We start from the raw sequence: 57,671 nt of genomic DNA, 5'->3' as shown, positions 1-57,671 counted from the left end.
CTCAGTAATATTCACTTTACAGGTTGGATTGGTAAACATGAAATTATAACCCTATTAAAAATAGCAGATATTGGACTGGCACCCTACATTAACTCGATTAACTATGTTAACAATATTCCCAATAAGCCGGCTGAATACATGTCTGGTGGTTTGGCAATAGCATTAAGTCTGGATAACGGTAGTCTTTATGATATCATTCATGAATATGAATGTGGTTTTAGCTATCATAATTCTCCAGAATTGCTAGCTTCTGAACTCGATCAATTATCAAAAAACCGCGAACGGTTAGAAACAATGAAACAAAATTCCATCGCGACATTTAAAAACTTGTTTGATGCCAAAGTTGTTTACAATCAATTGGCTGAATACCTAGAAAGCTTTGTTTCATCAGAAAATTAGTAGAAGTTACATCAGTGATACATATGCCAAACTCCCATATCTCCACCGTCTCTAACATTAATTACAATCCATCTCTTGTGGCTAAAATAGCTAAATTGATAATTCCTATTTTGGCTAAAATCTTACCTGCTAGTATCTATAAGTTAGTCTACGATTTCCTCTACCGCACTTATCAAGTTTTGCTTCGCTATCTTTATGGAGTCAAAGCTTTCGCCGCTGGTATTTATGGAGATAAATCTCTCAGGATGAAAACATCTCTTACTTGGAAACTCTTACCCTACACAATGGGCGGTAGTAAGGCTCTAGAAAATGCTTTTGAAGTAACTGCATTAGCTGAATTGAGAAATCTACCCGGGGCAATTGTAGAGTGTGGCGTTGCCCAGGGTGGAACATCGGCAATGATGGCTTTAACTAATAGATTACTGGGTCAACAGACGCGACAAAAATGGTTATTTGACTCCTACGAAGGCTTACCAGAACCCACTGCTGAAGATTACGAAGGAGGTAAAGCGGGTAACTTTATCCGTCCCCTCCCCAAAGGCTCCTGTTTAGGAAATATAGAACAAGTCAGTGAACTTATGTTTGACAAACTGGGCTTTCCTCAAGCAGAAACTCATCTGGTTAAAGGGTGGTTTCAAGATACTGTTCCAGCCTATCGTCAGCAAGTGGGTGAAATAGCAGTTTTACGACTAGATGGGGACTGGTATGAGTCAACCAAAGTACCTCTAGAAAACTTTTATGACCTTGTGGTTACTGGCGGTTTGATCATTGTCGATGATTACGCTACCTGTTTTGGTTCCCGTAAAGCTGTTGATGAATTTCGCTCTGTTCACAATATCACTCATCCCCTCAAAGCCGATGGACGAGGAGGAGTATGGTTCGAGAAGTAATCAACTCATTATACTGGTTATTTAGATTTAGAAGGTAGAAAACCGATTAGGAGTCCAGGAATGATAAAGCATTTATTTTCTTTGTACCGACAGTCGCCTTTCTGGTTACGTGATATAATTGCGACTTTGACTTTTCCAATTAAGATTTTTATGTTGCCTTTTGGTAATAGTATATATATTAGTGGATATTATATGATACTAGACTACCGTGATAATGCTTCCTTCAAATATTTTACCGATAGAGAAAGGTATGAACTTACTGAAATAACAGCTTTCTTAAAGGCAATAATTTACAACAAAGGGACTTATGTAATTGATGTTGGTGCTAACTACGGAGCTTTTTGTCTTGCAGCAGCAGACTTATATCGATTTGGCTTGATAAAAAAAATAATAGCAATTGAACCAGATTTAAGGCCTTTTAATGCTCTTAAAAAGTCGCTTACTACAAATCAATTTGTCGGTGTTGATGTACACAACTTGATTATTGGTGACTCTTCTAGTACAGAAACAATTTTTATTAATGCAAGATCTTCCGCTGATAATAGGACTCATAAGGTTACTACTGCACCAATCAGAGTCCAGAATTCATATCAAGTTAGCAGTATGAGCCTTGATAGTTTATTGCGATCAACAGGTGTTGATTATGAATCAATGTTTGTTATCAAAATGGACATTCAAGGTAATGAACCTCGTGCAATCAAAGGAATGAAGCTTATACTATCAAGTGCAAAAGGTTTTATTTTGTTCTTTGAGCATTGCCCTTATTTAATTGAATCTGCTGGAATCAGTGAGGAGGAATATCTTGATGATTTGAAATCCCTTGATGCCGATGCTATTTACGAAATATCCGGTGGTTCAGTGATTTCCTTATCTTCATTTTCTGACCTCTCAGTGAGATTTAGTCAGATTAAGCTTCAACAGGAAACTAAAATGCAGGGGTCTGGTTCTAATTTTATCCTGGTCAAGAATATGAACTTTCCTCTAGACTAATGTACTGAGATTTGTGCTGTGAACCACCTCAAAAAAGTTACAACTAAACAACTAAACCCACAAAAGTGTTGCCCATGGATTTGGTAAGCCTATTTGGCACAGAAATGATGATTTCCCGAATCATTTTTGGTTGTGAACCCCTTGGGGGGACTGACTGGGGAAAAGTTGATGAGCAACTACTAGAGCAAGCCGTGACTAAAGCCTTGGACTTAGGTATTAACTGCTTTGATGTTGCCGATGTCTATGGTTTAGGTCGGGCGGAAGAAAGACTAGCAGAAATTTTGGGAGCTAAAAGACATGAGGTCGTTATTATCTCCAAGTTTGGGGTTAATTGGCAACCTCCCCTAGGAAAAAATCGCGCTCATACTTTTCTTGACTCCAGCCCCCATAGAGTCATCACTGCATTGGAAAATAGTTTGAGGCGGCTAAAACTTGACTGCATTCCTATCTATTTGATTCATTGGCCTGATCCCAACACTCCCATTGAAGACACCATAGAAGCACTGTGTAAATGTCAATCAATGGGCAAAATCCAACATTTTGGAGTTTCTAATTTTCCCCTGCCATTGTTACAGCAAGCTCATAGCTGGCATAAAATACCCTTTGTTGAACTGCAATACAACTTGGTTGACCGTAGCTCAGAAATAGAACTACTTCCTTACTGCCTTACAGAACACATTAACGTCTTTGCCTACGGGTCACTGGCACAAGGCCTACTTACGGGTAAGTATGATGTAAACACAAAATTCAGTCAAGATGATCGTCGGCATCGTTTACCCCATTTCCAACCAGATACCTTAGCAAAAAACTTGTCAATAATTGACAAGTTAAACAAATTAAGTGAAATTCATAACAAAAAAGTATCACAGGTTGCCATTCGCTGGCTTCTTGACCAACCTGGTGTGTCCGCTGCCATTGTCGGTGCTAAAACTCCTGAGCAAACTGAGATGAACATTGCTGCCTTTGGTTGGCATCTCTCAGAACAAGATCAAGAATACCTTAATTCCAATCAAAACTATTAGAAAAGTGAGAAGTGAAAAACTAGCACAGCAAATCCGTAAACACGCACTGAGAATGACCAGTTTGGGAAAAAGCTCCCATATTGGTTCTGTATTCTCCATAGCTGATATTCTTGCGGTCTTATATGGGGAAATTCTTCAGGTTGACCCTCAGAACCCAACTTGGTCAGCAAGAGATCGTTTTATACTTAGCAAAGGCCATGCCGGAGCAGGAGTGTACGCAGTTCTAGCAGAACGGGGCTTTTTCCCTGTTGAGAAACTAAACACTCATTATCAAGATGGTTCTGACCTTAGTGGTCATGTTTCTCATAAGGGTATTCCCGGTGTTGAGTTTTCCACCGGTTCCTTGGGACATGGACTTCCTGTCGGTGCGGGAATGGCCTATGGGGCTAAACTTGATGACCTCAGCCATAGGGTTTTTGTCTTACTCAGTGATGGAGAGTGTGATGAGGGATCTAACTGGGAAGCGATTCTTTTTGCCGCTCATCATCATCTTGATAACTTAGTTGCAATCATAGATTACAATAAGCTTCAAAGTATTACAACGATCAAAGAAACCCTTAACTTAGAACCCTTTGCTGACAAATGGCGTAGTTTTGGGTGGGCTGTTCAAGAAATTGACGGACATGATCATTCAGCAATTCAATCGGCTTGCTTACAAATTCCCTTTGAGCTTGGCAAACCTAATTGCATCATTGCCCACACCACTAAAGGGAAAGGAGTTTCCTTTATGGAAGATTCTGTACTTTGGCATTATCGTTCCGCCCAAGGAGAAGAATATGAAAAAGCTCTACAGGAGTTGAACTCACAACTATGAGAAATGCTTTTATCCAGCGTTTGTTGGAATTAGCGGAGTCTGATCCAAGAATAATGCTACTCACTGGTGATCTTGGTTTTGGAGTCTTTGAGAAATTTGCTCAACGTTACCCCAAACAATTTCTCAATGTGGGCGTAGCAGAACAAAACTTAACAGGTTTAGCGACGGGGTTAGCGTTGGAAGGACGAATACCCTTTACCTATTCCCTTGCCAATTTCCCTACACTGCGTTGTTTAGAACAAATTCGCAATGATGCTTGTTATCACAACGCCAATGTGAAAATTGTCTGTATGGGTGGCGGCTTTAGCTATGGTGCATTGGGAATTTCTCATCATGCTACTGAAGATTTGAGCATTCTCAGAGCCTTACCAGATATAACAATAGTTGCTCCTGGAGATGACTGGGAAGCGTCTGAAGCTACTTCATCTTTAGCCAATACCCAAGGCACATGTTACCTGCGACTTGATAAAAGCAGCGCAGGAATGACTAATCAACATCAAGAAGTATTTACACTAGGTAAAGCTAGAAAGTTGCGTGATGGTAGTGACATCACATTGATTAGTATTGGTGGTATCCTCAATGAAACCTTGAAAGCTGCAAAACTATTGGCGGAAAAAGGAATAGAGTCTCGCGTTATCAGTTTACATACACTGAAACCACTGGATAAAGAAGTCATATTTGATGCAGCTAAAAACACAGGAGGTATTGTGACAATTGAAGAAAATACCATTCAAGGTGGCTTAGGGGGAGCAGTAGCGGAAGTTTGTTTGGAAAACGGTATTATTCCTCAGATTTTTTGCAGAATAGGTTTACCAGACTGTTTTTCGTCTCTTGTGGGCAGTCAAGATTATTTGCGATCGCAATACAAAATGAGTGCTGAACACATATATAACAAACTTCTTATGAGCTTAAATTCAACCGATAAACAAAAATAAAAACATATGAAAAGATTGTTTGACACAGTTGCCTCTACAATTGGATTACTTCTGTGTTTTCCCGTTTTCCTGGTTGCAGGTACTCTGATTTGGTTGCAGGACTTTTGTTCTCCCTTGTATGTAGCAACTAGAATTGGTCTCAAAGGTAAGCCTTTTCAGATGCTCAAGTTGCGATCAATGGTTGTTAATGCTGATCGTATAGGGGTTGATTCAACTTCAGCTAATGATCCGAGAATTACGCGGGTTGGTCACTTTATCCGCAGGTATAAGCTGGATGAACTATCTCAACTTTGGAATGTCCTCAAAGGGGAGATGAGCTTAGTAGGTCCACGCCCGAATGTGCGACGAGAAGTGAACCTGTACACAAGCACAGAAATGAAATTACTTTCCGTGAAGCCTGGTATTACAGATATATCCTCAATCGTTTTCTCCGATCTCGGTGAAATACTGAGAAACCACTCAGATCCTGACATTGCTTATAATCAGCTAGTTCGTCCTTGGAAGAGTAGATTCAGCTTGATTTATATAGAAAATCAGTCATTTATATTGGATATAAAACTGATTCTAATTACTGTCATGAGCATATTCTCTCGCAGATTAGCACTAAGAGAAGTTACCAAAATTTTAGTAAATTTGCAGGTAGACAGGCAACTTATTCAAATTGCCTCTAGACAAACAGAGCTTTATCCTTTTCCTCCACCGGGAGCTACAGAAATTGTCATCTCTCGTGAGCATGTATATTGAATATTGAATGCCCGTTGGGACTTAAAACTTATAACTTAAAAACTTATAACTTAACAGTACCAACCAAATATGAGTAAACAGGCGATCGCCTACCTATACTAGTGCTGGTGCGATCGCTGCTCTCAACGAAAATGAAAACAGACAAGCTATTTTACCGTATATTCCTAACTTAACCAGGTATCCTAGCCGAACTTATACCAGGAATCCCTTCAGACCGTGAATTTGAATACTGCGCCCCTGTGATTAACCAGTGGCTAGAATCTTAAGTAAAGGTGAGATAACAAGATATCTGCGGGAAATTATCTCAGATCAAAAATTTGCCTCTAACATAGGCATATAGCTGAAATCTCATACATGGATATGCTCAAACCTCTGCGCCTATTGACCCTAGCTGGTTGCTTGGGAATGTTCACTATAGCCAGTGCTATCCCCCTGCGTCTAGCCATAGCACGTCAACAAAGTCCCCACCCCCAAGCCATCTTGATGCTCAGTGGGGAAAACAGCAGAGCCAAATTCACCCGAGAAATGGCTCAAAAATTCCCTGACCTTCCCATTTGGGTTTCCGTGGGCAGCCCGGAAATCAGCAGCATCTTAGGTGACCTTCACAATCAAAAGCTACAGGGAGGCGATCGCATCCATTACGACAACCGCGCCACAGATACAGTAACTAATTTTACCACAATGGTTGCACCTTTGCAACAAAATAATATTCGCCACGTTTATCTCGTCACCTCAGACTACCATATGCCCCGCTCCCAGGCGATCGCCACTATTGTCTTTGGTAGTCAGGGAATCGCCTTTACTCCTGTCCCCGTCCCCTCCCAAAGCTCTCAGAGAGAAGCTCGAACACGTATTGCTAGGGACATAGGGCGCTCAGTGGTTTGGCTAGTTACCGGGCGCACCGGAGCCAGTTTCAATCCCCGCTTGCAATCGGCGACAGGTAATAGCAGATCATAAATTTGTCAATTTACTCAGTCAATTTACTAAGTCAATTTACTAAAAATATACCCCAAATAACCCCGACTTTTGGTAATGTACAAGTGTTCCGAAAAGTCGGGGATTTCATTATGAATGCTTAGTTTGTGACAAATTTAATTTTAAACTGTTTGATCACACTTTCCCATCCATAACTATGCGAATAACATATTTTCTGCTTAGTCTTTTGAAAAAAACTGTTTTTATCAAAAATATTACCTATTTTTTCCAAACTTCATCAAGAACAAAAAAGCATCTGATTCTGTATTTAACTGACTCTCTACTATTTTTATTGGCAATTTATATTGCATTTTCCATAGATTCCCACAGTTTATTTCCTTTGGATATATTAGGTAAATATCTCCCTTCTATTATTCCGCTGATTACCGGAAAAATCCTGTTATTTTCCCTACTGGGAATGTACAAAAATGTACTAAAATACAGTGAATTTGCCTTTTTATATACAGCCTTCAAATCAGTTATTTTGGGACAAGGAGGATTGATCATCCTGAATTTGATTTTCCGGATCAATTTCCTACCTATTTCTGTTCAGATAGTAGATACTTTAATCACACTAATTTTAATAGTCACAGTCAGACTCATAGCCCGATGGCTGTTATATGGTTTGAGTTCCCCCCTGAGATTAAAACTCCCATCTCAACCCATTAGTAGTGTAGCAGATAGCAAGCAACTCCTGCAACCAGTAATTATCTATGGAGCCGGACAAGCTGGATTTCAACTATCCCAAGCACTTGTTCTGGATAACAACTTTGAGATTATAGCCTTTGTGGACGACAATTCACAACTATGGAAACATACGATTAATGGCATTCAGGTTTATAGCCCTGAGAAGTTGGAATATCTCATTAACAAGTACCAGGTACAGCTAGTACTCTTAGCAATTCCATCAGCAACGCCCAAAAGAAAGCAAGAAATTGTTGCGGAACTTAAAGCTCTAGATATAGAAGTGAAAACAGTACCCACTCTAGCAGAAATCATATCAGGTAAAGTCTCCATTGCGCAACTCCGGGAAATCAATATAGGTGATATTTTAGGACGAGAAGAAGTTCTCCCAGATCCCAAGTTACTGCAAGTCAACATCACAAATAAATCTGTTTTAGTCACAGGAGCGGGTGGTTCTATTGGTTCAGAACTCTGTCGTCAAATTGCTCAACAACAACCCCGCCACCTAGTTCTATATGAATTAAATGAATTTGCACTATATAACATTGAAATAGAGTTACGAGAAACCTACCCTAACTTATCTTTTTCTGCTTGTTTAGGCTCAGTAACTGATGCCCAACGCCTGAAACAGGTAATTACAGAATATAATATTGATACTTTATATCATGCTGCGGCTTACAAGCACGTTCCTTTAGTAGAAATGAACCCTGCCCAAGGGGTGATTAACAATATTTACGGTACACTAGTAGCTACGCGCACGGCCAATGAGTGTAAAGTTAAGACTTTTGTCTTAATTTCCACCGATAAGGCTGTACGACCCACCAGTGTGATGGGAACAACCAAACGAGTGGCTGAGTTGATTTTGCAAGCTTTATCAAAACAGCCGGATACCTACACCCGTTTGCTCATGGTCAGGTTTGGTAATGTGTTAAATAGCACGGGTTCAGTAGTACCCCGATTTCAACAACAGATTTTACAGCGACAACCGATTACTATTACCCATCCCGAAATTACTCGCTATTTTATGTCCATTCCCGAAGCAGCTCGCCTGGTCATTCAAGCTGGCGCTCTCGGTGAGGGGGGAGAGGTTTTCCTCTTGGATATGGGGGAACCGGTAAAAATTTACGATCTGGCGGTGCAAATGGTAGAACTCAGTGGTCTAGTTTTAGGGAAGGACATTGAGATTAAAATCACAGGTTTGCGTCCAGGAGAGAAGCTCTATGAAGAGTTGTTGATTGAAGAAGAGAATGTTGAAAAAACTATACATCCGAAAATTTACTCCGCCCAGGAAGCAATGATACCTTGGACAAAGCTAGAGCCATATCTGTATCAGCTTTTCTTAGCAGCCCAAGAAGAAGACAAAGATACTCTCTTATCTCTGCTCAACGTCCTGGTTCCTGAATATTACTCTCCACAGTTATCATCCCAACTGATGAGTAAATCTGCTGAGTAAATCTGCTTGACACTCCCCATGGGGACTTCCAGAAGCTTGTAGAGACGTTGTATGCAACCTCTCTACAACCATTAATTACCGGAGATGTTTATTAGACATCTGGTGAAAATGAATGTAGGTACAATTCATGTAGGGACAATTCATGAATTGTCCCTAGAACGTCGATTCAGTAATGCTAGGTAATTTGTTTTTACCTTGTAGGGGCGAAGCATTCGGGTGATAACCTATCGCTGAAACCAATTCATATTCCGTCCGAATGCTATACGCCCTTACGATTAATGAATCGGTGTTCTAGAAAGGGTTTCAAATTACCCACATTCAATTACCGGAGAGATACAGCACATTCCATCTACATGAGGTACAATATGAACAGGCAAGACTTGTACTGAGCTTGTCGAAGTATGCCTGTGCTACAAGGGTTTTATCATTAATATCTGTACCTCATCATAACGGAAAATGCTGTATAATGAAACACAGGAGGTAATGAATCATGTATCAAAGTGAAGCACCCCCGCAAAAAAACTTGCCCACCATGTATGATTTACCCAGTGAGGGTGACAATGAGGAAGAATTAGAGTCCACCATTCATCCCCGTCCACCCTGGGAAACTTTGCCGACGATGTATGATTTACCTAGTGAAAATCCAGAGGAACCAGGGTTGCCAGACGAATTTCATGACTTTCAACCACAATTATTACGGGAAACCTGCCAATCTCCTGTTTATCCCCAGGAAGAAATGTTCATTGGTACGGATTTAAACTTATATTATGATGTGCGCCATTTTGCATGGTATAAAAGACCAGATTGGTTTTTAGTGTTAGGTGTACCCGCTTCAGAAAAACAAGAGGATATGCGCTGGAGTTATGTCATTTGGCAAGAAGGACTAGCGCCATTTTTAATCGTAGAATTATTATCACCAGGTACAGAAGCAGAAGATTTAGGACAAACATCAAGAAGCGCGAATAAACCACCGACAAAATGGCAAGCTTATGAACAGTATTTGCGATCGCCCTACTATGTTATTTTCGATAGATATGAAAATCGCCTCCGAGTATTTCAACTCATGGGCATAAAATATCAAGCAGTGGAACTGGTAGAACCAAAATTCTGGTTTCCTGAATTGCAATTAGGAGTAGGGGTTTGGTCAGGAAAATATCAAGGTACAGAAGGTTTGTGGCTACGTTGGTATAATGAGGATGGTGATTGGATTCCTACTTTTGCTGAAAGCGCACAACAGGAAAAACAACGAGCAGAACAAGAAAAACAACGAGCAGACAAACTAGCGGAAAAACTGCGAGCTTTGGGAGTGAATTTAGATGAAATTTAAAGGAATTTAAACAAGCAAGCCAGGTAATAATTTTCTTGGCTAATAGCCTAGTTCAGCTTTAATGTTCATGTAGATGGAATGTGCTGTATATGAAGAACATTTATACAGAAAACAGCAATCAAACTCTAGAACAAAGAAAACAAGAAGCATTACAAACAGCCGCAAAATGTCAGCAAATTCTCCTAGAACAGGGAGCAAAAGAAGTAATATTATTTGGTTCTTTATCAGGAGAAAGCCCTTGGCATTGGCAATCTGATTTAGATTTAGCAGTGACAGGAATGTCGGAAAAGCAACAATGGGAGGCATATTCTCTTCTAGAAAAAATCGCACCTAATTGGTTAAAAATAGATTTGGTAGCATTAGAAGAACTACCAGATTTTATCCGTTCTCGGATTCTCAAAGAAAAACTCATGCCAACTAATAAATATTTAGCCTTAAAAACTCGCATTGAAGACGAGATGATGGCTTTAGAGCAGAATTTTCAAGCTTTAAAGCAATTAATTGCTCAAGCAGAAAGTATTCCAGAAATTGCCCTCACTCCTGCGTTATCTAGCTATATTTGTGATTTTTACACAGCCTGTGAGCGAATTAGTGAAAGAATTGCTGTTACTTTAGATGAGGGAATGCCAAAAGCCGAAAATTGGCATGAACAACTATTGTTACAAATGGCAGAAATTGGTGGGGAAAATCGTCCTCCTGTCTGGCAAGGTTCACTATTATTACAATTAAATGATTATCGGAAATTTAGACATTTAGCACGTCATAATTATAATTTGCAATTGCGAAAAGAAAGAGTATTAGAATTAGCCCAACAAACAGAAATAATTATCGTCAAAATCCAAGAGGCGATCGCACTTTTTAATCAATGGTTAGAATCTCAAGCAAAATAAATAAATATAGCATTTACCAAGCTAGTGAGGTACAGAGTTTTTTATCTTAGGAAATTGGGAATTGCGAATTGGGAATTGGGAACAGTAAATAAATTAGGGTGTACCTCATGAGACTGGGAAACGCTATAAATAAATAGGGGTTGCTGAGAAAGTCTTTCCGTGAGGGCATAGGAGTCAGGAGTCAGGAGTCAGGAGTCAGGAGGAGATTTGAAAATTTCTTTGCCATCTCTTGAAATCCCAAAAAATGCACACTTTTTCCGGTATACCCTTCAAAACCCTTGCACTTTTTTCCTGATTTTCCACCTGAAACCCTTGATTTATCAAGGTTTTAAGTTTATTCAGCAAACCCTAAATAAATAATAAATCAATAATTAGGGCTTGCTGAATAAAGACAAAAGCTAGATATATTAGACCTCTCCAAAATAGAATGTATTAATTTGTCATAAGTTGTAGGGGCGAAGCATTCGGGTGATAACCTATCGCTGAAACCAGTTCATATTCCGTCCGAATGCTATACGCCCTTACGATTAATGAATCGGTGTTCTAGAAAGGGTTTCAAATTACCCACATTCAATTACCGTAGAGATACAGCACATTCCATCTACATGAGGTACAATATGAACAGGCAAGACTTGTACTGAGCGGTTAGTTAGCTTCTACTGAGCAACTTGTACTGAGCCTGTACTGAGCCTGTCCTGAGCCTGTCCTGAGCGCAGTCGAAGGGCGGTGTCGAAGGGCGGTGTCGAAGGGCGGTGTCGAAGTATGCCTGTGCTACAAGGGTTTTATCATTAATAATTAATATCTGTACCTCATCATAACGGAAAATGCTGTATAATGAAACACAGGAGGTAATGAATCATGTATCAAAGTGAAGTACCCCCGCAAAAAACCTGCCCACCATGTATGATTTACCCAGTGAGGGTGACAATGAGGAAGAATTAGAGTCCACCATTCATCCCCGTCCACCCTGGGAAACTTTGCCGAAGATGTATGATTTACCTAGTGAAAATCCAGAGGAACCAGGGTTGCCAGACGAATTTCAGAGCAGACAAACTAGCGGAAAAACTGCGAGCTTTGGGAGTGAATTTAGATGAAATTTAAAGGAATTTAAAGATGTTTTAAAAGTCTCTTAGGATTATAAAATTGGCTCTCCTAGAGTGGCTATGGTAATTTAATAAAAAACAACGGTTAAAACCATTAGCTTATAACGATTACATCAATCAAAAATAATAGATTTAATAAAAATTGATTTTGATTTTCTTGAATCTATTGATACATAATGAATTTAACCAAGTATTAAGTGTTAAATGGTCATATCTAGTCTAGGAGAGCCATAAAATTTAGCTGAATAAAAGCTTAGAATGCTACAAAAATACAAAAAAATACTTAACCCAAAAAATCATTTGATCTAAAATCCATGAACAATCATAATTCTAGCATAAACTCAACCTTGAATGAAAATGGCAGAGTCATTATTGCACCTCAAACCTTGCCTCCTCAGAATTTTCCCTCATTTGAAACCGAGGAAGATGATATAGACTTAAAAGACTTTTTTTCTGTTATCAAGAGACGAGCATTGGTTATCATCAGCGTTGTCTCTGTGGTGATGTCTACTGTTATTTACCTCACACTTAAAGCAGAAAATATTTATGAAGGTAATTTTCAGCTTTTAGTTGAGCCTGTGAATAGTGATAGTAATTTATTAGGACAAGTACCTCTGCCAGAGTCTAGTGTGATGAATAACTCTGCCTTAGATTACGAAAGCCAAATTGAGGTGCTTATAAGCCAGGAACTGATGAAAGAAGTTCTGCCAAAGATACAATCTTCCTATCCTGATCTCACCTATGATTTACTAATGAAAAATTTAAAGATTAGTCGTCTAGGTAAAACCAAAATTATAAAAATAAGCTATCGACATCAAGAACCTCAAAAAATTGACTTAGTATTAAAGACACTATCCGATTTCTATTTGAAATACAGCTTAGAAAAACGCAAAACCAAACTAACTCAGGGAGTGCAATTTGTAGATAAACAACTACCTGCCATTAGAAATAGGGTAGGTCAATTGCAGAAACAACTACAAATATTCAGACAAAGGTATGATTTTATTGATCCAGAACATCAGTCCGATCATGTGGCAGAACAACTGCAAAAATTAGCAGAAGAAAGACTAAAAATTGAGCAAAACTTAGCCGCAGCCAGAGCTACTTATGTTAGCTTATCAACCCCAGAAGGACAACAAGCAACATTAAATACAGCCCCTATATATAGTCAATTAATCACTCAATTACGTCAATTAGAAGCCCAGTTATCTGGAGAATTAGTACGGTTTCAACCAGATAGCCCGTCTATAAAAGTATTAGAAGAGAAAAAGCAGAATCTTTTGCCTCTGATAGAAGATGAACAAAGGCGGTATGTAGGATTAAAATTAGCTGAAGCAACCAGTGTGCTTCAGAACCTAGAGGTACAAAGCCAGGAACTAGCCAGAGTAGAGCAGCAAACCAAGCAAAGATTTAAGCAACTACCCATCTTAGCCAGACAATACACCGAAATTCAGCGGAACTTGCAAATAGCCAATGATAGCCTGAATCGGTTTTTAGAAGCCCGTGAAAACCTTGTAATTCAAGTAGCACAAACAGAACTACCTTGGGAATTAACACAAGCAGCAAATCAAAAAGAAGATCCTGTTTTGCCAAACATCCCTCGAAATTTGCTTCTGGGATTATTTGGCAGTTTAGCAGCAGGTGTGGGTATTGCCTTCCTGCTGGAAAAACTCGACAATACCTTTCATGATGTCGACAGCCTGAAGGAGAAAATCAAACTACCTTTATTGGGAACTCTTCCCATAGACAAAAGCATCAAAGATTACCAATCTGCTTACAATAATCGCTCCACTTCCAAATCTGAATCAGGAAAATTTCCTCAAGTTGATTCTTGGTTGTCTAAACTTTTCTACCAGAGGAGCAAGAAAAGTTATTATGGCTATTATGGACAAGGTTTATTTTGGGAATCTTTACAGGTTCTTTACTCTAATATTCAGTTGCTCAATTCTGATCAACCGATTAGATCTTTAACTATTTCTTCCACGATGCCTGGAGATGGAAAGACTACGGTTGCATTCCATCTAGCTCAAACAGCAGCAGCCTTGGGCAAAAGAGTATTGCTGGTGGATGGTGATTTGCGCCGCCCTAAGATTCACAGCATATCGGGATTAAAAAATTTATTTGGTTTAACCAATGTCCTCACATCAAATATACCAGTTGAGCAGGTGATGCAACAGTTACCTGATATGAGTTTGTTATCAGTGATTACCGCTGGCGATAAACCACCAGATCCTGTAAGATTGCTTTCATCGGATAAAATGAAGCAAGTGATGGAATATTTGCACGAAAATTTTGATTTAGTGATTTATGATGCTCCTCCCATCCTGAAAATAGTTGATGCCAGACTGATAGCTCCACAAACGGATGGTACGCTGCTGGTGGTGAGAATGGACAAAACCGACAAATCAGCAGTGATGCAACTTCAGGACAGTCTGAAACTCTTTCCTATCAATGTCTTAGGTGTGGTTGCTAACGGTGAAAATAATCAGCTTCATAATTATTACAGTGACTACTACTATAATACTGGTATAGAAGCTAGAAAATCTTAAAGGAGGCAGGAGGCTTTCTTAGTGGGGGATTTAAACCCACCTCTAATCGTAGACCGCCCTTGCGGGTTCGCCAGTCACCTACAGAAGGAAACCTTCTTGCAGTGCTGGCTCACCAAATCACTAGATTATGGCGGGGGACTTAAAACCAAATGGGCGAGTCAAAAAGGCTTTATTCTTAATTCAAAATTTTTCCTTCTGCCTCCTGCCCTCTGCCTTCTGCCTCGCCCGATAGCGCAGTGTGGCGTTAGCCATAGGCCAGTTAATCTTATTTGTAATTTTTTTATACCTTGCCCGCCAAGTCTTGTCATTACACCAATATAATATACCTCCGTATATAATCGCAATAACAAAATAGGGACAAATACAAGTGTCTAATATCACCATTCAAAACTTTTTAGGGGTTGCTGAATAAACTCAAAACCTTGATGAATAAAGAGTTTGAGGCTCATAAAAAAGACGGTAGGTGCTTTCGTTATAGCGTCTTGAGTCTGAAAAACCTTGCACTTTTCTGGGCGGACAGAAATGAAAAAATGTCTTTAATTCTCCTCCTGACTCCTGACTCCTGACTCCTGTACGGGCGAAGTAGGGGCGAAGCATTCGGAAAATAACTTGTGATAAAAATTGATAATTTATCGCCCGAATGCTTCGCCCTTACAGGAAAATAGCCTTTTCATAAAATTGATAATTGGTCGTCCGAATGCTTCGCCCCTACGACTCCTGACTCCTAGCCCTAACGAAAAGACTTTTTCAGCAAACCCTTTTTAAACACCCTCTAAAGTGTAGAAGCTCAAAAATTTTGGATTTGGGGGTTACGATTTTTCCCATACCAAATTTTTTCATCTAAAATCTCAAATCTCAAATTCCCGGTAAAGCAAAGCATCAGTTATCCTGCTCAAACCTATTAGAACAAAAAATCTGGGGATCGCTTGCAGAATTGTTCACAATTTGTTACAAAAGTACAAAGAACTTCTAGAGACCCAAAACCTAATGTTAGGCGGACTTACTGGTTTAACAGATCCCAAAGGCACAGATTGGGGAGAGCGAATGCTCAACACAGTCGCCAGCCAAACGATTCGCCACCTGTTTACCCAGAGCGAGTCAGTAGAAGTCTTTGTGCGCTGCTATCCCTCCAGCAAACTGTTGCAAGGCAGCATTGATAGCTTTAAAATGAGCGGTCGTGGCCTAGTAATTCGGAGAGACTTCGCTGTTGAAGAAATGTCTTTTGAAACCGATGCGGTTGCCATTGACTTTAGTTCGGTTTTGAGCGGCAAACTCAACCTTAAACAACCCACCCAAGCAGTAGCGCAAGTAATATTATCAGAAGCAGGTATTAATCAAGCTTTCCAAGCAGAATTGGTGAAAAAGCGACTTCTCAACCTTTCTGAACCAGCTTTAACAGCAATTTCAGGTGGTGAACCAGTTTCCTTTACCGACGTTCAAATACAGTTATTACCGGGAAATCGCTTACATCTTCTAGCTAAAGCTGACTTAAATAACGGTGAAGTCATACCCCTGAGTATGACTTTAAGTATAGGTATTGAAAGACGGCGACGAGTTTCTTTTAAAGATCCAAAAATTGAACTAGAACAAGTACCAGAAGCACAACGGGAAACCTCCCAAACTTTAAGCATGGCACTGGTAGAAATTTTAGATAATATGGTCGATTTAGACCGTTTTGACCTGGATGGTGTAAAAATGCGACTTAATCGTTTAGAAACCGAAGGTCAAAGATTGATTTTTAGTGGATATGCAGAAATAGAACGAATTCCTAAAAGTGGTTAATGGGGATTGGGGGAGAGGTGATAGTTGATAGTTGATAGTTGATTGGCTTATTACAGCAGTTTTCATGTCTTTAGACCACAGTAAGGGCGAAGCATTCGGACAATTAATTATCGGTTTTTACCTAAGACTATCATCCGAATGCTGATGCTTCCAGCACGCTTCGCGAACGCCCCTACATTGTTGACGCGAAACCTAAATCAAAATGTGGTTTATTTACCTGAAAATAGCTGTAATCTCCCCATCTCCCCAATCATCAATCACCAGTCCCCAATCACCAATCACCAATCACCGTTTATCTACCAACACCTACATATTGGAAACCCGCTCTTACCATCGTTTCCGGGTCCAAGAAGTTACGACCATCAATCATAACGGCGTGGTTCATTAATTTTGCCATTTTTGCATAGTCCAAAGTGCTGAACTGTTGCCATTCGGTAACGAGTACCAAAGCATCACAGCCATCAGCCAGTCTTTCGGCATCGGTTTCTACCAATACTCCTGAAAGACCATGACGCATACCTGTTTGGGAAATAATCGGGTCATAAGCTTTGACTTTAGCTCCCAGTCGATTGAGTTGCTCAATCAAGTTGAGTGCAGGAGCATCCCGTAAATCGTCTGTATCGGGTTTGAAGGTTAAACCGAGTAGTCCCACAGTTTTACCTTTGAGGATTTTTAAAGCTTGTTGTAATTTTTCCAAAGCAATCAAACGCTGACGTTCATTCACACTCACAGCAGCTTTGAGTAACTGGGCTTCATATCCATAATCATCAGCGGTGTGAATTAGTGCTGATACATCTTTGGGGAAGCAAGAACCACCCCAACCTATGCCCGCTTGCAAGAACTTGTTACCAATTCGGGAATCTAAACCAATACCTTTTGCTACTTGGGTAACATCAGCACCAACGCGATCGCAAATATTTGCCACTTCATTAATAAAACTAATCTTAGTTGCCAAAAAAGCATTGGCAGCATATTTGATCATCTCTGCTGAACTCAAGTCGGTCACCAGCACTGGTACAGGTGGTAAAGACTGATCAACAGCAAACTTGCGTTCTACAATCGGAGCATAAAGTTCCTTCATCATGGCGATCGCCCGTTGACTGTTCCCCCCCAAAACAATCCGATCCGGGTTAAAGGTGTCGTAAACTGCTGAACCTTCCCGCAAAAACTCTGGATTACTCACAACATCAAAGTGAGCGGAAATTTCCGGTGGTTTTTCCTCAGCAGATGAACCACCTACCGCCACCAATGACTTCTGACGTTCAACAATACCATCTAAAACAATCATCCGTACCCAGTCACCAGAACCGATGGGTACTGTAGATTTATTCACAATTACCTTATAACCGCCATTGAGATTAGCTCCAATCCCACGCGCTACAGCTTCCACATAACGGGTATCACTTTCACCATTAGGTAATGGCGGAGTTCCCACAGCAATAAACAGAATTTCCCCGTGGGCAACTCCCCCAGCCATGTCCGACGAAAATTGAATATTTCCACTATTAATAGCAGCTTGCATAATTTCCGAAAGTCCAGGCTCGAAAATTGGCGACTGCCCAGATTTCATTAACTTTAGTTTCTCTTCGTTGTTATCTATGCAGATGACATCATGACCAATATAAGCTAAACAAACTCCTGTGACTAAACCCACATAACCAGTCCCGATTACACAAACACGCATTTTTTAAACTCCTCGTTTTTTTATTATCAGTCATTGGTTATTAGTCATGAGTTGTTGGTTAACAAATGACTAATGAGAACTGATTATAGACTAATCATTAGTTTTGATACGTTGACGGAAATCTTCTACTGTTAGTTTTAACCCTTCTTGTAAAGGAATGGTAGGTTCCCAATTTAATAAAGTTTTTGCCTTGGTAATATCGGGACGACGACGACGAGGATCATCGGAAGGTAGGGGTTCAAACTTAATTTCTGCATCTGGGTTAACCATATTTTGTACTGTCTGTGCCAGTTCTAAAATAGTGTATTCATCAGGATTACCCAGATTTACAGGTCCGATGTAATCACCATTCATCAGCCTCATTAGACCTTCAACTAGATCAGATACATAGCAAAAGCTGCGAGTTTGTGAACCTTCACCGTATACAGTTAAAGGAATTCCCTTTAATGCTTGCACAACCAAGTTACTGACTACCCGACCATCGTTTTCTAACATCCGTGGTCCATAAGTGTTGAATATTCGAGCTACACGAATATCAACTTTATTTTCTCGGTAGTAGTCAAATGTCAAAGTTTCCGCAATTCTTTTACCTTCGTCGTAGCAGGAACGGATGCCAATGGGATTAACACTACCACGATAATCTTCGGTTTGGGGATGCACTTCTGGATCACCGTAAACTTCACTGGTGGAAGCTAATAAAAATCTCGCTTTCACCCTTTTAGCTAACCCCAACATATTCAGGGTTCCCATCACATTAGTTTTGACGGTTTTAATGGGGTTGTATTGGTAATGCACAGGAGACGCAGGACAAGCCAAATGATAGACTTGATCCACTTCTAAGCGAATTGGCTCAGTAATATCATGACGGATCATCTCAAAATAAGGGTTATTGAACCATTTGAGGAGATTGCGTTTATTTCCCGTATAGAAGTTATCCAAACATATAACTTCATGTCCATCAGCCATTAGTCGGTCTATCAGATGAGAACCAATAAACCCAGCACCGCCAGTCACTAAAATTCTCATAGTTTCCCAATTATTTTCTAGATATTTCCAGGGGTATTATCCTTATTTTTAGATTACCCGGCTTCAGTATATTAATACATAGTTAAGGAAAATAACTCTCAGTAGATTAAGCAATTTTCCCACAGAGCCTGTACAAAATTATTATTGATTTTCTTTTATCTTCTAAATGAATTTGGAATTTTCTGTTATTTTTCATCAAATCTTCAACATAATCTAAAAAATGTCAAGTTTTTTTACAAGAAGTGTCGCCAGTGATGATGAATTAAATAATGAGCAAGTCCTAAGTTGACAATTTCATAGACAAAACTATACTTGTATTAACAAAAATCAATATATTTTTAGGAAAAAATCAACTACTTGATATATAATACGGTGATATCAAGTATTGAATTGAGACTATTGCCGACGCGAAAACCAAGCAATGATGGTGGTATTCTTTTTCAGAAACTTAATTGGAACACAATCGCGTCTGGCTAAGGCGTGAAAGTCTACTGAGGGATAACTGCTCCCATGCTCCCGTTGAAGTAGAAAGTAAAGTCTAGTTTTGTCTAGGTTTTATATAGCAGAATTGTGGTTAGTATTTTTGTGAAACCGCTATTTTATTGTGGTTAATATTTGACAAAGCAAGTGTATGATGGCGTTGTGGTTCTCCCAGAATGATTATGGAGCAGGTAAGTTGCCTAGCTAATTCGCTGGTAACATCACTCATAGCTAACCCTCCAGGGATAGTACGATTACGGATAAAAGGCAATACAACTAAATCATACAATCTTGCAGCCTGTAAAATAGCTTGAGCAGGATTTTCATGAGTAAAAATTTGAATTTCTGGTGGATTTGGCACAGCTAAATTAGATACCCATTGGGATAAATGCTCTCTTCTGGCAGAAAGTTGACTAGCACTGGTGCGGCGATCGCAAACATTGAGAAGAGTAATCTGGCTTTGATTAGCATCTGCCAAGGTTTGAGCAAATTGTACAGGTGTAAGTGCTGGCGTGGTTAAATTTTCTATCGGCACTAAAATACGCTGAATTTTTTTTGGTGATTCTACCAGACGTGCCACAGCCACTGGACAATGGGAAGCCCAAAGCACATTATCAATGACATTCCCTAATAAACGCGCCCGCAAACCAGTACGTTTACCCCAACCTATAATAATCAAATTCGCTTTTTGTTCACGAGCAGTCCTGCATATTCCAGGAGCGAAAGCATCATCAATTCTCAGTAATGGTTCTGCTGGTGCGCCTAATAACTGACTTTGTGCAATGGCTTTAGCCAATAACTTTTCACTGTGCTGCCAAGCGGTATCTAACTGGGGTGCATCCATTTGAGATGTAGCATGAGCGATCGCTAATGGTAAAACTTTACCCTGGGATTGACAGGCTAATAAGGCCGCCATTTCCATCAAATACTTTTGCGTTTGGGGATTTTGGATAGGTACGATGATAGTAAAATTACCCTGAGATGATTGTGATTGCTGCTGAGAAAAAGTAATTGGTGATACTTCTTCCACCGATGAACAGGTCAAATTCACAGCACACCCAGCAGCCATGAGACTTGTCAGCCAAGGTCCCAAAGTCGCTGTAATCAGCACCAAGATAATGGCAGTGTTTAATACCTCTCCTGACAGTACACCAGACCTGTATCCCCCTACAGCCACCGCTAATGTTGTACCTCCCAAGGGAAGAGATAGTGACCAAATAGTTAGTGTTTCCTGCCAACTATAGCGGTAAACCAACCTTGCCAACACAGATGCCATAAATTTGCCGACAATCAAACCCACTAAAATTAATAGTAATAACTTGATTGTGCTGTACCCAGCAAAGAAGCTAGGTAAATCAATCCTTAAACCTAAGTCAATAAAGAAAATAGGAATAAATAAAACACTGCCGATAAATATTAATTTTTCTTTAACTGGTCCTTCGCCTATAGCTTCATTAACGGCTAAACCTGCCAGGAAAAAGCCCACAATTTTGTTTAAACCCATCAGTTGTGCAATGACAACTGCCAGAAATACAGACATCAACACACACAAAAACTTGTTACCCTCCTCATCCCCAGAACGGCGGAAAAATTCTTGGATCGCCCAATCAAAACCGACTAACACTATCATGAAGTATATTATTACCCAGCCTAATATAGTTATTAGTTGAGAAAATTTGGATAACCCACCATGAAAGCTGGTGATAGCAACAGTTAAGATTAGCAGTGTGCCGATATCTTTAAAAATTGTGGCTCCCATTGTCATAGTCACAGCCTGATTATTTGTCAATCCCAAACGATTGATAATTGGATATGCCAAAAGAGAGTGAGAAGACAGGAAGCAGCCTATTAGTATAGAACTATGCCAACTAAAGTCCAAAAATCGTCCTCCTAATGTTCCTAGCATCAGGGGTAAAAGGAAACTAAAAGCACCAAATATTAAGGAACGACTTTGCTGTTGACGGAAAAGTGGGATATTAAATTCCAATCCGGTGATAAACATCAAGTAAACTAACCCAATGTCTGATAGCAAGGCCATCATTGGCAATTCAGGTTCAAATAAGCGCCAACCTGATGGACCTAGTACCACTCCAGAGCCAACCAAACCTACTAATGCTGGCAATCTTAGTCGCTCAAAGAGGATAGGTATAACAAAAATAACTAACAGTAAAATAGCCAAGGGAACAATAGGTTCTGGTCCTAGAACTTGAAAGGTTGGATCTAACGTCAGAACTTGTGACACAAGTGGCATCATAAAAAACATTTATCAGTTATCAGTTGTCAGTTATCAGCTATTAGGAGTTCAAAAATTTCCAGGACTCAGGAGTTATACACTGAATACTGAATGTTGAATGTTAAATGTTGAAGTTTTGTCGCTCCCTGCTCGCTACCTATTCCCTATTCCCTATTCCCTATTCCCTATGGGTGAATTTGGCTCAAAATAAAGCGTAGTCGATCATAATCGTCTTTTAGCAGTACACTGAGATGGCGACCAGCTTTAATCAGCCATTCTCTGTCAGCTTTGCGTAATTGGTAAACTTCACGAATAGCAGATGCAGCTAAAGATTCTACTGGCGCACCATTAATCAAAAGTAACGTCCTTAAAAAATCTAATTTTTCTGTGAACCTGACGATCGCTTCTGGTTGACACCGATAAACCGCTTGATGTATTTGGGGCGGACGTGGTGGGAGATACTGATACACTCCTTGGTTACTGAGATTTTGTGACTGCTGCTCAAATCCAACAATTGCCGCCCGAAATTCTGTTCTGAGCATAGCAAATATCTGGGGTTGTTCTTCTCGCAAAGTTTGCAAAGACAAACCCAACGCCCTAGCCCGGTGTACAGAATCTATGGGCATAGTTGTGGCATGATATACTACAGCATAGATTTGATTCCCAGATTCTTCATCTACAGCACAAACCCAACTACCAAAAGGTGGCATAACTGGAAAACTCAAGTCTTCTGGTTCTAGACATTGCGCCAAAAATTCGGTAGTTGTGGTTTCGATCACCTCCGCAATGTGGTGAGGATGGCGATCGCCTGTCGCAAACTGTGGTAAGGGTAGACGCATGATAATCAGTTATCAGTTAACAGTTATCAGTTATCATCTGTCTTTTATCAACTGTGGACAAATGACAACTGACAAATGACAACTGACTAATGATGACTAATGATGACTAATGACGAAAGAATTATTTTCCTTTTTTCTTGGCAGTAGTTTCTACGAGTTCTAATTCTGGCAAGCGGAAGGTAATAATTTTGTCCCAGTTACCACCTTCAAACAGTACAGCTACTTTACCATCACTTACTCGTTGCACAAGTCCTTCATACCGATAGTATGTATCTGCGGGATTTTTGACGCGAACAGTGGCTCCAGGCAGAATCATGTTTTTACCCTCAATTTGTTCTCTTTTATTAGCTTAATATTAGTTGATGGTGATTGGTAATTGGTAATTGGTAATTGGTGATTGGGAAAATCAAATTGATTACCCAGTCCCCAGTCCCCAGTCCCCAGTCCCCAGTCCCATTTAATAATATTTTTGCCCTTGCCGGAAATTAGCCACAGATTCCACAATTCCCAAGGCAATAAAGTTTGCCAGAATGGCAGAACGTCCATAGCTCATCCAAGGTAGGGTAATACCGGCAACAGGAACTAAACCAATGGTCATACCTACATTAATAATTAACTGAAACACAATCATTAACAAAACACCAATAGCTAACAAAGAACCAAAATTATCTTTGGCGGTTTGAGCTACGTGTAATAGTCGGTAACAAATTAAGCAGAAAGCGAAAAGTAAAATTAAACAACCCACGAAACCAAATTCTTCACCCACAGCAGAGAAAATAAAGTCAGTATGCTGTTCAGGGACAAAATTTAGTTGTGTCATTGGGCCTTTGAACAAACCCCATCCCCAGATTTCCCCAGAACCAATGGCTATTCGAGATTGAATTAGGTGATAACCAGCACCAAGGGGGTCAAGTTCAGGATTAATAAATACAGTCAGTCTATCTTTTTGATACTCTTTTAATAGATGATTCCAGGCAAAAACACCTAGTCCACCACCGAGCATATTGAGACATAATGTACCAATACCACTAAGTCCAAATTTACGCCAAGGTAAAGTTTGCCAACCCACAATTCCCATAGCTCCTGCCCAGGCTAAACCCAAAGGAGTAAGAGAAATATTTTCAAAGAGAACTATTGAGTTGGACAAAGGCCAAGGTATGCTGAATAAAATTGCTGAGAATACAGGCGAAACCAGCAAAATTAACCAACCAGGATTAGCATTTGCCCAATAGAGCATTCCTAAAACTATTGACCCAAAAACCAGTGATGTATCCAAATCTGGCTGTACAAATACTAATCCCCAAGGAACAGCAGCGATCGCCAGGGAACGCAAAACACTATCAAATGTAGGATCTGTACGTTTATGTAGCAAAGCAGCCAAGCTAATAATTAGACCAACTTTAGCAAATTCTGATGGTTGCACATGAAACCCACCAATACTAATCCATCGCTGTGCGCCTTTGGCACTTGTACCAACCACCATCACCAAAATCAGACTAAAGTTAGTCAGAGCATAAGTGATCCAATGCCACTGCATTAAGTTTTCGTAGCGACAACGAGCCAAAAACAGAGCAATGATTGATCCAATACCAGTCATCAGCCAATGCCACCACCAGTCAGTTACTGGCTTATTCAGTTCTGTACTGAGGATCATAAGTCCACCAAACATACTGACAGCAACAGCTAGGCAAAATAATAGCCAATCTACCTGCTGCCAAGGCTTAATCCAATATTGCCAGCGGACTTTAGGGAGCGAACGTTTTAACAACATTGTGCGAAGAGCGACTTGAGTTTTAAATGGGGACTGGGGACTGGGGACTGGGGACTGGGGACTGGGGACTGGGGACTGGGGACTGGGAAGAAAAAAACTCTATCCTGCCTCCTGCCTCCTGCCTCCTGCCTCCTGCCTTCTTGCTTATGTCAGAGCAGCAACTGATACTTTACCTGCGATAGCTAGAGCGATCGCTTTTAAAGCTTTAGCAGAAGCTGAATCTGGATCAGAAACCACTATGGGTATACCACTATCTCCACCAACTCTGGTAGAAATTTCCAAAGGAACACAGCCCAAAAGTGGTACATCTAATTCGGCAGCAGTTTTTGAACCTCCACCAGAACCAAAAATGTCATATTGTTTATCTGGTTGATCGGGAGGAATAAAATAACTCATATTCTCCACAATCCCTAATACTGGTACATTCATTTGCTGGAACATCCGCAAACCCTTGCGAGAATCCAGTAATGCGACATTTTGAGGTGTAGTCACAATTACTGCTCCTGCCATTGGTACTGCTTGGGTTAAAGTTAACTGAGCATCTCCAGTTCCCGGAGGCATATCGACAATTAAATAATCAATTTCTCCCCATTGCACCTGATACAAAAATTGACGAATTACGCCATTGAGCATTGGACCACGCCAAATAACTGGTTGATCGCGGTCAATCAAAAAGCCCATTGATACTAATTTGACTCCATGATTAAATGCAGGTTCGAGAATTTCCCCAGTTTCTGTGGAGCGCACAGTAATTTCTGCATCAGCTAAACCCAACATGGTGGGATCATTGGGTCCGTAAATATCAGCATCTAGCAAACCAACTTTCGCCCCTGTTTGTGCCAAAGCAACTGCCACATTTACGGCAACTGTGCTTTTACCAACACCACCTTTACCGCTAGAAACCGCAATAATATTTTTCACCCCAGCCACACCAGTGCGATCCGGTAGGCTTTTTTGTTGGGGTGTTTCTGCTGTTACTTCTACGCTGATATCTGTTACACCAGGCAGTTTTTGCACAGCTTTTTTACAATCTTCGACAATAAATTCTCGCAAAGGACAGGCGGGAGTAGTCAACACCAAAGTAAAGCTAACCTTGCCACCGTCAATTTTGACGTTGCGAATCATATTCAGTTCTACCAGACTTTTGCGAAGTTCTGGATCTTCCACTGGTCGCAACACTTCTAGGACTGACTGGGAATTGAGGACATCATACATAGCGTTTGTACCGTTGCCGCCTTAATAAAGCTTAAAAAATTTTCATGTTCTCCTACTTGAATCTTAACTTTCTTGGGGCATTAGTGATTGGTTACTGGTGATTGGTGATTGGTGATTGAAAATATAAATAATTTCTCCCTGCTCCCTGCTCCCCTGCTTCTTCCCCAGTCCCCAGTCACTTAAAAATCAAAACAACTGTCATCGAGAGATTTTTTCTTGCCGGAAACTGCTTGCAGTGCTGCTTTTTCTACAGATTCTACTAAAGACCGTGCTACTCGATCTACATAGGGACGGGACAAAGACCAAATTAGAGGTGATAACCAGCCACGTAGTGTTACAGAATAAGACAAATAACTGCCACAAACCGTTGACTCTACTTGGTATGTGATCCGTTCCTCAATCCCAGGAATTGCCAAAACGCGGATACTTAACATCTCTTTAGGATTTACCCGTTCTACAAAAATCTGGATGGGAACTGGCCAAAAGCGTGTTACCGCTAGGAAAATTAATCCGGGTTTGGGTACTAATCCTAATGGTACGTTAGTGCTTTTGAGGAGTGGATGCCAGGAAACATCTGTTAAGTCAGCCACCTTTAACCAAAGTTCATCTACAGAAGCAGAACTGATCTCTCGATAAGTCCGCACCAGAGAAGCACAAAATCGACGACGTTTGCGGTGGATGAATTTGGATAACCAACCTTGCACTGTCCTAATCCTCCTGGCTACAATCTGTCTGGTGACTCTGGCATCTGGGAAAATTTGAGTCAAGCTATCTACTCACTACAGATACCATACAGAAAATCGACTGCTTTGTGGACTAATTCTCTAGGTTCTGGTGTTCATAACAGAAATATCTCCATAATTATTGCAAAGAAACTTAATGAATCTACAAGCCTATACGCATTTGATGGAAAATAGCTTTAGTCAATCAATTTTGGATTTTAGATTTGCGTTAGCGAAGCGTACGCAGCGCAGCGAGTATTTTAGATTGACTGCGCCGACAAAGGGACGCAGTTTGGGGATTTGAGATTGAGGGCGGGGCTGGAAGTAAAAAATCATCCAAAATCCAAAATCCAAAATCTAAAATCTAAAATTGGCATGGTCAAGATAATCTATTGGTTTTGACCACTCATCAGAAAAAGCAGTTTTGGCAAATTGCGCCAGGTTTTTGGCTCTAATTGTCAAGAAATTTTTAAAATGGAAATTTGTAGCTTGCACAAAAATTGTAATTTTAGGTTCGGGAATCTATGTTGACCAACTCGCAAACCCCCACTATCACAACAGAATCATCCAAATTTCTCCCAGCACCTGACGCTCAGTCCAGAGTTAGTCAGTTTATGAAACAGTTGCAAGACGAAATCACCAACGAGTTAGAAGCACTGGATGGTGTTGGTAAGTTTATGGAAGACAGTTGGGAGCGTCCAGAAGGGGGTGGTGGGCGATCGCGTGTCTTGCGTGATGGCGCTATTTTTGAACAAGCTGGTGTAAATTTTTCTGAAGTTTGGGGTTCCCATCTCCCCCCGTCAATTTTAGCCCAGCGCCCAGAAGCAACAGGACACGGATTCTATGCTACTGGTACTTCTTTGGTGTTACACCCTCGTAATCCTTATGTACCTACAGTCCATTTAAATTACCGTTATTTTGAAGCAGGTCCAGTTTGGTGGTTTGGTGGTGGTGCGGATTTAACACCTTATTACCCCTTTGCTGACGATGCGGCTCATTTCCATCAAACTTTGAAACAAGCTTGCGATCAACATCACCCAGAATATTACCCTGTGTTTAAACGCTGGTGTGACGAATATTTCTATCTCAAACATCGGGGGGAAACTAGAGGTGTTGGCGGTCTGTTTTTAGATTACCAAGATGGTCAAGGTGCTATTTATCGCGGACCTGATCCCAAAGGAGAAGCCGCAAATTATAGTAATCAGGTGGGAGCATTACCTCCACGCACTTGGGAACAGTTATTTTCTTTGGTGCAAGATTGTGGTAGAGCTTTTTTACCAGCTTACGTGCCAATTGTCAAGAAAAGAAATGGCATGGAATATGGCGATCGCCAACGGAATTTCCAGCTATACCGTCGAGGAAGATATGTAGAATTTAACTTGGTTTATGACCGAGGCACAATTTTCGGTCTGCAAACCAATGGACGCACAGAATCAATTCTCATGTCTCTACCACCTCTAGTTCGTTGGGAATATGGCTACCAACCAGAACCCAATTCTCCCGAAGCTGAACTTTATGAAACTTTTCTGAAACCACAAGATTGGATAAACTGGAAACTAAATCAACAGTAACAAGTGTTGGTAACACAGTAAAATTCCACACATTTATCTAGATCCAGGAGACAGGACTGGGGCTGGTCGATGAAGAATCAAGGGTTTGGGCTGGTTTGAGGAAATAGGATGAAAGAAGATATTTGTGATCTGGTTTTAGTAAAGGATATTTAGGCAAATAGTCGCTTTTGTCTGAGAAAGATACACTTTTATCTCTAGAGAACTCTGCTTTCCATTCACCAAGAAACCGAAAATTCCCCAAACCCAGCCTCAATAGATTAATGGGAAATTTAGTGAATCCAGATACTTACCACTGTTGCAGTTAGTTAAACTACTACAATATAGGCATTGAGTCAAAATTCTCAGTTTGTAGTTATAGCCGGCTCATGTTCAAGATCAAACAGAGAGAATCCTGTAATATTTGATTTAATTAGCTGATTGAGGATTCTGGAAAATATACGGTTGATGGTGAAATTTAAACAATCACCAATTTATGAAGTCTATATAAAAAAGTGAAAAAGTAGTTTATTTTCAGGACAATATCACGGAGACAACAGTGAATATAGACCAAAAAACCTATACAAACCTAGACGGGAATACTGTAATTGTCTTGAAACCAACTGATCATCGTTTAGACATCACTACTGCTTGGCAATTTCGCCTGAAGTTACAAGAGTGTATTTCTAAACTCAGTCGTCATGTAGTTGTCAATCTGGAGCAGGTAAATTTTATTGATAGTTCTGGTCTTACTTCCTTAGTGGCGGGAATGCGTGATGCTGATAAAGCGAAGGGTAGTTTCCTGATCTGCAATATCCATCCAGAGGCCAAACTTGTCTTTGAGGTGACAATGATGGATACAGTCTTTGAAATTTTTGAAACTGAAGCAGAAGCTTTGGAAAGATTATTCCTCAACTTGGTCAAGAACGAATAGGAGTCAGGAGTCAGGAGTCAGAAGGGGAAAAAGAGAATTTTTGCGAAACTAGCTGTTAACCTCATATCTTGCATAACTTGGCAAAGTAGCCTTTAAACGAGAAAATAAAAATACGTCGCCCTTAACATTTTCTTTGTGAATAACGTCCGTACCGTCTCTGATACAAAGCGAACTTTCTATAATCTTCATACCCGTCCCATCAACACTATTTACCGTCGGGTAGTGGAAGAGTTGATGGTGGAAATGCATCTGCTGTCAGTAAATGTTGATTTTAGCTACAATCCAATTTATGCCTTGGGGGTTGTCACCACTTTTGACCGCTTCATGCAAGGCTATCAACCGGAACAGGACTTAGCATCTATTTTTAAAGCCATGATTCAGGCTGTAGAGCAAGATCCCCAACGGTATCGACAAGATGCAGCTAGATTGCAAGCTGTAGCACATAGTTTGCCAGTTAAGGATTTAATTGCTTGGTTGAGCCAAACCACTCAATTCTATCAAGATGTCGATTTGCAAGCACAACTACAAGCTATTGCTCAAAATCCTCATTTTAAATACAGCCGCTTGTTTGCCATTGGTTTATTTTCATTATTGGAATTGGCAGATGCTGAATTTGTCAAAGATGACCAGCAACGTAATGAGGGGCTAAAAGCGATCGCTCTAGGTTTACACCTATCTGAAGATAAAATTACCAAGGATTTAGAGCTATATCGTTCTAATCTCGATAAGATGGCACAAGCACTGATAGTAATGGCAGATATGCTGGCTGCAGATCGGAAAAAACGCGATCAACGTCAGCAAAAATCCACTGCTCCGGTAGCTCCTCCCAGTAACGAATAATCTGTAATTCGTGATTCGTAATTCGTAATTAAAAGTTGCAGAGCATCAAATTAAATTATTGATTATTTATGCCAAGCAACCTAATTGACAACGAGAAAAATGTACAAAGCTGTCAATTCTCATTACAAGTAAGAATTCAGAACTTAGGGGTCAGGAGTCAGAATATTTGATAAATTTGTTAATTATCAAATAGTGATTTTTCTGTAAGCATTAAAAATCTGACTACTGAAAGCCAATAGCTGAATGCTGACAATTAAGAATTACGAATTACGAATTACGAATTACGAATCATGAACTATTTACACACCCAGTAATTTGTAAATTATATTGTTAATAATGGTGAGTGCAAAAGCCCCTAAAACAGCACTCCAAATCCCATAACGTAAGCGAAAACCTTCTACTAACCAAGCAGCAATACTAAAACAAACAACAGCAATCATGAATGTAAAGATACCAGATAATAAGTCAAAAGTGGCTAAATTTGGTATCGTAAATACAACGCCTAAAATGGGTCTAACTAATGCGGTAATAATACCAAGAACTGCTGCGGAAAAAACCGCTTTCTGTGGAGAATCAATTTCCACACCCACAGGCAACTTACTAATAATCCACAAACTGATAGACGTGACTATCCAAACAATTAACAGAGTCGTAATATTCATTGCCGCAACCCTTGAAACGTAAATGGTGATTGGCGATCAAGTCAGAGAATGTTTTAAAAGCTTCCCTATCGGCGAATATAATTCGCTACTACACAAACCAAATCCACCTCGGTGAGTTTTGCCTATGTAGCCGCGATTTCTAATCGCCCACTGAGTGCTGATAGCGGAATTTACGCGATAAAATACTTGGTCTATTGATGGGAAAATCTTTGTAGCTTAACCAATTATTTATAAATTAGCAGAGGTTTTTTCTCTACAGTGATTTATTTTAAATATCTTTAGGTTTATCTAATATTTCTTGATATTGCTAAAAATAAAATTCCCCCTAGCCCATATTATGCAACCGGGTTTGAGGGAATTTAGACTGAGAAAATCTGATTAAAATTGTGTCACCTTTGTGGTGCAGAATCGCTATTTTGCGGTACAGGTACTTGGGGTGTGGTGTTGTTGGGAACTATGGGCGAAATTCCCGGATTAATCCCTTGCTCTGGTGCTGGAAATGGATTGGGTGCAGAGGGTAGAGAAGGGTTAAAATTATTTTGGGGGTCAGTTCCCGGTGTTGGTACAGTATTAGGTATTGGTACAACCGGGGTAGTAGACAAGTTTGGTGAATTAGTCAGTGGTTGAGATGCTCCAGGAATAATTCCCAAAGAAACACGATTACCTCCCACTTGTCGGAGCAAATCTAATGTTTGAATCACATCATTATAAGTTGCTGTACGAGAGGCATTCAGCAACAAAATACCATTAGGATTTGTTTGGATATACTGCTTTAATCGTGCTTGCAACTCTTCCCGTCTCACAGCTTCTTTTTCAATGTAAATTTGACCAACAGCATCAATAGTTACAGGTAAAATGTCACTTCGTAGCTGTGAACTAGCAGAGGAAGTAGTACCTGTGCTGGCTTTGGGTAAATCCACATTAATTGCCTGTTGTCTGGTAAATTGCAAAGCTGCTAACAAAAAGAAAGTCAGGATACAAAAAACAACATCAATTAAAGGAATGATTTGAATTTGAACTTCTTCGATGGGAGTATGTAAGTTAACTTTCATTTTCTAGCTCTGGTGGGGAGTCAGGAAAGGGATTTTGGTCTGTTTTATCTGTTGTATCTGAAGCTGGTTCTGGGGTTGGAGTAGAATTATTTTTGCGTCGCTTACGGGGTGAAGTAAAACGTTCCTGTGTGGGTTCCCGTACTATTCCTAATGTACTTTTGTTGGGATCTGGTGGAGACTGACGGTAAAGCAACTCTAAATCATTGCCAGCTTTATTAAAAACTTTAACTTGGTTAACAACAAAACCTTGAAACAGGCGATAAAATACCAAAGTGACGATCGCAACTATTAACCCAGCGGCCGTACTAATCAAAGATTCGCCAATCCCTGTAGTTACGCCAGCTGTAGATTCAGTACCCAAGTCACCTATTCTAATTGCTCGCAAGGACTGAATCAAACCTAAAACCGTACCCAATAATCCTAACAGTGGGGAGAGAGCAATCACAGATTCCAAGAGTTTTTCTCCTCTCCGCATCCCTGCTACTTCTTCTGCTGCTGTGGACTCTAACGCTAGTCGGAAGGTTTCCGCATCACTTTTTTGTAAGCGTAGGGGTGCATAGAGAAAACGTCCTATGGGCTGATCAATGGCTTTTTGGGCGATTTCCGTAGCTATTTCCCAATTATCGGTAGCAGCATCTAAAACGCGCTCTACAATTTCTTTTTCCTGGGTCAAGATCCGCAACCAGAACCAAAGACGCTCAAAAATCACACTCAAAGATAGGACTGACAGCACCAGCAAAGGCCACATCGCTGGACCGCCCTTGTTAAACAAATCTAAAATATCCACTTTGTAGGTTTCCTCTCTCCATTACTATTCTGTTTACTCAAAAATCTCGGTGCTTCAATTAGTCCATCTTTGTCACCATTAGTCCAAGCAATTGTATCTGTACAACCTAAATCAATTGCTATTGTCCCGGTATTGGTTTGACGACTATTTTTGAGTATTTCATCATCAACTTCTAATGCGATAGAGGCATACCATTTACCCTTGCGGTAAACAATATCACAGGTTTTAGGATTTCCCCATAACCTAGCTTTACCACGCATTTGAATTTGACCTATTTTAGCTAATTCCAAATAACCGTTATCGCCAATTGAGTGTACTTTCCATCCTGTACCAGATGGATATGTCCAACCAGAATAATGTCTAATTGATCTTAGTTTGGGGTATTTTGCTAAACCCACCAAAAATCTGTTGAATGCAAAGTCAACTCTTTTTAGTGTTGCTTGTAATGCTTGGGAATTGATATGTTTATATTCTGTCCACTGCTCCTTGAACTCTGGTAGACAATTTTGTTGATCTAGATATTTAACCGATTTACCAAACTTTTGATATTCGGTTTTGCGGTGATAAACAGCAACATTATACAGATCCTTGTGGAGTCTGCGGTGGTAGAGCAATGTTTCATTTATTTTCTGGGTTGGATATAGTCTAAATGTTGCTCTACGCAATGCCACTATTTATCACCTCTTTGGTTTTGATGTATTGTTAATTATAGTCACTCTATAATCGGTTGTCAATATGGAAACTACCCTAAACAGGGCTTCTCATGCTGTTTACAACATTCAGTTACATATAGTGCTAGTAACCAAATATCATAAGGATGTTATCAATCAAGCAATATTAGGTAAGCTACAAGAAGTTCTTGACCGTGTATGCTCTAAGCGAAAGAGTAAATTACTCGAATTTAGTGGAGAAGAAAATCATGTTCATCTATTGGTAGACTTACACCCAGACAACAATATTTCTCAATTTGTTAGTTCGCTAAAATCTGCATCTAGCAGAATTATTAGAAGCGAATTTCAGGAATATCTAAAACAGTTTTATTGGAAAAAAGAAGATCCTAGTTTTTGGACAGATGCTTATTGCGTTATATCTGTTGGCGGTGCTTCCCTGGAAACCGTCAAGCAATATGTCCAAAACCAAAAACAACCAAATAGGGCTTGCTGAATAAATGTGAAAATATTACAAGTAAAGGGTCTTAACCTGCTGGAAGTTAAAAAAGTGCAAGACTTTACGAGGTGGGAACTCAAAAACCTTGCATTTAATTTCTACACAAAGGAAAAATCGCTCCCATCGAACTCTTGAAACTGTTCCCTGTTAAGAGTTCCCTGTCTCCACGACAAGACTTTTTCAGCAAACCCTAAGTAGTTAACAAAGCATGACTATTACCCATCTTCTATACTCCAAAGGGCGGTTATTCCTACCGGGAGTTTAGAAGATAATTTGCCAAAATAGAAGTTAATTGCAGGTACTAGAGGTTAAAAATATGAGCTTCTCTATTCAATCGCTTTACACTTGGTATCGCAATGTACTGCGTAACCCTAAATATCGTTGGTGGGTAATTATCGGTACAATAGCTTATCTTGTTAGTCCTATTGATATTGCTCCTGATTTTATCCCTGTTGTTGGTCAAATTGATGACCTGGTTTTGTTAACATTGCTGGTTTCAGAAGTTTCTGGATTGGTAATTGACGGTTGGAAAGCTCGTAAAGGTGATGTTGAATCTAGCGTCAATGAGTCTACATCTACAGATAATACTGTAGATAATACGGTTGATGTTGATGCTGTTTCTGTAAAGTAGTTTTAGGGAAAAAATACGTAAGCATTCAGCTATCAGTAATCAGTAATCAGCTTTTACCTAGGGGTTGATGATATTTATTAAGCGATTAACTGGGAAATGTTTTGTAGTTAATCGCTTTTTTTATCATGGAAATTCCTATTGCTGGATAATTTATATTCACTTCTTTAACTTCGTAAAATCCTTTTTTATCTCACGCAAAGACGCAAATTAAAAGTTTAATTTAAATCTTTACCAAGGAGAAGACTATGACACATCAACCTATGATATTAACTAATAATCTTTATGCAGAAGATTATAATTTATGTATTAGACATCTCCGAAAATTACATAAGCATAACCTGAAACCCATTCGTAGGGACAATTCATGAATTGTCCCTACATCTTTTTCGGAGAAGTCTATTGAAAAAACCGCTTCTTTATTAAAATTTTGTATATTAGATAACTTTTTCATAGTAAAGTGTCGAACTATCATCAAATCTGATAGTGTAACAAAATAACCAAAATATGGGTAAACAATTTAACCGAAGGAAGTTTTTACTTTATAGTTCTGCAACTATCGGTACTAGCCTTTTACTCAAGGCTTGCGGGAATGACTCACCCACTGCTACTGATACTGTTACCAATGGCAGTAGTGATACCGCTACAGATAGCAATAGTACCATCAAAGTAGGTATTTTACACTCCTTGAGCGGGACAATGGCCATCAGTGAAAGAAGCGTTGTTGATGCTGAAAGATTAGCAATTAAAGAAATTAATGCTGCTGGTGGTGTGTTAGGTAAACAAATTCAAGCGATTACTGAAGATGGCGCTTCTAACTGGGATACCTTTAGAGAAAAAGCTACCAAACTAATTGATCAAGATCAAACTGTTGTCATTTTTGGTTGTTGGACCTCTGCTAGTCGCAAGAATGTTAAGCCGGTATTTGAGAGTAAAGACCATATGCTCTGGTACCCAGTACAGTATGAAGGTCAAGAATGTTCTAAAAACATTTTCTATACTGGTGCGGCTCCCAATCAACAAATTGAACCATCTGTTGATTGGATGTTAAAAAATAAAGGCAAAGAATTCTTTTTAGTAGGTTCTGACTACGTATTTCCCCGGACTGCCAACACCATTATTAAAGCTCAATTGCAGGCTTTAGGTGGAAAAACTGTTGGTGAAGATTATTTACCACTTGGTAACGTAGAAGTTACACCTATCATCTCTAAAATTAGGCAAGCTTTACCCAATGGTGGCGTAATTTATAACACCCTCAATGGTGACAGCAATGTGGCATTTTTCAAACAATTAAAAGGGGCTGGATTAACAGCAGATAAATATCCCTCTATGTCTGTAAGTATTGCAGAAGAGGAAGTTAAAGCCATTGGTGTTGAATATCTCCAAGGTCACTATGCAGCTTGGAATTACTTTCAAACAGTAGACACACCTGCAAATAAAAAGTTTGTAGCAGCTTTTAAAAAAGAGTATGGTGCAGACCGGGTAATTAACGACCCCATGGAAGCAGCATACATCGCCGTTTATTTATGGAAACAAGCAGTAGAAAAAGCTGGAACAACTGACTTAAATAAAGTTCGCGCTGCGGCCTATGGTCAAACTTTAGATGCACCAGAAGGTAAAGTGACCATGAACGCCAATCATCACTTGTCGAAAATTGTCCGCATTGGTCAAGTGAGACAAGATGGTTTATTCGATATTGTCTATGCTACCCCCGCACCAGTAGAGCCAATTCCTTGGAATCAATTTGTTCCAGAAACTAAAGGATTTGGCTGTGATTGGTCAGACCCAGCTAAAGGTGGTAAGTACAAGCAAGTTTAAGTTAATGGTCAATAGTCAATGACCATTGACTATTGATATTTTTTGAGGATAAATAAGTGTTAATAGGTTTTTTGGAAGCTTTATTTAATGGTATTAGTATTGGGGCAGTATTATTAATTGCTGCTTTGGGACTAGCCATTATATTTGGTTTGATGGGCGTGATTAATATGGCCCATGGTGAATTGATGATGTTGGGAGCTTATACGACTTTTGTGGTACAAAATGGCTGCAAACAGTTGGGGGGAGTGTGGTTTGATTCTTATATATTTTTGGCTTTGATGATTGCTTTTCTATTCACTGCTCTTGTGGGGTTAGTGTTAGAACGGGGGGTGATTCGTTATCTGTATGGACGACCTTTAGAAACTCTCCTAGCTACTTGGGGGGTGAGTTTAATTTTTCAACAGTTTGTTCGCAGTGTGAATTGGTTATTAGTAGTTGGCATCTTCCTATTTTGTGTGTTGTTTTTTGGAGGTTTACGGGTTTTAAATGCTCGGAGTAATGGGGGGAAAGTTAGTAAATGGTTTGTAGGATTGTTGTTGTTACTATCTCTGGGTATAACAATAACAATGGGAAATTTATTGAGTGAGCAACAGGTGTTTACTCAACCTTGGTTTGGCGCTCAAAATGTAGATGTGACTGCTCCTGGTTGGTTGCAAAAGGGAATGTCTGTAGGTGGTCTCCAATTACCTTATGCTCGCTTGTTTATTATGGCTTTGACAATAATTTGTGTAGGAGGAATTTATCTATTTTTACAGCGTTCTAACTGGGGATTAAGGATTCGTGCTGTCACCCAAAATCGCAGTATGAGTGCTTGTTTGGGTATCCCTACTCAAAAGGTGGATGCTATCACCTTCGCTCTGGGTTCGGGGTTGGCTGGTGTAGCTGGTTGTGCTATTAGTTTACTCGGTTCTGTAGGACCCAACACCGGACAAAATTATATTATTGATACCTTTATGGTAGTAGTAGTCGGTGGTGTGGGGAATTTAGCAGGAACTATTATGGCGGCTTTGGGAATTGGTACGGCTAATTTCTTAATTGGTTCTGGGACTCTAGCCTTGGTATTATCTCCTCTTCAACCTTTAGCCGATTTGTTGAATTTCTTTGCAACCACAAGTATGGCTAAGGTGTTAGTGTTTGCACTGATTATCGCGTTTTTACAGTGGAAGCCTGGGGGAATTTTTCCCCAGAAAGGTCGTACTGTTGATGTTTAAACCACAAAGGACGCAGAGCATGAGTCAGAAGGGAGGAAGGTTAATTTTAATTGAGATTGGGGCGGTGGTAGCGATCGCACTGATCCTGATTTTAATTATACCAGCAATGCTGTCGGGGTTTCGGTTGAATCTACTGGGGCGGTTTTTGTCCCTGGCTATTGTGGCTTTGGGTCTAGATTTAATCTGGGGTTATACCGGGTTGCTGAGTTTGGGACATGGGATTTTCTTTGGTTTGGGGGGATATGCGATCGCCATGTACCTAAAACTCCAAGTCCCCTCAGGGGAATTACCTGATTTTATGGGGTTGTATGGAGTGAAAGAACTTCCTTGGTTTTGGTATCCTTTCTATTCTTTTCCCGTCGCTACCGTGGCGGTGGTGTTCATTCCCGGCTTACTAGCGGGATTATTAGGATACTTAGTATTTCGTAATCGCCTCAAGGGGGTTTATTTTTCCATATTGACCCAAGCCGCAGTAATTATATTTTTCAACTTCTTTAATGGTCAACAACAACTGTTTAACGGTACTAACGGACTCACAGGTTTTAGAACCTTATTTGGGGTCAATGTCAGTGACTCCCAAACCCAATTCATTTTCTATACCCTGACGGTACTTGTTCTGGCCTTCACCTATGGTATTTGTCGCTGGTTGACAAGTGGACGCTTTGGGCGATTATTAATCGCTATTCGAGATGATGAAAGTCGGGTGCGATTTTCTGGCTATAACCCCACAGAATTTAAAGTTTTAGTGTTTGCGGTATCCGGTGCGATCGCTGGTATAGCAGGAGCATTTTATACACTTCAAAGTGGATCTGTATCACCTCGAACCATGGATATTGGTTTTTCTATTGAAATGGTGATTTGGGTGGCGGTGGGGGGACGCGCTACCTTAACCGGGGCGATAGTCGGTACTTTATTAGTCAATTATGCCCGCACTTTTTTAAGTGAACAATTTGCCGAAATTTGGCTATTTTTTCAAGGCGCACTATTTTTAATAGTCGTCACAGTCTTACCTGACGGTCTCATGGGATGGTTAAAAAAGCAAGAGATTTCTTTTTTCCATCGCCCCCGCCCAATCCCCACATATCCCACCTTAGAAGCAGACCCAGAAGTGCAACATGAACGCGAAAATCTTGGAAACTGAAAACGTCACCGTCAGTTTTGATGGTTTTAAAGCTATCAATCAACTCAACTTTAGTATGGATGCGGGAGAGTTGCGGGTAGTAATTGGTCCCAACGGTGCGGGAAAAACCACCTTTCTGGATGTAATTACCGGGAAAGTACAACCAACAGTTGGGAGAGTTTTATTCAAAGGTAAAAATCTCCGTTCTTTACCTGAACATGAAATCGCCCGCTTAGGAATTGGGCGAAAATTCCAAACACCGCGAATTTACCTCAACTTAACCCCCCGTGAAAACCTAGAAATTACTATTAACCGCCACAAAAATGTATTTTCCACCCTATTTAATCCCCCTCATGCTACGGAAAACAATAGTATTAAAGGCTTATTAGAAACAGTTGGTTTAACCCCTAAAGCAGACATTCCCGCCGGTTTACTTTCCCACGGAGAAAAGCAACGTTTAGAAATTGGGATGTTAGTAGCACAGTCCCCCGACTTATTACTAGTTGATGAACCAGTTGCAGGGTTAACGGACGAAGAAACCTATAATATCGGACAACTACTATTAACACTCGCCCAAAGCCATTCAATTCTAGTCATTGAACACGATATGGAATTTGTGCGCCAAATTGCCAAGACGGTAACAGTATTACATGAAGGTTCCGTACTATGTCAGGGGAGTTTTGAACAAGTCCAAAATGACCCTCGTGTGATCGAAGTATATCTAGGAGAACAGCCAGAATAAAACTGCTGTTTTTTAACCCCGATGGTCTGGAGTTTAGATAAATCATAACCGCTATTGAGAATCAAAAAACTGATGCTAAAAATTTCTCAACTTAACGTTTACTACGGTGAAAGCCATATTTTACGCAACGTAGATTTAAGCGTACCACCAGGGCAAATGATCTGTTTAATTGGACGTAATGGTGTAGGTAAAACCACTCTACTTAAAACAATTATGGGGTTACTCTCACCCCGCAGTGGTACAATTAACTTAAATGGAGAATTAATTAACTCCAAATCTCCAGACCAAAGGGCAAAAATGGGAATTGGTTATGTTCCTCAAGGACGAGAGATCATCCCCCGGTTAACAGTCAGAGAAAATTTACTTCTAGGGTTAGAAGCTAGACAGAAACAATCAAGAAAAGCAGAAATTTCTGAAGAAGTTTTTAGCTTATTTCCGGTGTTGAAAACTATGTTATCCCGGATGGGTGGTGACTTGAGCGGTGGACAACAACAACAGTTAGCGATCGCCCGTGCTTTGATGGGAGAACCACAGTTACTCGTCTTAGATGAACCCACCGAAGGAATACAACCCTCAATCATCCTGGAAATTGAAGCCGCAGTACGTCGCATCGTAGAAACCAAAGGGATTTCTGTGTTATTAGTAGAACAACACTTACACTTTGTCCGTCAGGCTGATTACTATTACGCCATGCAAAAAGGTGGTATTGTCGCCTCTGGTTTCACCACAGAACTGAGTCAGGATGTGATTCAAAAGTTTTTAGCTGTTTAATTTGTTTAATTTTGATTAAGTATTTTACCGTAAAGTCAAATCCTCACTACTAACCCACATTCCGCACTTCGTTTTGTAATCGACAAAAACTACAGGAATTAAGGAGAAAACTATGACACATCCATCTATGATATTAACTAATAATTTTTATGCAGAAGATTATAATTTATGGATTGAAAAAACCGCTTCTTTATTAAAGAATAAGCAGTTTTCAGAATTAGAATTAGAAAATTTAATTGAAGAAGTTGAAAGTATGGGAAGAAGTGAAAAAAATGCTTTAAAAAGTAATTTACGAGTTTTAATTATGCACTTGCTTAAATACAATTTTCAACCTCAAAACAGGTCAAATAGTTGGTTGTATACAATATATGAACATCGTCAAAGATTACAAGATGCGTTTTTAGATAGTCCTAGTTTAAAAGGCTATTATTTAGAAGTTTTGGATAATTGTTATCACCACGCTCGTAAAGAAGCAGCGATTGAAACTGGACTTCCTTTATCTATTTTTCCTGAAGATAATCCTTTTTCCTCTGATGAAATTTTAGATGCTGATTTTTTTCCAGTTTAATCATAATTTCTGTTGTTAAACGATACCTACGGTAAGCTATGCGATCGCACTTCCTCAACCTCCAAAACAGCGAACCGACCAGTCAGCACTTGCGTGATCGCTAAGTTGGATTTACTTGGATTTACTGAGAAATTTTTTATAATTTCTGATATGATATTTATATTTATTCCAACAAATTGGCCATGAAAATAAAAGCAATTATTTGGGAAGAAGATGGTGTATGGTGTGGTTCTGTACCAGCTTTACCAGGATGTCATACCTGGGGTGAAAGTTATGAACATTTATTAGAAATGTTAAAAGATGCTGTTCAAGGTTGGTTAGAAGTTGCTAGTCAGCAAGAAGAAGTTGAACCAGAAAAACAGTTAATTGAGTTATCTTTATGAAATCCGTTTCTGGTAAATCTCTGTGTAAGATTGTTTAACGCTATGGATGGAGTTTGAAAAGGATTACAGGTAGTCATCATATCTATGTTAAGGAAGGTATGAGTGTGATTCTTTCTATCCCTGTTCATGGTAATCGTGATTTACCTACTGGTACACTCAGAAGTATTTTGAAAGATGCTGGTTTGACTGAGGAAGATTTAGATTAATTTTGTTGATCGCACCTCCTCAAGTTCCCAAACATTCTTTTTTATAGATAAATTTATGCTACTATCAAAGATAGTGAAGAACAAATATTTTTATGTTAAATTTAGACAGAATTACATTTGATAGACAAATTATGGCAGGACAAGCTTGTATTCGAGGAATGAGAATACCTGTTTCTTTAGTGGTAAATTTAGTAGCTAATGGTAAACCGATAGAGGAAATTTTAGAAGAATATCCTGATTTAGAAGCTGAAGATATTCGTCAATCTTTACTTTATGCAGCTTGGTTAACTCAAGAAAAAGTTTATTCTATTAGAACTGCGTAGTAATCATATTTTTATTAAGAATTAAAATGAATTTTACTAAGTTCTTGATATACTGATAATATACCAAAATAATAAAATCTAGGATTTTATGATTAACAATCACCAATCCATTACAGATAAATCATCAACGAAACCCCGCAATGATTTATTACTAGAAATTGAACATACTCCAGAAGAATACATACCAGAATTACTACAAATTGTCCGGTTATTTCGTCAAAGTGTGACGATGAAACAGACATCTTTAAAGAACTGGGAAAATGCTATTAATGAAATTAATGAAATTAATGAAAGTGATGCAATTAAAAAAGAAGATAGAAAAAATAATATTAAAAGATTGTTTGAGTCATGGAATGAATCAGATGATCAACAAGAACAACAAGAAAATTTAGAAATTATTGAATCTATGAATAGTATTTCAATTTAAAATAAAATGAGTAAGGTTATTGTTTTAGATTCTGCACCTGTGGGATTAATTACTAATCCTAAAATATATTTTATATCGTAATTTAATTACTCTCACAGAACCAGACTATACAATTTATTTGGCTATTAAAGAAAGTACATATCAAAACTTTTTTACAAGAGATTCAATTAAAGAGATTGTCCAATTAAATCAAATTTTGATCATTGTCGTGAATGTAGAAAAGGAGGAAATATTACAATGGATAAAGTAGAAAAATATCAAATAGCAATTAAACAAGTTCTCACAGAATATCATAATTGGGTTTCTGGTGCAACAAATTTAACTGATGAAAGTTGTTTGGTTTTTGATGATAATAACTATCACTACATTTGGTGTTTTTTGGGTTGGGATGGGAAGAAAAGAACAAATAAAATTCAAGTTAATGTCAGAATTAAAAATGATAAAATTTGGATTGAAGAAGATTGGACTGAGGAAGGAATAGCTAATGAGTTGATGAGGTTAGGTATTTCTAATCTTGATATTGTTTTAGCTTTTCATCCTCCTGATGAAAGGAAATATACTGAATTTGCTATTGCTTAAATATTATAGCGATCGCCTACAATAACCTATGCGATCGCACCTCTCAACCTCACCAAAAGCGATACCTTCGGTAAGCTTCGCTAACGCACCCCCTTCAACTTTCCAAACAGCGATACATTACGGAACGACTTGAAAAATACCAAATTGACGAAAATGATAATCAAATGAAAATGCTTGGATAATATCTAACTTTTCCATGATAACTACAAAAAAGCTGCCAAGTTAGGCGAATATCTTCTTCTGTTAAATAATATATAGTTGCTAATTTACCTGAGAAGAAAGCTTCACCTAAAATAATTGCTCTTTTTGCTTCTCCTCTTGCTCTTAATAAAGTTAATGTTTCATCAATTACATAATCAGTTGTTACTAAAGAATCTGTATTATTAGTTAACCATAAAATAGCGTTTTTATGGTTGGAATCTGAAGGAACAACACTAGCAAACCAAGCACCCATATCTACAAAAATCATAAACTATTGACAATATAAAACTTGATCGTGATCTTTACCATCAAAAGGATCTGTTTTCCCCTCTAAAGGAAGTTCAGCAATCTCTTGCAAAATTTCTAATGTTTTTTTCTGTTGATAATTAGATTCTAGAGGAATGATAATTACTTGTACTTTACTTCCTTCTGCTAGTTTTATCGGTTGTGATAGTCTTAATGTTCCTTGTTCATAAATGGCTTCTACTGGCATATAATTTATCTTGGAATTTGATTATTTAAATTATAGCACTATCTCCTAAATCCCATCATCCTCAAACAGCGATGCTTTTGCTTGGTGCTTCGCTATCGCATCCCCTCAAACCACCCAAAAGCGATACCTTCGGTAAGCTATCTCTACGAGACGCTACGCGAACGCTAACGCACTCCTTCAACTCCCCCAAACATCTATTTTTTAAGCCACTACTTCTATTACTCAACTTATGATATAATAAACAAAATATTAGTTAAAAACAAAGTTAGATAAATTAATATGGAAACGCAAGCAATTCTTCAATCTTTACCAAATCTCAGTATCAATGAAAGGTTACAAATTGCTGAATTTGCTTTACATTTAGTTAATCAACAACAAGAATTTTTAACAAAGGAACAACAAAAACGTCAATTAGTGTTAGCAGCAATTACAGCTATTGAAGATTATGCAAATGATGGTGAATTAGTTGTTTTCTCTGATTTAGATGGAGAAGATTTTTATGAATATCCAGATGAAGATTAAAATAAGTTATTAAAATTATGTATAGAGGTGAAGTTTGGTTAGTTAATTTAGATCCCACTGTAGGAACAGAAATTAGTAAAAAACGTCCTTGTATTATAGTTAATGATGATGCAATTGGGATTTTACCTTTGAAGGTTATTGTTCCAGTTACAGATTGGAAAGAACGGTATTCTATTAGACCTTGGATGGTAAAATTAGAACCATCAACTGAGAATAGTTTGGCAAAAGTTTCTGGTGTTGATACTTTTCAAATTCGTTCGGTTTCGGAAACACGATTAATAAGAAAATTAGGCCAGCTTTCTCAATCGGAAATGCAGATGATTTCTGAAGCATTAGCTGTGGTATTAAGTCTTTCTCTGTAAAATTGCGATCGCACCTCTTCAACCTCACCAAAAGCGATACCTTCGGTAAGCTATCTCTACGAGACGCTACGCGAACGCTAACGCACCCCTTCAACTTCCCAAAAAGTGATCGCCTCCCCTCAACTTCCCAAACAGCGATACCTTCGGTAAGCTATCTCTACGAGACGCTACGCGAACGCTAACGCACTCCCTCCAACTTCCCAAAAAGCGATACCTTCGGTAAGCTATCTCTACGAGACGCTACGCGAACGCTAACGCACCCCCTTCAACTTCCCCAAAAGCGATACCTTCGGTGTTTAAATCTGATATACTTTTAATAGATCAAGTTAATCATAAGTTTTACTTGATATTAATTAACTAGAATCTAAGAATATGAAACAATATAAAACTATACAGCTACAATTGAAACCAGAAATAGAAGATCGTCTGATTACCCAAGCTAATAAACAAGGTTTATCAATTGAATCTTATCTTGAATCTTTAATTGAAGATAGTTTGAAAAATAAAGAGGAAAAATCTTTTTCTCAAGTAACAAATGAGGAAGATTGGGAAACAGCACTAATGAATTTAATCAATAGTCCTGCTTTTGCTGTAGCACCACCACTTTCAGATGCAGCTATTAGTCGAGATAGTATTTATACCAGAGAAGATGAAATGTTATGAAATATCTGGTAGATACTAATATTTTACTGCGTTTAGTACAAAAAAATAGTCCTATGCACCTTGATACTCAAAGGGCAATTGTAACGCTCAAAAAGCAAGGTAATTTTTTATGTATTATTCCCCAAAATATAATTGAATTTTGGGCTGTTGCTACAAGACCTCTGGATAAAAATGGGTTAGGTTTATCTATTACTCAAGCTGAAGAAGAAAGCGAAAAACTTAAAAAGATATTTATATTGGAATTGGACACACCACAAATTTTTACTGAGTGGGAATCTCTTGTGATTAAATATCAAGTGATGGGAAAACAGGTACATGATGCTCGTTTAGTAGCAGCTATTTTAGCTCATAATATCACACATTTATTAACATTTAATGTTGATGATTTTAAGCGGTTTGCAGATATTGTAGTTGTTGATCCGCGTAGTGTTGTTTAATTATATTGAAAGTGCGATCGCACCCCCTCAACTCCCAAACAGCGATACCTTCGGTAAGCTAACGCTAACGCATCCCTTCAACTTCCAAACAGCGATACCTTCGGTAAGCTTCGCTAACGCACTTCCTCCAACTTCCCAAACAGCGATCGCACCTCTCAACCTCACCAAAAGCGATACCTTCGGTAAGCTTCGCTAACGCACTCCTTCAACTTCCCAACATCTCTTTTTAAACGAACCGCAGAGACGCAGAGAACGCAGAGGATAGATCATTTTCGCCAACATCCTTTTTTAACGAACCACGAAGAAGCGAAGAACACGAAGGAAGAGGAGAAGAGAGAGCGATATTTGGAAGTTTCAGATATAGCATACTTATAGGTGAGTAACTACTGCTTTTTTAACAAATACCTGGACAAAAATACCACTATTGCTTATAGTAATAACCTGTACTGTTTATGAGAATAAGGAAATAATTTTGACTACGTTTGCCAGTTACAAAACAACAGCATCTAAGTGGATTACTATATTTGATTCACCGTTCTATCCAGATTACTTAGATGAGGCTAAAATACTTTATGAAAAAGTACAAGTATGCTTTATAGAACTTGTTGATAAAGCACAAACGTCTACAGAATTACTGGAGATGATCTCTAAAGAACGTAATCCTTTACGAAATCAATTACTTAGAGTTTTTCGTAGATACGTCTCTCCAGATACATCTGTAGAAATGACTAAAAAGAAAGGCGATATACCTAATACTATCAGAAACTTTAGTGATAAATTTCGTCCGATAGAGGAAGTTAAACAAAAGTTGCACAGTCGTCCCATACCTGATGAAACTCTCATGGCACTTCTTCTTGAATACAAGACAAAAGGAAAAAAAGGGTATGATTTAACAGAAAGTTTTTTCTTATGGTTTAACGAAAAATTTAGCAAAGATTATTCTATTAAAGGACCGATTCGTGGGGGGAAAGATGTCATGTTACATAAGGCTTTGAATAACTTTCCATCTCAAATTCCTGCGGATATGTTAATCTCTCGCTTAGATGGGACTCCATTAGTAGTTGGATTTGCTCGTTATGACTCCGACAGAGGAGGTTCTCAAGAAGATGATAGAATAGGAGGAAATCGAGATAAAATCACAGAAATTTTGGGTTATGCTAAAACATACAATTTGCCATTAAAAGTATTGATGCTGAATGATGGTCCTGGATTACTTCTAGGTTCTATGTGGAATGATTACGCTAATTTAGAACAATATGGACAAAGTAGAGTAATGGTTTGTACTTTGAAAATGTTAGACGAGAGATTTACACAAAGCTGGTTAGATAGTTAAGTTTACTATTCCAATTTTTGATGATTTGACCAGAAATTAACTCTAAACTTGCTGATTCTTCAATATACAAGTCCAAACCTGTTTTTAAAATTCTATTAACGTCAATTAAGTTTATTTGTTTATATTTACAATTACCATTTTTGCCATTAACAAAATCACCCATTGCTTCACTACCATTAACTAAACGTTTAATTATAGTATCAATAGATAATGGAGAATTATCAATGCCTATCCATTTTCTACCTAATTCTTCAGATACAGCTAGAGTAGTTCCACTTCCTGCAAAAGCATCTAAAACAATATCTCCCGGATTTGATGAAGCCATAATTATCCGTTTCATCATCTCTGGATTTTTCTCCGTTGGATAACCAGTAATTTTAATATTTTGATTGTGAGCGTCTTTAAAATCAAGCCAAATATCTTGAATGGAAATACCCTGACTATTATCTAAATATACTTTTCTTCTAGGATTACCATTTGCAGACCAATATATTTCTCCCCTTGCGTCCATTTCATCTAATGTTTCTGGTGTATATTGCCAATGTTTACCCGGTGGTGGTGACATACCCCTCCAAGGTTGACCTGTTGCTCCTTTTCTTACTCCTGGAGCATGAATAGGAACTTTTTTATATAGTCTTCCTGTTCCTTCTTCCACATATTGATATTCTTTTTTAATCGAGTCTTCTGTCCAAGCGTCAAAAGGTTGATTCCATACATAATTATCTGTTTTTGTATAAAAAAGAATAAAATCGGCAACATTACCATATTGTTTGCGTGTATAGTTTTTAGGATTGCATTTTTTTCTAGTAATCCAATTCCGAAAATTTTTAACTCCAAAAATTTCATCCATGATAATTTTGACAGTACAAGCCATTTTTTCATCTAAATGAACATAAATAGAACCTTCTTCTGAGAGAATTTCTCTAATTAAAATAAGACGTTGACGCAAATATTCTAAATATTCTGCACCTTCGATGAGATCATGATAAGCATGATTGCTATTACGAGACTCAAAACTGCTACCTGTTGCATAAGGTGGATCAATATATACTAAGTTAACTTTTCCGGCAACATTATCATTATTTAATAATGTGCGAAGAACGTTTAAATTATCGCCATATATTAGTTGATTTCTAGGATATCCCTCAACGCTAATTATATGATTTAAGTTAGCCGGCTGAATTTTTAATATATCTTCTATAGGCATTTTTCCTTCATATTCAATTCGGAAAGATGTTGTATTTTGTTTATGATTACGCCCATTTCTACTAGGTATCCCTGTTGCCATTGTGATTAATATCTTCCTCTAATGGATTTTTAACTTCTTTTTCTGCTAGAAACTTATTTAAATCTTGTTGCCTAATACGCCAAATTTTTAACCCGACTTTTACAGCTTTCAGTTGATTTGTTTTTATCCATCTTTGTACAGTTCTTTGGTGAACGCGAAGAAGTTCCGCTACTTCGAGAGTTGTTAAAAATGAATTGTCATTTTCATGATTATTATTATCTTGTCGCATTTGTCGCTAATTTCGCTATAGTCGCAATTGTACCACTAATATTAGTATTTTTGCAAGTGTGATCTTATTGGCGCGGAAGAAACTATAAAAAAACTTGCCCCAGAAGCATCAAACCTCCAAGGCAAGCAAGTTTTTTAAATTCTTCTCTTCGTGTTCTTCGTGTCTTCGTGGTTCGTTTCTCTTAAAGTTGCTTCACCTCACTAACCAACTTAGCCACCATATCCTTAGCACTACCAAACAACATAGTCGTCTTATCCTTATAAAACAACTCATTATCCACACCAGCAAAACCCGCACTCATACCGCGCTTAATCACAATAGTTTGCTTTGCCCGATCAACTTCTAAAATCGGCATTCCATAGATCGGACTATTCGCATCACTACGCGCCGCAGGATTTACCACATCATTAGCACCAATCACTAACGCTACATCAGCTTGTTCAAACTGAGGATTAATGTCTTCCATATCATATAACTGCGTATAGGGTACATTAGCTTCCGCCAATAATACGTTCATGTGTCCCGGCATTCTCCCCGCAACGGGATGTATCGCATATTTCACATCCACACCCATGCGTTCTAGTTGATCTGCCAACTCCCGGACGCTATGCTGTGCTTGAGCAACTGCCATCCCATAACCTGGTACAATCACCACAGAACGGGCATAACCTAACATCATCGCCCCTTCTTCAGGATCTATACTGCGAACAGTTTGATTACTTGTACCCGCAACACCTCCACCACTGGCAGTAGTTACAGAACCAAAAGCACTAAATAACACACTGAATAACGACCGGTTCATGGCCTTACACATGATTTCGGTAAGGATGATACCCGAAGCACCCACCAAAGCACCGGCGATGATTAACATATTGTTCATCACCACAAAACCCGCAGCCGCAGCAGCAACACCTGATAAAGAGTTTAACAGCGAAATTACAACGGGCATATCACCGCCACCAATGGGTAATACAAACATTACCCCCAACACCAAGGAAACCGCCACCACTGCTAAAAACACGGGTAAACTATCCGGTGACATGATTAAATAAGCACTTCCAGCCAGATATGTACCTAAAAGCAAGAGGTTAACAGGTTGTTGCAAAGGAAAGGTAATAGGAGTACCACTAACCAAACCTTGCAACTTAGCAAAAGCAAGAAAACTACCGGTTAACGTCACACCACCGATCAACACATCCAATAACATAGAGATGTTGACAGCGAGTGTGATAGGTTGAGAACTATCTAATAACCGCCAGAACTCTGCCACAGCGATAAGTGCGGAAGATGCACCACCCAAACCGTTAAGTAAACCTACCATTTGGGGCATTTCCGTCATTTGCACTTTGTAAGCTGCCACAGCCCCAATAATAGAACCAATGACTAAACCCACTAAGATCATCTCGTAATTTAATACGTGCTGATCTAATAAAGTGGCAACCACAGCTAATAACATTCCCACCGCAGCAATCACATTACCATTACGTGCAGTTGCAGGAGAACCGAGCTTTTTTAAACCAAAGATAAATAAAGATGCAGCTACTAAATAAGTTAGCTGAATCCCAGTAGGGATAAAAGTATTCATGCTTTAACATCCTTCTTTTTAAACATTTGCAGCATTCTGTCTGTAACCAAAAAACCACCGACAACGTTAACCATTGCCAATATCACCGCAATTAAACCGAGAATTACTGATAAATTGGTGTTTCTTTCCCCCGCAGCGAGAATTGCACCTATTACCGAAATGCCAGAGATAGCATTAGAACCCGACATCAAAGGAGTGTGAAGAGTCGGGGGAACTTTGTTAATGACTTCAAAGCCGATAAAAGAAGCCAAAACAAGCACAAATAAAGCCGCTAGTAAAGTTTCATTCATGTTAATTTAAGATGTTAAATTGTTAGCTCACGCAGAGGCGCAGAGGGAATTTAGAGAACAAACGGAAAATCTCTCTCTAACACTCTTTCCTACCCTTCGGGAACACCTTCGGTGAACGTGTACTTTGCGTTCTTTGCGGTTCGTTCCTAAAAAATCCTCAAAACTAAACCACAACAGCTTGCAAAGCATCCTTCACCCGTTGATTTCTAATTTCACCACCATAAGTAACACAAGCAGCATCAACAATATCATCGGCAAAATTAACCTGTAACATTTTATCTTTAATCAATAACTGCATTAATGCAGTAATATTTTTAGAGTACAATTGACTAGCGTGTACAGGCATGGATGAAGGTAAATTAATTGGTCCAATAATTGTTACACCGTTCCAAACAATATCCTTACCCGGTGCGGTACAAGCACAGTTTCCACCCTGTTCTGCTGCTAAGTCTACTATTACAGAACCGGGTTTCATGGCTTTTACCATCTCTTCTGTAACTAGGATGGGTGCTTTTCTGCCTGGTACTTGGGCGGTGGTAATGACTACATCGGAATTTTTGACGTGTTCAGCAACTAATTCTTGGGTGCGTTTTTTGCTGTCTTCCGATATTTCCTTTGCGTAACCACCTGCTGCTGTAGTTTCTTCTTCGAGTTTAACTTCGACGAATTTCGCCCCTAAGCTTTGTACTTCTTCTTTGACGGCTGGACGAATATCAAAGGCTTCTACTACTGCTCCTAGTCTTCTTGCAGTGGCGATCGCCTGTAAACCTGCTACACCTGCACCCATAATAAATACTTTAGCAGGTGCGATCGTACCCGCAGCAGTGGTTAACATCGGAAAATATTTTGGTAATGCTGCTGCTGCCAAAAGTACGGTTTTATACCCTGCTAGTGATGCTTGGGAAGATAAAGCATCCATGCTTTGCGCTCTGGTAGTACGGGGGATTAATTCCATACTTAAAGCTGTAATTTGCCGTTGTGCTAATTTTTGCGCTATTTGGGGATTTCCTAATGGGTTGAGAAAGCTGATTAAAACAGATCCAGTTTTGAGTAAGTCTATTTCAGAACGTCCATCTTCTCTTTCTTGGGGTGGACTGACTTTTAACATTATGTCTGCTTCACCCCATAATGTAGCAGGATCACTAATTATTTTCGCTCCTGCTGCTTCATAGTCAGCGTCAGTAAAAAATGCTTTTTCTCCCGCACCAGTTTCTACATAAATTTCTAATCCTTGTTTGATTAATTTGGCTACAATGTCAGGAATTAATGATACCCGACGTTCACAAACTTCTATTTCTTTAGCTACTGCTATTTTCATGCAATCTCCTAGAGATAAATACTTAATATTTGTTAGCTATTTTTAGCTATTTATTGATGTACGTCTTTAATAAACTGATACAACTAATGCAACATGAACCATGAACTTTGTCTTGAACCCTTGTGTAAAGCATTTTTGCTATTGGCAAATATGATCTAGATGGTTCTCAACTGTTGTGGTTACTGCACATCTTATGTGCATTTTTTGATGTTATATCTATGTCTTCAGATTATTTTCGGGATTGTGCAATTTAATTTCTACTTTCTGCCATACTTAAATTGGGTAAGTTTGATATTTTCTACTTAACTGCACGATTTTGTCAGGATTCAGAATATACAAAGGTTGAGTCTCAACAATTGATTGATTGTAATTTAAGGAGCGATCGGCAAAAACTTTTTTCAACTTTTATCAAAAAAATGTTATTTTACTCAACATCTCTATACAATCTGCAACACAAACAAAGAAAAACTTTACACCCCACATCCCACACCATAGGATTAAGCCTTATTTTTGCCTGATTGTCACATCTTCAGAGTAAAAATGTACTTTTGGCACTTTTATTTTCATTTTTCGTCTATGATTAAGTATAAAGTAGTAAAGTTTAGTTAAGAATACTAACAAGACTGTTACTGAAGATTACAGAGAACTCAGAAATAATATTTATTTAGAGGAAGCCTAACTATGCGACGTTTACTTTCTGCTTTAGCTGTAACTGGTTGTTTATTAACGACTTTTCCGGCTGTCAGTTTGGCACAACAAGGTTTTACACTATTTAGCGGTGTTAAGGGAGAAAATCAACTACCCTTCCGTTTAGATTTTGGTGGACAAACCAACGCCACGGATAGATATATACTCAGACTACCCGCCACAAAAATGAAATTGGCAGTTGCCCAATTTGCCATTACTTACCCTGATTATTACAAAGGCAGTTTTGATCCAAAAGCAGTTGAAGTCAGAGTCAAAGAAAAAGGTGTTCCTTTAAGTGAAGTTAAATGGAATAAAGAAGGACGGATAATAGAGATATTTCCCGAAGAACCAGTACCAGCAGGTAGTAAAGTTGAGTTAGTGCTATCCAACGTGCAAAATCCTGCCTTTGGGGGAATGTTCCATTTTAACTGTCAAGTCCTCTCCCCTGGAGATGTACCAATGTTGCGCTACTTAGGTACTTGGCTCATCAGCATCAATTAACAAGGGAACAGGTAACAGGTAACAGGTAACAGGTAACAGGTAACAGGTAACAGGTAGCAAATTATTTGTATTTTCCCAATCACCAGTCCCCAATCACCAGTCACCAATCACTAGAAACTGTATCCAGAAATATACTCTTATTGCCTGTAAAGTGGTAAGATAACAGATTGTGACTTTTTATGAAAATCGCCTAAGAGGACAAAGAAATGCAAAGAACATTGGGTGGAACTTGTCGGAAGAGAAAGAGAACCTCTGGTTTTCGTGCTAGAATGCAAAGCCCAACTGGCAGAAGAGTAATTAGAGCCAGAAGAAAAAAAGGTCGTCATCGTTTAAGCGTTTAGGCATCCAGCAAATAGAGAAGCTGTGGCTTTGCCCAAAGCATATAGATTAAAATCCCGCAAGGATTTCCAGGCGGTTTTCCGGGAAGGAATTCGGTGTCATAGCTCTCATTTCACTTTGAGAGCTTTAAAACCGTCACGTCCACAAGAAACTTCTAGTGATAATGACGCTGCTACCATAAAATTAACTAAATGTCAAGATTTAGCTAGTACAAAAATTGGCGTTTCCATTAGCACCAAAGTCAGTAAAAGAGCAGTAGTTCGCAATCGGATTAAACGGCAAATTACAGCCGCATTGTCTCAAATATTGCCTAAGTTATCACCTGGATGGCGATTGGTAGTGATTGTCAAGCCAAAGACAGCAGAATCTGAGTGCGTAAGCCAACAATTTCTGCAAGAATTAGAGCAGTTGTTGGTAAAAGCAGAGGTAATAAATGGGTATTCGTGAAGAAGTTTATTATGAAGGTGGTCCCCATATTGGAGATTTGATTCTCAATTTATTGATTGGGCTAACGGTTGTGGGTTTACCATTAACTATTGGAGCGATAGTTAGAGCGTTATGGTTACGTTTTAAAATCACTGATCGGCGAGTTGCTGTGATGGGTGGTTGGATGGGACGCGATCGCACTGACGTAATTTATTCAGAAATAGTCAAAGTGGTAAAAGTTCCCCGTGCCATAGGTTTATGGGGAGATATGGTACTTACCCTGAAAAACGGTAGTCGGTTAGAAATACGGGCTATTCCCAATTTTCGGGAAACTTATGATTATATAAGTGAGAAAGTCGCCGCTAAAAATCCCCAATATACTGATGCTCAAAAGTAGGCAGGAGGCAGGAGGCAGGAGGCAGGAGTCAGGAGTCAGGAGTCAGGATAAAGAAGGTAAATATTTCTTCCCAGTCCCCAGTCCCCAGTCACCAATCCCCAGTCCCCAGTCCCCATTGTGCGGCTATCCGTAGCCAATGATAGTCGCTAATAAATCACGATTTAGATAAATTAGATTCAGTTCAGTTTACAGTACCTTGGGTTGGATTTAGAATAATGGATTTTGGTATCGGGTTTCTCTCGAACAACGTAATGCTGCCAATCATAGACTTTTTCTATGGTTTTTTTCCTAGCTATGGATTGGCGATCGTTGCTTTAACATTAATCATTCGGTTTGCACTCTATCCCCTGAGTGCAGGTTCTATTCGCAGTATGCGCCGAATGCGAATAGTGCAACCTCTCATGCAAAAGCGGATGGCGGAAGTTAAAGAACGCTATAAAGACGATCCGCAAAAGCAGCAAGAGGAAATGGTGAATGTTCAGAAAGAGTTTGGCAACCCCTTAGCTGGATGTTTGCCCCTGCTGTTACAGATGCCAGTTTTACTAGCACTGTTTGCAACTTTGCGGGGTTCACCATTTGCAGGTGTGAACTACTCCGTTAACTTGCAAATCTTTCCATCCGAACAAATAGAACGCATTCAACCCCAAGCCTTTGCAACTCCTCCCCAAAACATCTACATTGCTGATGGGGATCACACAAAAATTACCGCTATTCTTCCCGGTGGTAATAAGTTAGCGGTGGGAGAAAACACAAAGATCCAATATCAAACATTGGAGGGCAAACCCTTTGAGGCTCTGTTAGCAGAACATCCAGAAACTAAATTAACTCCTGAATGGAAAATAACCAAAGGAGAAGATAGAGTTAAAATTGATGCCGAAGGCAACATAGAAGCCTTACAACCTGGAGATGTGACAATACAAGGCACAATTCCCGGACTGGCAGCAGATAAAGGATTTCTGTTTATTGATGCTTTAGGTAGGGTAGGGGCAATAGATCCAGATGGTGTAGTTCACTGGGATATTGTCGGCATGATAGTCTTCTTTGGCATCAGCTTGTATTTTAGCCAAATGCTGTCTGGGCAAAATTCCAGTGGTGGTAATCCACAACAGGATACAGTTAATAAAATTACACCTGTGATCTTTTCGGGAATGTTTTTGTTCTTCCCGCTACCTGCTGGTGTATTAATGTACATGGTAATTGGTAACGTTTTCCAAACCCTGCAAACCTACATTCTTTCCCGCGAACCTCTACCAGAGGAACTGCAAAAAATTGTAGCTATCCAGGAAAAGGAACAACAAGCGGCAACTGTAGAGGTTAAAGCTTTGCCCTTTGAACCAAAAAGTTCTAAGAAAAAGGCTACAGGCTAATTATGAGTGAAATTTCTATGCAGCGTGGTGAACAATGGTTAACACAATTGCTGCAACTTACTGGAATCTCTACTAATGTTAAGGGTAATTTAGGGGCTGCTCCTACTCTGGGGGCAGTTTCTCAAGAACCTGATAGCTATTGGTTGACTATTGATGAATCGAATTTGATGCCAGAACAAATCAAAGTTTTGATTGGTGCTGGTGGTTCAGTGTTAGATGCTATGCAGTATCTAGCTAATTCGGTACTAAATTTGCATCAGCCAGAACATGAGCAGACATCTTATACCATTGAGTTGAATGGCTACCGTGTCAGACGACAAGCGGAAATAACTGCTTTAGCTAGAACTGCGGCTCAAGAAGTGCGTTTTTCTGGACGAGAAGTGGAAATTAGATCCCTCAGTTCAGCGGAAAGGCGACAAGTTCACAGCTTTTTAAAGGAATTTCCTGATTTGGAAACCTTTAGCCGTGGTAAAGAACCCCATCGTAATTTAGTAGTTCGTCCTGCGACTGAACCACCAACAGATCCTGGCTATTAAAGCTAAAATCAAAGATAAGTATTCAGCTATCAGCAGTCAGCAGTCAGCTTTTTAAAGCTTGCGCCTAAACTCCCTATTTTGATAATCTACCAATTTATCAAACATTCTTACTCCTGAACGGCAGTTGCTTTATGCCGGGGAACCCGTCCACCGCACTGCCTCCTCCTGACTCCTGAATTCCTATATCAGCTATCAGCAATTTTGCTGATCATTAACCATAATTTTTTGTGAGGATATCTCACTCATCATAATGGACGCTATTTTTATTCCGCAGCTAACCAAAGCCCCGGAACGGACAGAGGAAATTCAAGTTAACGAGTCTCTGCCTGGACTGGAAACTTTAACCCCTGTGCGTGGAACTATCCGCGTCCAGCATCAGGGTAATTATTTAGAAGTTTCTGGTCAGGCAGAATCAATTATTACTTGTACCTGTAACCGCTGTTTGCAGCAATATAATCAACGTTTGGCTGTTAATACTAAAGAAATTATTTGGTTAGATGCTAATGCTAATCAAGTTGAAGACTTGCCTTTAGAAAGGGAAGTTGCTATGGAAGATTTAGTAGAAACGCTTTCACCTGATGGTTATTTTTATCCTAGTGAATGGCTGTATGAGCAAATGTGTTTAGCTATTCCTCAACGTCAATTGTGCGATCGCAATTGTCCGGGTATTTTAGATAATACTGCTGCTGGTGGTGCTGAAAAGCAGGTTGATAGACGTTGGTCTGCTTTGGAAAGTTTGAAAAAACAACTTCCTGAATAATGGTCTATATAGGGGTTGCTGAGAAAGTCTTTCCGTGAGGGCATAGGAGTCAGGAGTCAGGAGTCAGGAGGAGATTTGAAAATTTCTTTGCCATCTCTTGAAATCCCAAAAAATGCACACTTTTTCCGGTATACCCTTCAAAACCCTTGCACTAATTTCTGTGTTTATCAGCCTCTAACCTTTGATATATCAAGGTTTTAGGTTTATTCAGCAAACCCTATATACTTTTGCCTTGCCTTTTACAGCTATTTTCAGGTAAATAAACCACATTTTGATTTAGGTTTCGCGTCAACAATGTAGGGGCGTTCGCGAAGCGTGCTGGAAGCATCAGCATTCGGACAATTAATTATCGGTTTTTACCTAAGACTATCATCTGAATGCTTCGCCCTTACTGTGGTCTAAAGACATGAAAACTGCTGCAAATTACCAGGCGATCGCCCTATTTCATCCTCATAACTTCTCACATATTTATTTCCCACTTTTAACGCCACTAATTTTTAACACATCCCTCATAGTTGCACAATAATTAGGCAAATCAAAACTCGCGGGATTGATAGCATGAGAATAGGTAAAATGCCGATAATTCATACAAAATCTATCCCATGCAGCCATTTGAATCCTAAATATTTTAATAATCACATTCGCTAAACCCAAAGATAACGGAATGCGGAAATAAATCTTTTTATTCAGATACTCACAAACTTCTTCAATTGCTTGATTTACTGTTAACCCAGATTGCCCTAAAACAAATCTTCTCGGATCTCCTGCTTGTGGTGGATAATCAATTAAATATTGTATAACTGTGGCAATATCTTGACCATGAATAAAGTGAAAACTACCATCAGCTTGTAAAAAGCGAATGATATTAATATATTTAGTAACTTCAGGAATACCTGAAGTTAAATGAGAATAGGGTTTTTGATCATCTCCCCCTAAAACCAATGTAGGAAACACGGTAGTAATTTTTGGGAAAATTTCTAAATGTTCAATTTTATGTAAACAATCATATTTAGAACTAATATAATCTGTGCCGATTTCTCCTGCTTCTTTTAAAGGTTGATTTTCATGATTTAAAACACTAGCAGTTGAAAAATAAATTACCTGTTGACATCTTTCTGGGTTTAACAGGTTCATTAATTCTATGGTTTTGTTGACATTAATATCAAAAATGTTATCTCCACCCCAAGAAGTGGCGGTTAAAACTGCGGTGTCTATGGTTTTTAATAAGTTGGAAAAATTACTAATTTCCTGCATATCACCTTGTAAAATGGTGATTCCTGGACGTACTTGAGCGTTAATTTGTAGTTTGTTGGGGTTTCTGACTAATAAATATAATTCGTGTTCTGTGTTTTTTATTAATGTTTCGCTGATATAATGACCGATACAGCCGCTTGCACCTGTGATTAAAATACGTTGTTTAGTCATTGATGTTGGGTTTTTGGGGATTTTTGATAACGGTGTATGATTATAGCATGATTTGAGCAGATAGATCCCCGACTTCTTTAAGAAGTCGGGGATCTGAGGTTTTGAGAGATTTTGCCTAGGTTTTGATTAATTAGGGTAAAATTATAACAGTGTGTTGGTTTTGAGTCTATGCGTCAATGTCTTAATCCTGACTGTCTTTTTCTTAATCCTGATAATTTTC

Annotated in this window: 64 protein-coding genes and 2 pseudogenes (1 of these 66 running past the window's edge); 46 read left to right on the top strand and 20 right to left on the bottom strand. The window is 39.1% G+C overall.

The window, feature by feature from the left end; all coding sequences use genetic code 11:
• The 15 genes and pseudogenes from H6F47_RS09035 to H6F47_RS08970 form a co-directional block, all read left to right on the top strand.
• On the top strand, nucleotides 1–399 hold the end of the coding sequence (locus tag H6F47_RS09035) for a glycosyltransferase family 4 protein (RefSeq protein ID WP_190648683.1). Its footprint begins 870 nt before the window's first position; only the last 399 of its 1,269 coding nucleotides appear in the window; its start codon lies off the left edge, out of view; it ends in the stop codon at nucleotides 397–399.
• Between the two features lie 77 nt (nucleotides 400–476).
• Entirely contained in the window at nucleotides 477–1,289 is an 813-nt protein-coding gene (locus H6F47_RS09030; RefSeq protein WP_190648681.1) for a TylF/MycF/NovP-related O-methyltransferase, read from the top strand.
• Nucleotides 1,290–1,349: 60 nt separating this feature from the next.
• Nucleotides 1,350–2,279 carry an FkbM family methyltransferase gene (locus H6F47_RS09025; RefSeq protein ID WP_190648679.1) on the top strand — a complete coding sequence of 310 codons (930 nt, stop codon included), beginning with the start codon at nucleotides 1,350–1,352 and terminating at the stop codon, nucleotides 2,277–2,279.
• A 74-nt stretch (nucleotides 2,280–2,353) separates the two neighbouring features.
• Nucleotides 2,354–3,301: an aldo/keto reductase gene (locus H6F47_RS09020; protein ID WP_190648676.1), complete on the top strand. Its 948-nt coding sequence runs from the start codon at nucleotides 2,354–2,356 to the stop codon at nucleotides 3,299–3,301.
• A complete protein-coding gene (locus H6F47_RS09015) occupies nucleotides 3,243–4,115 on the top strand; it encodes a transketolase (RefSeq protein ID WP_199291107.1) in 873 nt (290 codons plus the stop codon). Before H6F47_RS09020 ends, H6F47_RS09015 begins: the two co-directional genes overlap by 59 nt.
• Entirely contained in the window at nucleotides 4,112–5,050 is a 939-nt protein-coding gene (locus H6F47_RS09010; protein ID WP_190648673.1) for a transketolase C-terminal domain-containing protein, read from the top strand. The genes H6F47_RS09015 and H6F47_RS09010 overlap by 4 nt, the downstream gene beginning before the upstream one ends.
• Before the next feature lie 6 nt (nucleotides 5,051–5,056).
• Nucleotides 5,057–5,794 carry a sugar transferase gene (locus H6F47_RS09005; RefSeq protein WP_190648670.1) on the top strand — a complete coding sequence of 246 codons (738 nt, stop codon included), beginning with the start codon at nucleotides 5,057–5,059 and terminating at the stop codon, nucleotides 5,792–5,794.
• Between the two features lie 131 nt (nucleotides 5,795–5,925).
• Nucleotides 5,926–6,045, top strand: a pseudogene (locus H6F47_RS28840) (DUF2887 domain-containing protein); the annotation flags it as partial.
• A gap of 109 nt (nucleotides 6,046–6,154) precedes the next feature.
• Nucleotides 6,155–6,751: a YdcF family protein gene (locus H6F47_RS09000; protein WP_190648667.1), complete on the top strand. Its 597-nt coding sequence runs from the start codon at nucleotides 6,155–6,157 to the stop codon at nucleotides 6,749–6,751.
• Between the two features lie 310 nt (nucleotides 6,752–7,061).
• On the top strand, nucleotides 7,062–8,906 hold the full coding sequence (locus tag H6F47_RS08995; RefSeq protein WP_242027365.1) for a nucleoside-diphosphate sugar epimerase/dehydratase: 1,845 nt from the start codon (nucleotides 7,062–7,064) through the stop codon (nucleotides 8,904–8,906).
• Between the two features lie 490 nt (nucleotides 8,907–9,396).
• The gene (locus tag H6F47_RS08990) at nucleotides 9,397–10,233 is read left to right on the top strand and encodes a Uma2 family endonuclease (protein ID WP_190648661.1); all 837 of its coding nucleotides are present in this window, start codon (nucleotides 9,397–9,399) and stop codon (nucleotides 10,231–10,233) included.
• Nucleotides 10,234–10,322: 89 nt separating this feature from the next.
• Complete coding sequence (locus H6F47_RS08985; protein ID WP_162501954.1) at nucleotides 10,323–11,123, top strand: nucleotidyltransferase domain-containing protein; 801 nt, start codon at nucleotides 10,323–10,325, stop codon at nucleotides 11,121–11,123.
• 858 nt (nucleotides 11,124–11,981) lie between these two features.
• Nucleotides 11,982–12,163: pseudogene (locus tag H6F47_RS08980) on the top strand (Uma2 family endonuclease); the annotation flags it as partial.
• A gap of 377 nt (nucleotides 12,164–12,540) precedes the next feature.
• A complete protein-coding gene (locus tag H6F47_RS08975; RefSeq protein ID WP_190648658.1) occupies nucleotides 12,541–14,775 on the top strand; it encodes a polysaccharide biosynthesis tyrosine autokinase in 2,235 nt (744 codons plus the stop codon).
• Between the two features lie 987 nt (nucleotides 14,776–15,762).
• Entirely contained in the window at nucleotides 15,763–16,557 is a 795-nt protein-coding gene (locus H6F47_RS08970; protein WP_190348348.1) for a DUF2993 domain-containing protein, read from the top strand.
• Between the two features lie 292 nt (nucleotides 16,558–16,849).
• Here H6F47_RS08970 and H6F47_RS08965 read toward each other — a convergent pair whose 3' ends face one another.
• The 8 genes from H6F47_RS08965 to H6F47_RS08930 form a co-directional block, all read right to left on the bottom strand.
• A complete protein-coding gene (locus H6F47_RS08965; protein ID WP_190648655.1) occupies nucleotides 16,850–18,241 on the bottom strand; it encodes a UDP-glucose/GDP-mannose dehydrogenase family protein in 1,392 nt (463 codons plus the stop codon).
• A gap of 90 nt (nucleotides 18,242–18,331) precedes the next feature.
• Nucleotides 18,332–19,267: a UDP-glucuronic acid decarboxylase family protein gene (locus tag H6F47_RS08960; protein ID WP_190648652.1), complete on the bottom strand. Its 936-nt coding sequence runs from the start codon at nucleotides 19,265–19,267 to the stop codon at nucleotides 18,332–18,334.
• A 574-nt stretch (nucleotides 19,268–19,841) separates the two neighbouring features.
• Entirely contained in the window at nucleotides 19,842–21,998 is a 2,157-nt protein-coding gene (locus H6F47_RS08955; RefSeq protein WP_137669090.1) for a cation:proton antiporter, read from the bottom strand.
• Nucleotides 21,999–22,165: 167 nt separating this feature from the next.
• Nucleotides 22,166–22,819 (bottom strand): HAS-barrel domain-containing protein, encoded by a 654-nt coding sequence (locus H6F47_RS08950; RefSeq protein WP_096569294.1) that lies wholly within the window; start codon nucleotides 22,817–22,819, stop codon nucleotides 22,166–22,168.
• 121 nt (nucleotides 22,820–22,940) lie between these two features.
• On the bottom strand, nucleotides 22,941–23,135 hold the full coding sequence (locus H6F47_RS08945; RefSeq protein WP_096569291.1) for an NAD(P)H dehydrogenase subunit NdhS: 195 nt from the start codon (nucleotides 23,133–23,135) through the stop codon (nucleotides 22,941–22,943).
• Nucleotides 23,136–23,276: 141 nt separating this feature from the next.
• The gene (gene rodA, locus H6F47_RS08940) at nucleotides 23,277–24,590 is read right to left on the bottom strand and encodes a rod shape-determining protein RodA (RefSeq protein WP_190348351.1); all 1,314 of its coding nucleotides are present in this window, start codon (nucleotides 24,588–24,590) and stop codon (nucleotides 23,277–23,279) included.
• Between the two features lie 144 nt (nucleotides 24,591–24,734).
• The gene (locus H6F47_RS08935; RefSeq protein ID WP_096569286.1) at nucleotides 24,735–25,805 is read right to left on the bottom strand and encodes an Mrp/NBP35 family ATP-binding protein; all 1,071 of its coding nucleotides are present in this window, start codon (nucleotides 25,803–25,805) and stop codon (nucleotides 24,735–24,737) included.
• Between the two features lie 179 nt (nucleotides 25,806–25,984).
• Nucleotides 25,985–26,509, bottom strand: coding sequence for an SRPBCC family protein (locus tag H6F47_RS08930; protein WP_190648700.1), 525 nt, complete (start codon nucleotides 26,507–26,509; stop codon nucleotides 25,985–25,987).
• A 542-nt stretch (nucleotides 26,510–27,051) separates the two neighbouring features.
• On the opposite strand from H6F47_RS08930, the gene hemF reads away from it, so the two are divergent.
• The 3 genes from hemF (at nucleotide 27,052) to psb29 (ending at nucleotide 29,848) form a co-directional block, all read left to right on the top strand.
• Entirely contained in the window at nucleotides 27,052–28,098 is a 1,047-nt protein-coding gene (gene hemF, locus H6F47_RS08925) for an oxygen-dependent coproporphyrinogen oxidase (RefSeq protein ID WP_137668124.1), read from the top strand.
• Nucleotides 28,099–28,633: 535 nt separating this feature from the next.
• A complete protein-coding gene (locus H6F47_RS08920; RefSeq protein WP_096569275.1) occupies nucleotides 28,634–29,008 on the top strand; it encodes an STAS domain-containing protein in 375 nt (124 codons plus the stop codon).
• Between the two features lie 135 nt (nucleotides 29,009–29,143).
• Nucleotides 29,144–29,848 (top strand): photosystem II biogenesis protein Psp29, encoded by a 705-nt coding sequence (gene psb29 / locus H6F47_RS08915; protein ID WP_096569272.1) that lies wholly within the window; start codon nucleotides 29,144–29,146, stop codon nucleotides 29,846–29,848.
• A 299-nt stretch (nucleotides 29,849–30,147) separates the two neighbouring features.
• Here the strand turns inward: psb29 and H6F47_RS08910 are convergent, their stop codons facing one another.
• From H6F47_RS08910 to H6F47_RS08895, 4 genes are all read right to left on the bottom strand, one after another.
• On the bottom strand, nucleotides 30,148–30,510 hold the full coding sequence (locus tag H6F47_RS08910; protein WP_096569269.1) for a phage holin family protein: 363 nt from the start codon (nucleotides 30,508–30,510) through the stop codon (nucleotides 30,148–30,150).
• 389 nt (nucleotides 30,511–30,899) lie between these two features.
• Complete coding sequence (locus H6F47_RS08905; protein WP_137668121.1) at nucleotides 30,900–31,562, bottom strand: biopolymer transporter ExbD; 663 nt, start codon at nucleotides 31,560–31,562, stop codon at nucleotides 30,900–30,902.
• Nucleotides 31,552–32,349: a MotA/TolQ/ExbB proton channel family protein gene (locus H6F47_RS08900; protein WP_096569263.1), complete on the bottom strand. Its 798-nt coding sequence runs from the start codon at nucleotides 32,347–32,349 to the stop codon at nucleotides 31,552–31,554. Before H6F47_RS08900 ends, H6F47_RS08905 begins: the two co-directional genes overlap by 11 nt.
• Complete coding sequence (locus tag H6F47_RS08895) at nucleotides 32,337–33,020, bottom strand: RNA-guided endonuclease TnpB family protein (protein ID WP_236104087.1); 684 nt, start codon at nucleotides 33,018–33,020, stop codon at nucleotides 32,337–32,339. Before H6F47_RS08895 ends, H6F47_RS08900 begins: the two co-directional genes overlap by 13 nt.
• 64 nt (nucleotides 33,021–33,084) lie before the next feature.
• Here H6F47_RS08895 and tnpA point away from each other — a divergent pair, with 64 nt between their 5' ends.
• From tnpA to H6F47_RS08825, 14 genes are all read left to right on the top strand, one after another.
• Nucleotides 33,085–33,513, top strand: a complete 429-nt coding sequence (tnpA, locus tag H6F47_RS08890) for an IS200/IS605 family transposase (RefSeq protein ID WP_096569260.1) — start codon at nucleotides 33,085–33,087, stop codon at nucleotides 33,511–33,513.
• Nucleotides 33,514–33,832: 319 nt separating this feature from the next.
• Nucleotides 33,833–34,147 carry a YkvA family protein gene (locus H6F47_RS08885; RefSeq protein ID WP_096569257.1) on the top strand — a complete coding sequence of 105 codons (315 nt, stop codon included), beginning with the start codon at nucleotides 33,833–33,835 and terminating at the stop codon, nucleotides 34,145–34,147.
• 504 nt (nucleotides 34,148–34,651) lie between these two features.
• Nucleotides 34,652–35,962, top strand: coding sequence for an urea ABC transporter substrate-binding protein (gene urtA / locus H6F47_RS08880; RefSeq protein WP_137668118.1), 1,311 nt, complete (start codon nucleotides 34,652–34,654; stop codon nucleotides 35,960–35,962).
• Between the two features lie 56 nt (nucleotides 35,963–36,018).
• Nucleotides 36,019–37,173, top strand: coding sequence for a branched-chain amino acid ABC transporter permease (locus tag H6F47_RS08875; protein ID WP_137668117.1), 1,155 nt, complete (start codon nucleotides 36,019–36,021; stop codon nucleotides 37,171–37,173).
• 19 nt (nucleotides 37,174–37,192) lie between these two features.
• Complete coding sequence (urtC, locus tag H6F47_RS08870) at nucleotides 37,193–38,314, top strand: urea ABC transporter permease subunit UrtC (protein WP_137668116.1); 1,122 nt, start codon at nucleotides 37,193–37,195, stop codon at nucleotides 38,312–38,314.
• Nucleotides 38,289–39,035 (top strand): urea ABC transporter ATP-binding protein UrtD, encoded by a 747-nt coding sequence (gene urtD, locus H6F47_RS08865; RefSeq protein ID WP_096569247.1) that lies wholly within the window; start codon nucleotides 38,289–38,291, stop codon nucleotides 39,033–39,035. Before urtC ends, urtD begins: the two co-directional genes overlap by 26 nt.
• A gap of 72 nt (nucleotides 39,036–39,107) precedes the next feature.
• Nucleotides 39,108–39,806: an urea ABC transporter ATP-binding subunit UrtE gene (gene urtE / locus H6F47_RS08860; protein ID WP_096569244.1), complete on the top strand. Its 699-nt coding sequence runs from the start codon at nucleotides 39,108–39,110 to the stop codon at nucleotides 39,804–39,806.
• Nucleotides 39,807–39,918: 112 nt separating this feature from the next.
• Nucleotides 39,919–40,374, top strand: coding sequence for a DUF29 domain-containing protein (locus tag H6F47_RS08855; protein WP_137667956.1), 456 nt, complete (start codon nucleotides 39,919–39,921; stop codon nucleotides 40,372–40,374).
• A 182-nt stretch (nucleotides 40,375–40,556) separates the two neighbouring features.
• Nucleotides 40,557–40,757, top strand: a complete 201-nt coding sequence (locus tag H6F47_RS08850; protein ID WP_096569238.1) for a type II toxin-antitoxin system HicB family antitoxin — start codon at nucleotides 40,557–40,559, stop codon at nucleotides 40,755–40,757.
• A gap of 53 nt (nucleotides 40,758–40,810) precedes the next feature.
• Nucleotides 40,811–40,963, top strand: a complete 153-nt coding sequence (locus H6F47_RS08845; RefSeq protein WP_241993511.1) for a type II toxin-antitoxin system HicA family toxin — start codon at nucleotides 40,811–40,813, stop codon at nucleotides 40,961–40,963.
• 92 nt (nucleotides 40,964–41,055) lie between these two features.
• Nucleotides 41,056–41,286, top strand: a complete 231-nt coding sequence (locus tag H6F47_RS08840) for a DUF433 domain-containing protein (protein WP_137667957.1) — start codon at nucleotides 41,056–41,058, stop codon at nucleotides 41,284–41,286.
• A gap of 88 nt (nucleotides 41,287–41,374) precedes the next feature.
• Nucleotides 41,375–41,713: a hypothetical protein gene (locus H6F47_RS08835; protein WP_190648649.1), complete on the top strand. Its 339-nt coding sequence runs from the start codon at nucleotides 41,375–41,377 to the stop codon at nucleotides 41,711–41,713.
• Nucleotides 41,714–41,768: 55 nt separating this feature from the next.
• The gene (locus tag H6F47_RS08830) at nucleotides 41,769–41,963 is read left to right on the top strand and encodes an element excision factor XisH family protein (protein WP_190648697.1); all 195 of its coding nucleotides are present in this window, start codon (nucleotides 41,769–41,771) and stop codon (nucleotides 41,961–41,963) included.
• Nucleotides 41,951–42,292 (top strand): XisI protein, encoded by a 342-nt coding sequence (locus tag H6F47_RS08825; RefSeq protein WP_137667962.1) that lies wholly within the window; start codon nucleotides 41,951–41,953, stop codon nucleotides 42,290–42,292. Before H6F47_RS08830 ends, H6F47_RS08825 begins: the two co-directional genes overlap by 13 nt.
• 160 nt (nucleotides 42,293–42,452) lie before the next feature.
• Here H6F47_RS08825 and H6F47_RS08820 read toward each other — a convergent pair whose 3' ends face one another.
• Together H6F47_RS08820 and H6F47_RS08815 are read right to left on the bottom strand one after the other, a co-directional pair.
• Entirely contained in the window at nucleotides 42,453–42,761 is a 309-nt protein-coding gene (locus tag H6F47_RS08820) for a DNA-binding protein (RefSeq protein ID WP_199291105.1), read from the bottom strand.
• Between the two features lie 3 nt (nucleotides 42,762–42,764).
• Nucleotides 42,765–42,986: an antitoxin family protein gene (locus H6F47_RS08815; protein ID WP_096668005.1), complete on the bottom strand. Its 222-nt coding sequence runs from the start codon at nucleotides 42,984–42,986 to the stop codon at nucleotides 42,765–42,767.
• A gap of 279 nt (nucleotides 42,987–43,265) precedes the next feature.
• Here H6F47_RS08815 and H6F47_RS08810 point away from each other — a divergent pair, with 279 nt between their 5' ends.
• From H6F47_RS08810 to H6F47_RS08785, 6 genes are all read left to right on the top strand, one after another.
• Entirely contained in the window at nucleotides 43,266–43,508 is a 243-nt protein-coding gene (locus H6F47_RS08810) for a hypothetical protein (protein ID WP_137667963.1), read from the top strand.
• Nucleotides 43,509–43,525: 17 nt separating this feature from the next.
• The gene (locus H6F47_RS08805; RefSeq protein ID WP_137667964.1) at nucleotides 43,526–43,870 is read left to right on the top strand and encodes a type II toxin-antitoxin system PemK/MazF family toxin; all 345 of its coding nucleotides are present in this window, start codon (nucleotides 43,526–43,528) and stop codon (nucleotides 43,868–43,870) included.
• A gap of 372 nt (nucleotides 43,871–44,242) precedes the next feature.
• Nucleotides 44,243–44,533: a hypothetical protein gene (locus H6F47_RS08800; protein ID WP_190648646.1), complete on the top strand. Its 291-nt coding sequence runs from the start codon at nucleotides 44,243–44,245 to the stop codon at nucleotides 44,531–44,533.
• A complete protein-coding gene (locus tag H6F47_RS08795; protein WP_190348353.1) occupies nucleotides 44,530–44,970 on the top strand; it encodes a PIN domain-containing protein in 441 nt (146 codons plus the stop codon). The genes H6F47_RS08800 and H6F47_RS08795 overlap by 4 nt, the downstream gene beginning before the upstream one ends.
• Nucleotides 44,960–45,166 carry a hypothetical protein gene (locus H6F47_RS08790; protein ID WP_206755141.1) on the top strand — a complete coding sequence of 69 codons (207 nt, stop codon included), beginning with the start codon at nucleotides 44,960–44,962 and terminating at the stop codon, nucleotides 45,164–45,166. Before H6F47_RS08795 ends, H6F47_RS08790 begins: the two co-directional genes overlap by 11 nt.
• A gap of 444 nt (nucleotides 45,167–45,610) precedes the next feature.
• Nucleotides 45,611–46,303 (top strand): hypothetical protein, encoded by a 693-nt coding sequence (locus H6F47_RS08785; RefSeq protein ID WP_242027363.1) that lies wholly within the window; start codon nucleotides 45,611–45,613, stop codon nucleotides 46,301–46,303.
• On the opposite strand, the gene H6F47_RS08780 is transcribed toward H6F47_RS08785, so the two are convergent.
• The 5 genes from H6F47_RS08780 to H6F47_RS08760 form a co-directional block, all read right to left on the bottom strand.
• Entirely contained in the window at nucleotides 46,278–47,591 is a 1,314-nt protein-coding gene (locus H6F47_RS08780; protein ID WP_187040000.1) for a site-specific DNA-methyltransferase, read from the bottom strand. The genes H6F47_RS08785 and H6F47_RS08780 overlap by 26 nt on opposite strands.
• A complete protein-coding gene (locus H6F47_RS08775; RefSeq protein WP_137667968.1) occupies nucleotides 47,572–47,820 on the bottom strand; it encodes a helix-turn-helix domain-containing protein in 249 nt (82 codons plus the stop codon). Before H6F47_RS08775 ends, H6F47_RS08780 begins: the two co-directional genes overlap by 20 nt.
• 181 nt (nucleotides 47,821–48,001) lie before the next feature.
• The gene (locus tag H6F47_RS08770) at nucleotides 48,002–49,405 is read right to left on the bottom strand and encodes an NAD(P)(+) transhydrogenase (Re/Si-specific) subunit beta (RefSeq protein WP_190648638.1); all 1,404 of its coding nucleotides are present in this window, start codon (nucleotides 49,403–49,405) and stop codon (nucleotides 48,002–48,004) included.
• The gene (locus H6F47_RS08765) at nucleotides 49,402–49,695 is read right to left on the bottom strand and encodes an NAD(P) transhydrogenase subunit alpha (RefSeq protein ID WP_096569218.1); all 294 of its coding nucleotides are present in this window, start codon (nucleotides 49,693–49,695) and stop codon (nucleotides 49,402–49,404) included. Before H6F47_RS08765 ends, H6F47_RS08770 begins: the two co-directional genes overlap by 4 nt.
• A gap of 163 nt (nucleotides 49,696–49,858) precedes the next feature.
• Entirely contained in the window at nucleotides 49,859–51,013 is a 1,155-nt protein-coding gene (locus H6F47_RS08760) for a Re/Si-specific NAD(P)(+) transhydrogenase subunit alpha (RefSeq protein ID WP_190648635.1), read from the bottom strand.
• A gap of 681 nt (nucleotides 51,014–51,694) precedes the next feature.
• On the opposite strand from H6F47_RS08760, the gene H6F47_RS08755 reads away from it, so the two are divergent.
• From H6F47_RS08755 to H6F47_RS08720, 8 genes are all read left to right on the top strand, one after another.
• The gene (locus tag H6F47_RS08755; protein WP_190648633.1) at nucleotides 51,695–52,201 is read left to right on the top strand and encodes a DUF2808 domain-containing protein; all 507 of its coding nucleotides are present in this window, start codon (nucleotides 51,695–51,697) and stop codon (nucleotides 52,199–52,201) included.
• Between the two features lie 206 nt (nucleotides 52,202–52,407).
• A complete protein-coding gene (gene rpmH, locus H6F47_RS08750) occupies nucleotides 52,408–52,542 on the top strand; it encodes a 50S ribosomal protein L34 (protein ID WP_096569209.1) in 135 nt (44 codons plus the stop codon).
• Nucleotides 52,543–52,564: 22 nt separating this feature from the next.
• Nucleotides 52,565–52,987 (top strand): ribonuclease P protein component, encoded by a 423-nt coding sequence (gene rnpA, locus H6F47_RS08745; protein ID WP_137667972.1) that lies wholly within the window; start codon nucleotides 52,565–52,567, stop codon nucleotides 52,985–52,987.
• Nucleotides 52,974–53,363 (top strand): PH domain-containing protein, encoded by a 390-nt coding sequence (locus H6F47_RS08740; protein WP_190348356.1) that lies wholly within the window; start codon nucleotides 52,974–52,976, stop codon nucleotides 53,361–53,363. The genes rnpA and H6F47_RS08740 overlap by 14 nt, the downstream gene beginning before the upstream one ends.
• On the top strand, nucleotides 53,350–53,496 hold the full coding sequence (locus H6F47_RS08735; RefSeq protein ID WP_190348357.1) for a hypothetical protein: 147 nt from the start codon (nucleotides 53,350–53,352) through the stop codon (nucleotides 53,494–53,496). The genes H6F47_RS08740 and H6F47_RS08735 overlap by 14 nt, the downstream gene beginning before the upstream one ends.
• A gap of 82 nt (nucleotides 53,497–53,578) precedes the next feature.
• On the top strand, nucleotides 53,579–54,730 hold the full coding sequence (gene yidC / locus H6F47_RS08730) for a membrane protein insertase YidC (protein WP_096569200.1): 1,152 nt from the start codon (nucleotides 53,579–53,581) through the stop codon (nucleotides 54,728–54,730).
• Between the two features lie 2 nt (nucleotides 54,731–54,732).
• Entirely contained in the window at nucleotides 54,733–55,266 is a 534-nt protein-coding gene (locus tag H6F47_RS08725) for a R3H domain-containing nucleic acid-binding protein (RefSeq protein ID WP_190348358.1), read from the top strand.
• A 250-nt stretch (nucleotides 55,267–55,516) separates the two neighbouring features.
• Entirely contained in the window at nucleotides 55,517–56,026 is a 510-nt protein-coding gene (locus H6F47_RS08720) for a DUF177 domain-containing protein (protein WP_137667974.1), read from the top strand.
• 468 nt (nucleotides 56,027–56,494) lie between these two features.
• Here the strand turns inward: H6F47_RS08720 and H6F47_RS08715 are convergent, their stop codons facing one another.
• The gene (locus H6F47_RS08715; RefSeq protein WP_190648630.1) at nucleotides 56,495–57,451 is read right to left on the bottom strand and encodes an NAD(P)-dependent oxidoreductase; all 957 of its coding nucleotides are present in this window, start codon (nucleotides 57,449–57,451) and stop codon (nucleotides 56,495–56,497) included.
• Between the last annotated feature and the right edge of the window lie 220 nt (nucleotides 57,452–57,671).

Source organism: Sphaerospermopsis sp. FACHB-1094 (genome assembly GCF_014696195.1).
In the GTDB taxonomy this organism is placed as follows: domain Bacteria; phylum Cyanobacteriota; class Cyanobacteriia; order Cyanobacteriales; family Nostocaceae; genus Sphaerospermopsis; species Sphaerospermopsis kisseleviana.
Note: the sequence above shows the minus strand (reverse complement) of the source record. Positions and strands in the feature narration are given on the sequence as shown.

Coding starts and splice junctions, on each gene's coding strand:
- H6F47_RS09025 (WP_190648679.1), top strand. CDS start 1,350: ATGATAAAGCATTTATTTTCTTTGTACCGACAGTCGCCTTTCTGGTTA.
- H6F47_RS09020 (WP_190648676.1), top strand. CDS start 2,354: ATGGATTTGGTAAGCCTATTTGGCACAGAAATGATGATTTCCCGAATC.
- H6F47_RS09010 (WP_190648673.1), top strand. CDS start 4,112: ATGAGAAATGCTTTTATCCAGCGTTTGTTGGAATTAGCGGAGTCTGAT.
- H6F47_RS09005 (WP_190648670.1), top strand. CDS start 5,057: ATGAAAAGATTGTTTGACACAGTTGCCTCTACAATTGGATTACTTCTG.
- H6F47_RS09000 (WP_190648667.1), top strand. CDS start 6,155: ATGCTCAAACCTCTGCGCCTATTGACCCTAGCTGGTTGCTTGGGAATG.
- H6F47_RS08990 (WP_190648661.1), top strand. CDS start 9,397: ATGTATCAAAGTGAAGCACCCCCGCAAAAAAACTTGCCCACCATGTAT.
- H6F47_RS08985 (WP_162501954.1), top strand. CDS start 10,323: ATGAAGAACATTTATACAGAAAACAGCAATCAAACTCTAGAACAAAGA.
- H6F47_RS08975 (WP_190648658.1), top strand. CDS start 12,541: ATGAACAATCATAATTCTAGCATAAACTCAACCTTGAATGAAAATGGC.
- H6F47_RS08970 (WP_190348348.1), top strand. CDS start 15,763: ATGTTAGGCGGACTTACTGGTTTAACAGATCCCAAAGGCACAGATTGG.
- H6F47_RS08965 (WP_190648655.1), bottom strand. CDS start 18,241: ATGCGTGTTTGTGTAATCGGGACTGGTTATGTGGGTTTAGTCACAGGA.
- H6F47_RS08960 (WP_190648652.1), bottom strand. CDS start 19,267: ATGAGAATTTTAGTGACTGGCGGTGCTGGGTTTATTGGTTCTCATCTG.
- H6F47_RS08955 (WP_137669090.1), bottom strand. CDS start 21,998: ATGCCACTTGTGTCACAAGTTCTGACGTTAGATCCAACCTTTCAAGTT.
- H6F47_RS08950 (WP_096569294.1), bottom strand. CDS start 22,819: ATGCGTCTACCCTTACCACAGTTTGCGACAGGCGATCGCCATCCTCAC.
- H6F47_RS08945 (WP_096569291.1), bottom strand. CDS start 23,135: ATGATTCTGCCTGGAGCCACTGTTCGCGTCAAAAATCCCGCAGATACA.
- rodA (WP_190348351.1), bottom strand. CDS start 24,590: ATGTTGTTAAAACGTTCGCTCCCTAAAGTCCGCTGGCAATATTGGATT.
- H6F47_RS08935 (WP_096569286.1), bottom strand. CDS start 25,805: ATGTATGATGTCCTCAATTCCCAGTCAGTCCTAGAAGTGTTGCGACCA.
- hemF (WP_137668124.1), top strand. CDS start 27,052: ATGTTGACCAACTCGCAAACCCCCACTATCACAACAGAATCATCCAAA.
- H6F47_RS08910 (WP_096569269.1), bottom strand. CDS start 30,510: ATGAATATTACGACTCTGTTAATTGTTTGGATAGTCACGTCTATCAGT.
- H6F47_RS08905 (WP_137668121.1), bottom strand. CDS start 31,562: ATGAAAGTTAACTTACATACTCCCATCGAAGAAGTTCAAATTCAAATC.
- tnpA (WP_096569260.1), top strand. CDS start 33,085: ATGGAAACTACCCTAAACAGGGCTTCTCATGCTGTTTACAACATTCAG.
- H6F47_RS08885 (WP_096569257.1), top strand. CDS start 33,833: ATGAGCTTCTCTATTCAATCGCTTTACACTTGGTATCGCAATGTACTG.
- urtA (WP_137668118.1), top strand. CDS start 34,652: ATGGGTAAACAATTTAACCGAAGGAAGTTTTTACTTTATAGTTCTGCA.
- urtC (WP_137668116.1), top strand. CDS start 37,193: ATGAGTCAGAAGGGAGGAAGGTTAATTTTAATTGAGATTGGGGCGGTG.
- urtD (WP_096569247.1), top strand. CDS start 38,289: ATGAACGCGAAAATCTTGGAAACTGAAAACGTCACCGTCAGTTTTGAT.
- urtE (WP_096569244.1), top strand. CDS start 39,108: ATGCTAAAAATTTCTCAACTTAACGTTTACTACGGTGAAAGCCATATT.
- H6F47_RS08855 (WP_137667956.1), top strand. CDS start 39,919: ATGACACATCCATCTATGATATTAACTAATAATTTTTATGCAGAAGAT.
- H6F47_RS08850 (WP_096569238.1), top strand. CDS start 40,557: ATGAAAATAAAAGCAATTATTTGGGAAGAAGATGGTGTATGGTGTGGT.
- H6F47_RS08840 (WP_137667957.1), top strand. CDS start 41,056: ATGTTAAATTTAGACAGAATTACATTTGATAGACAAATTATGGCAGGA.
- H6F47_RS08835 (WP_190648649.1), top strand. CDS start 41,375: ATGATTAACAATCACCAATCCATTACAGATAAATCATCAACGAAACCC.
- H6F47_RS08825 (WP_137667962.1), top strand. CDS start 41,951: ATGGATAAAGTAGAAAAATATCAAATAGCAATTAAACAAGTTCTCACA.
- H6F47_RS08820 (WP_199291105.1), bottom strand. CDS start 42,761: ATGATTTTTGTAGATATGGGTGCTTGGTTTGCTAGTGTTGTTCCTTCA.
- H6F47_RS08815 (WP_096668005.1), bottom strand. CDS start 42,986: ATGCCAGTAGAAGCCATTTATGAACAAGGAACATTAAGACTATCACAA.
- H6F47_RS08810 (WP_137667963.1), top strand. CDS start 43,266: ATGGAAACGCAAGCAATTCTTCAATCTTTACCAAATCTCAGTATCAAT.
- H6F47_RS08805 (WP_137667964.1), top strand. CDS start 43,526: ATGTATAGAGGTGAAGTTTGGTTAGTTAATTTAGATCCCACTGTAGGA.
- H6F47_RS08800 (WP_190648646.1), top strand. CDS start 44,243: ATGAAACAATATAAAACTATACAGCTACAATTGAAACCAGAAATAGAA.
- H6F47_RS08795 (WP_190348353.1), top strand. CDS start 44,530: ATGAAATATCTGGTAGATACTAATATTTTACTGCGTTTAGTACAAAAA.
- H6F47_RS08785 (WP_242027363.1), top strand. CDS start 45,611: ATGATCTCTAAAGAACGTAATCCTTTACGAAATCAATTACTTAGAGTT.
- H6F47_RS08780 (WP_187040000.1), bottom strand. CDS start 47,591: ATGGCAACAGGGATACCTAGTAGAAATGGGCGTAATCATAAACAAAAT.
- H6F47_RS08775 (WP_137667968.1), bottom strand. CDS start 47,820: ATGCGACAAGATAATAATAATCATGAAAATGACAATTCATTTTTAACA.
- H6F47_RS08770 (WP_190648638.1), bottom strand. CDS start 49,405: ATGAATACTTTTATCCCTACTGGGATTCAGCTAACTTATTTAGTAGCT.
- H6F47_RS08765 (WP_096569218.1), bottom strand. CDS start 49,695: ATGAATGAAACTTTACTAGCGGCTTTATTTGTGCTTGTTTTGGCTTCT.
- H6F47_RS08760 (WP_190648635.1), bottom strand. CDS start 51,013: ATGAAAATAGCAGTAGCTAAAGAAATAGAAGTTTGTGAACGTCGGGTA.
- H6F47_RS08755 (WP_190648633.1), top strand. CDS start 51,695: ATGCGACGTTTACTTTCTGCTTTAGCTGTAACTGGTTGTTTATTAACG.
- rpmH (WP_096569209.1), top strand. CDS start 52,408: ATGCAAAGAACATTGGGTGGAACTTGTCGGAAGAGAAAGAGAACCTCT.
- H6F47_RS08740 (WP_190348356.1), top strand. CDS start 52,974: ATGGGTATTCGTGAAGAAGTTTATTATGAAGGTGGTCCCCATATTGGA.
- H6F47_RS08735 (WP_190348357.1), top strand. CDS start 53,350: ATGCTCAAAAGTAGGCAGGAGGCAGGAGGCAGGAGGCAGGAGTCAGGA.
- yidC (WP_096569200.1), top strand. CDS start 53,579: ATGGATTTTGGTATCGGGTTTCTCTCGAACAACGTAATGCTGCCAATC.
- H6F47_RS08725 (WP_190348358.1), top strand. CDS start 54,733: ATGAGTGAAATTTCTATGCAGCGTGGTGAACAATGGTTAACACAATTG.
- H6F47_RS08720 (WP_137667974.1), top strand. CDS start 55,517: ATGGACGCTATTTTTATTCCGCAGCTAACCAAAGCCCCGGAACGGACA.
- H6F47_RS08715 (WP_190648630.1), bottom strand. CDS start 57,451: ATGACTAAACAACGTATTTTAATCACAGGTGCAAGCGGCTGTATCGGT.